Consider the following 56500-nt stretch of genomic DNA (forward strand, 5'->3'; position numbering starts at 1 on the left):
CAAGAATTTGCACCGGGACCATCATCGCCGGGGGGGGGGGGGGGGGCCCCGGGGGGGCGCGGGCGGCCCGCCGGGGGCGGGACGAGATCGAGGTCGTCAACCTCAGCGATTTTCAGCCTGCGGTGTCGCTGTGGCTGATCCACGCTCAGTATCTGGCCAACCTGCAGTCGCCGCTGATCTTTTTCGCCAGCAAAGTGGTGCAGCAGCTGACAGTATCTGACTGAAAACACTATTCATTTTCTATTAATGCAAGACTTGCATATTAAGATATGCTAAAAATGCATTTTGTTCATTAACACACTCTGTATAGGGTAATGACCAGCGCCGCCGTCGCGGCCACTCCATTACCCTGACGCAAGGAGTTGTTCATGAGCATTCAGTTTCTTGGCATGATTGGCCACCGCCTTTCTTCCGAAACGATTGCCCCGGTGGGGCCGATCTTTGACCGCGACTATATTGTTCGCTTCGCGCAAACCCATGAAGCCGCCGGGTTCGATCGCCTGCTGGTGGGTCACTGGTCCGATCAACCCGACGGCTTTCTGGTAACCGCCCTGGCCGGACTGTCGACGCAGAAAATTCAGTACCTGCTGGCCCATCGCCCCGGTTTTGTCTCGCCGACCCTCGCCGCGCGCAAATTCGCCACCCTTGAGCATCTGCTGGGGGGCCGGCTGGCAGTGCATATCATCAGCGGCGGCAATGACGCCGAGCAGCGCCGGGACGGCGATTACCTCGACCACGACCAGCGCTATGCCCGCACCGACGCCTTCCTCGACGTGGTGCGCCAAGTGTGGACCAGCGAGCAGCCTGTCGATATTCACAACGATTTTTATCAGGCCGAACAGGCCTGGTCAGCTATTCGTCCGCTGCAAAAGCCGCATCTTCCCATCTACTTCGGCGGTTCGTCGGCAGCGGCCATCGCCGTCGCCGGCAAACATGCCGACGTCTTCGCCCTGTGGGGCGAGTCGCTGGCGCAAACCGGCGAGACCATCCAGCGCGTGCGCGCCGAAGCGGCGAAACACCAGCGTGACATCGGTTTCAGCGTCTCGTTCCGGCCGATTATCGCCGACAGCGAAGCCGAGGCCTGGGAGAAAGCTGAGCATATCCTGCATGTCGCCACCGAGCAGGCGGCGCAGCGCGGGGGCGGTTTCAAGGCCAAACCGGACAGCATCGGCGCCCAGCGGCTGCGGGCCACCGCCGCGCAGGGCAGAGTGGTGGACAAACGCCTGTGGACCGGCATCGCCCAGCTTGTGGGCGGCGGGCATAACTCAACCGCCCTGGTGGGTACTCCGGAGCAGGTGGCCGATGCGCTGCTCGATTACTACGACCTCGGGGTGCGCAACTTCCTGATCCGCGGATTCGACCCGCTGAACGATGCGGCAGACTACGGCCGGGCGCTGTTGCCGATCGCTCGGGAAAAAGCCGCGCGGCGTGCGGCGGCGGAGCGCGCATCGTGATCCATCCTGAGCGCGACGACTGGGCGCAGCAGCTAACGGCGGTACGCCAACAGATGGCGGAGCAGGCGGCCAGCCTCGACGCCAGCGGCGACTTTCCCTGGCGCAATATCGACCACCTGCGCGCGGGGGGCTGGTTAAGCCTCGCCGTGCCGCGTGCTTACGGCGGCGCGGGCGCCAGCCTGGCCCAGCTGCAGCAGGCCATCGCCGCCATCGCCTGGGGTGAGCCGGCGACGGCGCTGATCGTCTGCATGCAGTATCTGCACCATTTGCGGCTGGCGGAAAACGACGCCTGGCACGCGCCGCTGCGCCAGCAGGTTTTTCACGACGCCGTCGAACGCGGTGGCCTGATCAACAGCCTGCGCGTTGAGCCGGAGCTGGGTTCCCCGGCGCGCGGCGGCCTGCCGGACACCGTGGCGAGCCGCTGCGCGGACGGCTGGGACATCAACGGTCATAAAATCTATACCACCGGCATTGAAGGGCTACGCTGGCTGGCGGTATGGGCGAGAAGCGATGATAACCCGCCGCGGGTGGGCACCTGGCTGGTGCCTGGCGACAGCGCCGGGATTAGCGTGGTGAAAAGCTGGGATCACGCCGGGATGCGGGCCACCGGCAGCCATGAGGTGATTTTTCGCCACGTGCGGGTGGCGGCAGAGCACGCGGTGGATGTCTGGCCGGTCGATGCACCACCCTCTGCCCAGGCGGAACCGTTGCGCCTGTTCGCCAACCGGCAGACGGCGCTGCTGGCGGCGATCTATGACAGCATCGCCCGCGCCGCTCACGACTGGCTGGTGAGGTGGCTGACGGGGCGGGTGCCCGCGGGCCTCGGCCATCCGCTTTCCCGCCTGCCGCGGGTGCAGGAGAAGGTCGGGCAGATCGCCGGGCTGCTGCTGGTGAACCGCAGTCTGCTGGAGCAGGCCGCCGCACTGCGCTTTTCCGCCATCGAGGCCAATCTGGCGAAAGTCACTATTACCGACAACGCCATTCAGGCGGTGAATATCGCGCTCGAGCTGACCGGCAATCATGGCCTCAGCCGACAGAGCCCGCTGGAACGCCACTACCGCAATGTGCTCTGCGGCCGGGTGCATACCCCGCAGAGCGACAGCGCCTGGCTGGCAGCCGGCCACTTCGTCTTTCAATCACAAGGATAATCACGATGCGTCTATCATTCTCAGGCCGGGTGGCGGCAGCGCTGATGCTGCTGGCGCTGGGCGGTTACGCGACGGCGCAGGAGCGGCTTACCCTGCGCATCGCCGATCAAAAAGGCGGCATGCGTTCGCAGCTGGAGGCGGCCAACGCCCTGCAAAACCTCCCCTATGACATTAAGTGGGCTGAATTCCCGGCCGCCGCGCCGCTGGCGGAAGCCCTTAACGCGGGCGCAGTGGACGCGGGGATCATCGGCGATGCGCCGCTGCTCTTCGCCCTGGCTAACGGCGCGCCGGTGAAAGCGATTGCCGTGGACAAAAGCAATCCGGCGGGGACCGCGGTGCTGGTTTCCCCCGGCAGCGCGATAAAAACCGCCGCCGGGTTAAAAGGCAAGCGCATTGCCACCGGCAAAGGGTCGATTGGTCATTTCGTGGCGCTGAAAGCGCTCGAGCAGGCGGGCATCTCGCCGAAGGAGGTGCAGTGGGTGTTCCTCGGCCCGGTGGACGCCAAAGTGGCGCTGCTTAACGGTTCGGTGGACGCCTGGGCGACCTGGGAACCCTACACCACCCAGATGGTGAAGACCAACGAGGGGCAGATCCTGGTGAGCGGCAAAGGGCTGCTGCCGGGGAATACCTTCCTTGCGGCAACGGATTCCGCGCTTAACGATCCGCAAAAGCGCGCCGCGCTGCAGGATTATCTCCAGCGCCTGGCCGGCGCCGAGCGCTGGGCCTACGCCAATCTCGACAGCTACGGCAAAACGCTGGGGGAGATCATCCGCTTCCCGGCGGAGATCGCCCGCGCGCAGTTTGCCAACCGCCAGTCGCAGTGGCAACCGCTGGCAGAGGAAACCGTGACCCAACAGCAGGCGACGGCGGACTTTTATCTCGCCAACGGCCTGATCCGCACCCGGCTGGACGTGAAGCCGACCTTTGACCCCAGCTTTAGCGTGCCCGCCGCGCCGGCCCACGCGGAGGTGACGCCATGAGCCGAACCGCTTTTTCCCGCCGCCGTTTTTTACAGCTTAGCGGCGGCCTGGCGCTGGCCGGGGTTTCTCTGCCGCTGTGGGCTCACGATATGGCGGAGATGGCCAGCGGCGATGCCCATCCGGCGCTGCGCCTGCCAGAGCCGTACAAGATCAAGCTGGCGATCAACAAAAGCGCGGTATGCCTCGCGCCGGTCGCCGTCGCCGAGCAGCAGAAGATTTTCAGTAAATATAACCTCGACGTTGAGTTTGTTAACTTCGGTAACTCCACCGATGTGCTGCTGGAGGCGATCGCCACCGGCAAGGCCGACGCCGGGGTGGGAATGGCGCTTCGCTGGCTGAAGGCGCTGGAGCAGGGTTTTGACGTCAAGCTCACCGCCGGTACCCACGGCGGCTGTCTGAACCTGCTGACGGCCAAAGACTCGCCGTTCGGCGGCCTCGAGAGCCTGAAGGGACAAACCATCGGCGTCACCGACATGGCCGGGCCGGATAAAAACTTCTTCGCCATTCTGCTTAAGCGCCACGGTATCGACCCGATCAGCGACGTGCAGTGGAAAGTCTACCCGGCGGATCTGCTCAGCGTGGCGCTGGACAAGCGCGAAATCGCCGCCATCAGCGGCAGCGAGCCGTTCAGCTATCGGCTGCTGGAGACCGGCAAGTATCAGCTTGTCGCCAGCAATATGACCGGAGATTATGCCAACCTCAGCTGCTGCGTGCTGGGGGTGAGCGGGAGCCTGGCGCGGGACCATAAACCGGCCGCCGCGGCGCTCACTCAGGCGATCCTTGAAGCGCACAGCTATGCCGCAGAACACCCGGAAAGCGTGGCGCAATCCTTCCTTGCCCATGCGCTCAATACCAATGAAGCGGAGGTGAGCGGCATTCTGCACGGGCAGGGGCACGGCCACCACGCGGTGGGTGAGGCGTTCGTGAAAGAGCTGACGCAGTACGCGGTCGACCTGCAGCGGGTGCAGGTGATCAAACCGGGCACCGATCCCCATCAGTTTGCGGAGAGTATCTATGCCAACGTCTTCGCCTGAGCAGGTTCTGGCGCGCCCCACCGTCCGCGCGCCGCTGTGGGGAGAAGGGCTGCTGGCCGCCGCGCTGTGGCTGCTGGGCGGTCTGTTTACTCTGACCTGGCCCGATGCCGGGCGGCGCTGGCCGTTTAGCGAGGGCTGGGCGCTGGCGCAGTTCACCTTCGGCGGCGGCTTGCTGCTGCTGGCGCTGAGCTATCGCTACTGGCGAGCGCGCGGCGCGCGCGTGCGGCATGCCGGCAAGTGGCTGGCGCTGCTGCCGGTGCTGTTCGCTGCCTGGGAAGGGCTGACCGCCAAGAGCGGCGTGCTGCCGGTGCCGTTTTTCGCGCCGCCGCAGGCGCTGATCGAGGTGCTGCATGATGACTGGCCGCGCCTGCTCGACAGCCTGTTGCACTCCCTGGGGCTGCTGGGGCTCGGCGTGCTGCTCGGCACCAGCAGCGGGTTCATCACCGGGCTGGCCATTGGCTGGTCGCAACGGATTGGCTACTGGGTCCATCCGGTGTTACGCCTGCTGGGGCCGGTGCCGTCTACCGCGCTGCTGCCGCTGTGCCTGTTTATTTTTCCGTCAAGCTTCGGCGCCAGTGTGTTTTTGATTGCGCTGAGCACCTGGTTCCCGGTCACGGTGCTGACCTGGTCCGGGGTCATTGGCATTGACAAGGCATGGTACGACGTGGCGCGGACCCTCGGCGCCAGCCAGCGTTTCCTGATCCTGCGGGTGGCGATCCCCGCCGCGCTGCCGAACGTCTTTGTCGGCCTGTTTATGGGGCTTGGCGCGTCGTTTTCGGTGCTGATTGTGGCTGAAATGGTCGGGGTGAAGTCGGGGATCGGCTTTTACCTCCAGTGGGCCCAGGGCTGGGCGGCCTATCCCAATATGTACGCCGCGCTGCTGGTGATGGCCTTGCTGTGCTCCGGCCTGATTAGCGGATTATTTATGCTGCGCGATAAGCTGCTGAGCTGGCAGCGGGGAGGGATGCAATGGTAACCGCGACGTCAGGTTCGCAGACGATAGCGCGCGGCGCGGCGGTATCGATAAGCCATCTTCATCACGCGTTTACGCTCGGCAAACAGGCGGTGCCGGTGCTGGAGAATATCAGCCTGCAGCTGCGGCCGGGGAAAAGCGTGGCGCTGCTGGGTCCTTCCGGCTGCGGTAAATCCACCCTGCTGCGGCTGCTGGCCGGGCTGGAAGCGCCGCAGAGCGGACAGATGCAGTTCGACGGCGCGCCGCTCGGCGCTCCGGGGCCGGAGCGCATACTGGTGTTTCAGGATCCGACGCTCTATCCGTGGCTGACGGTGCGGCAGAACGTACTGCTGGGCCCGCAGGCGCAGGGCAAAAGGGGGCTGGAAGCCAAGGCCGACGCGCTGATTGACCGCATCGGGCTGCAGGCCTTCAGCGAGGCGTGGCCGCGGCAGCTGTCAGGGGGGATGGCGCAGCGCGCCGCGCTGGCGCGTGCGTTGTTGAACGAGCCGCGCCTGCTGCTGCTCGACGAACCGCTGGGCAAGCTGGACTCGCTGACCCGCATCAGTATGCAGCGGGAGCTGATCGCCCTCTGGCAGCAGCAGGGTTATACCAGCCTGCTGGTGACCCACGATATCGAAGAGGCGCTGCTGCTGTGCGAGCGGGTGCTGGTGATGTCGCCGCGTCCGGGGCGGATTATCGCCGAATTCGCGCTGCCGCTGGACTTTCCCCGCCATCGCGATAACCCGCAGCTGCTGCAGCATCGTCAGGATATATTGCGCATCCTCGGCCAGGAGGAGGACTGGTAAGGTGAACGTATTGCCCGGTGGCGGCTGCGCCTTACCGGGCCTACGAACTCCACAGGAAGGGGAAGGACCGCAGGCCATGCTGTTGTAGGCCGGTGCAAGCGCAGCGCCGCCCGGCAATCGACGTCCGGCGCCAGGGTAAGGGTTAAAAATCCATCTTCACCGTGAACTGCACCTCGCGCGGATCGCCAATCTGGTTACCGAGGTTATTGGTGCCGATGGAAGAGGTGTAATAGGTCTTATCAAACAGGTTCTTCACGTTCACCTGCAGCGTCACCGGATACTGCAGCTTCATCTTATAGGCGGCGAACACGTCTGCCACCGCATAGCCCGGCAGATAATAATCCGCGCCGTTGGTGCCGGAGCGCTTGCTGACCGCATGGCCGCCGCCGCCGATCGTCAGGGTGTTGCTGTTGTAGACGTTATGAATGTCATAGGTCAGGAACAGCGAACCGGTGTGCTTCGGTACGTTCGGCAGCGGTTTCCCGGCGTAATCCGGATCTTCCAGCACTTTGGCGTCGGTGTAGCCGTAGCTGGCGATCACGCTGAGGTTATCGGTGATGGACCCGGCCAGGTCCACTTCCACGCCCTGGGAACGCACCTTGCCCGCGGTTTTCGCCACCGTCTCATCACCAATACTCTCGGTGTACAGCACGTTGCGCTTATGGATATCAAACAGCGCGATATTGGCGGTAATGCCCTCCAGCAGGTCGAATTTGGCGCCCACTTCGTAGGCGGTGGACTCTTCCGGCGGCAGCTCGCCGATATAGCTGGCGATCGACGACTGCGGCATAAACGACTGGGCGACGTTGGCGAACAGCGACACGTTCGGCGTCACCTTGTAGACCAGGCCGGCTTTCGGCGTCCATTTCTCATCGCGGCTGTCGGTATTGACGTTAAACGGTCGGCCTTTACCGGCGTACTGGGTGTAGTACTGGTAGCGCACGCCGGCGACGGCGATCCAGTTGTCGGTCAGGTACAGCGCGTCCTGCACGTAAGCGGCATAGCTCTCCTGCTGGATACGCTGATCGCTGTCGGAGGCGGAGACGGTATTGCAGGTGTCGAGGGTGCCGTAGACCGGATGATAGATGTTAAAGCCTTTCACGTTCTTGCAGCGCAGCATATCGGTGCGCAGCAGATCGTAATTCTCATAGGCGACGCCGGTCAGCAGTTCGTTATAAAAACCGCCTACCACCACGTTGCCCTGCAGGTCGGCGCGGGTGGAGTGCATCTTCTGTGTGGAGCCATGGGTACCGTCGACCCGGCGGGTGAGGTTGCCGGTCGCCGAATCATAGGCCACCACCCGCGCCTGGTTATCGTTGTAATTATCCTGGCTGTAGCTGTAGTCGAAGCGCGCGGTCCAGGCGTCGTTAAGGCGATACTCGGCGTTAAGCTGAGCGAGATCGGAATAGCCATCGGTAATATTAAACGCTTCATCGAAGCGGGTTTTGCGATCGACGTTCACCGCATGCCCGGTATTCAGATCGAAGATAGTGCCGCGGTCGAAGGGGGCGCTGTAGTCGCGGTGCGAATAGGACGCGGTCACCGTCGCCCGGTCGCCAAACCAGGTCAGGGAAGGGGCGATAAAGCGGCTTTTGTTTTTACCAAAGTTGCGCCAGTAATCCTCATTCTGATATTCGCCGATCAGCCGGTACGCCAGATTCGTGCCTTCGATGGGACCGGTGACGTCGACGCTGCCGGTGCCGCCGCCGAAGCTGGTGGAGGTCCCGGAAACCGAACCGGAGAACTGCCGCTCCGGACGTTTGGTGATGACGTTGATCAGCCCGCCGGGATCGAGAATACCGTACAGCGTCGAGGCGGGTCCCTTCAGGACTTCCACCCGTTCGGTAGCGGCGTTAAAGCTGCGCGGCAGCACGGTGCGCAGGCCGTTGGTCATGATCGAGCCGTCGCGGTTAGCGCCGAAGCCGCGGCGGGTAAAAGCGTCCTGGGTGCCGCCAAGGGTGTTGGTCTGCACCACGTTGGCCACGTTATACAGCGCCTCATCGAGCGAGGTGGCGTGCTGATCTTCGAGAACCCGATCGCTGACGGTATTCACCACCTGCGGAATATCCAGCAGCGGCATTGAGGTCAACGTCGCGGTAGAGGAGCTGAGCGGTTGATAGCCGCTGGTGGCGCTCTGCCGGGCGTCGTTGGCCACCACGATGATGGTCTCTTCCGCATCGTTGTTATCTTTCGCCGCGTGATTTTCCGCGGCCATTAATCCCGGTGAGGCTAAAAAAAGAAGCGAAAAAAGCGCCCGCCCTTGCAACGAGGTGAAGGCGACATGGGGTTGAGTCATTATCTTTTTCTCGTGAACGAATCTGCCTTTGCGGTCAGATAAAGCCAATAAAATCATTGCCCTGAATAATAAAAACACGTGGTTTAGCGTCTGAACGCGCCTTTATATGTGTAATTGAGAATCATTCAACCATGAAGGAATGTAGTAGTAAACGTTATGCAAGATAAAATTTCAGCGGCGAGGAACAGGACGTTTTAAACGCCTCCAGTAGGGAGCATTATGTAGTTATCTCTTTGATATTATTTTATTTAAATTATTTTGCGTTGGCGCAGCCTCGCTGTAGTCAGCGTCCCCGCAGGAAGACAATGGCGACTATTGACTACTACATTCATCCCCGTCATGATCAAAAGAGAATGAGATTTATTTTGATTTGACTGCAGAATGTCCAGCCATCGCCTGGAACGCTGCGGCGCAGGAGCGAGTTATGCCACAGCGGGTGACACCTGCAGAGCAGGGGATCGTACTGGATGCCCTGTCAGCCGGCTACGGCCAGACCCTGATCGTTGACGACATCAACCTGACCATCCCCAGCGGCAAAATGACGGTGCTGGCAGGGGCGAACGGCTCCGGCAAATCAACGCTGTTGTCGACTATCGCCAGGATGCTGAAGCCGCTCGGCGGCTGCGTGCGTCTGGACGGGCAAGCCATTCATCAGATGCCGACGAAGGCCGTCTCGCGCCAGCTCGGGATCCTGCCGCAATCGCCGCTGACCCCGGAAGGGTTAACGGTTTTCGAGCTGGTCTCGCGTGGGCGCTATCCGTGGCAGGGTCTGATGCGCCAGTGGTCAGACGCCGATGAGCTGGCGGTGGAGGAGGCGCTGCGCTTAACGGGCACCCGCGAGTTCGCTCATCTGCCGGTGGACAGCCTCTCCGGCGGCCAGCGTCAGCGCTGCTGGATCGCCATGGCGCTGGCCCAGCAAACGGCCACCATTTTGCTCGATGAGCCGACCACCTGGCTCGATCTGCGCTATCAGGTCGATATCCTCGAGCTGCTCCAGACCCTGACCCGCGAACATGGCCGCACGGTGGTGACGGTGCTCCATGACCTCAACTTTGCCGTGAACTACGCCGATCTGCTGGTGTTTCTCAAACAGGGGCGCATCGCCGGTACGATTAGCGACAACGAAGTCTGTAGCCCTGAGCTGATTAAACGCGTGTTTGACGTGGACGTGCAGATGTCGATTAACCCGCAAACCGGCAAACCCTTCTTTATGCCGTTTCGCGCCCGCCAGGCGGCGGCGCAATGAGCGTGACTATCCAGCATTCCGCGCGGCGGCGCGCCCGTCCCCGGCTGGCGCTGCTCCTGCTTACGCTGCTGCTTATCGCCGGTTCGCTGGTGCATCTTGGCCTGGGCGCCCGCTGGATCGCCCCGCAGACGGTGCTGCAGGCGCTGCTGGAGTACAATCCTCGCAATTTCGAGCAGCGGATTATCGTCGAACTGCGCCTGGTGCGGCTGGCGGCGGCGCTGCTGACCGGCGCGGCGCTCGGCGTCGCCGGGCTGCTGCTGCAGACGGTGATCCGCAACCCGCTGGGCGAGCCGCATATCCTCGGCCTTAACGCCGGCGCGTCGCTGGCAGTGGTGGCGACCTCCGCGCTGGGGCTCTCTCTCGGCGCTTTCCCCGCCGCGCGGCCGCTGACCGCCGCCTGCGGCGCGGCACTGCTGTTCGGCGGGGTGATGGTGCTGGCCTCTGCCGGTCGCGGCGGAGCGACGCCGCTGCGCATCACGCTGTGCGGGGTAGCGCTGTCGGCGTTTGCGTCGGCGGTGACGGCGGCGATATTAATTCTCGATGAACAAACGCTGCTGGCGATGCGCACCTGGCTGGCGGGCGATCTGGCCGGGCTGAACTGGAGCACGCTGTGGACGGCGCTGGTCCCGGCGCTGATCGGCCTTGGCGTCGCGCTGTTCCTTGCCCCGCGCCTTAACGTGCTGGCTCTGGGGGATAAGGTGGCGCTGGGCCTCGGCGTGAACCTCGTCCAGACGCGGCTGCTGGGCCTGCTGGCGATTGCGCTGCTCTGCGGCGCGGCGGTGGCGGTGGCCGGACCGATCGGCTTCGTCGGGCTGGTGGTGCCGCACGTGGTGCGCCGTCTGGTGACGGAAGATATCCGCCTGGCGCTGCCCCTGGCGGCGCCGGTAGGGGCGCTGGTGCTGCTCCTGGCAGATATCGCCGCCCGGACGCTGGTCGCGCCGCAGGAGCTGGCCACCGGGGCGATGACCGCCCTGGTGGGCGCACCGCTGTTTATCTTTATCGCCGCGAGGTTTTTTAAATGACGCGCGCCGTTCACCGGGCCGGTTTTCGGCCGCTGCTTTTCGCTTCCCGCCAGCTGCTGCTGCGCCCGGCGGCGCTGAAAATTGCCGCCTTTATGCTGCTGATGCTGCTGGCGCTCGGGCTGTACAGCCTCAGCCGCGGCAGCTATCCGCTGCCCGCATCGACGCTGGCGCAGGCCCTGCTGGCGCCACAGGAGATGGGCGAGCAGCCGCGCTTTATTCTGTTTGATATCCGCCTGCCGCGGATCCTGATGGCGCTGCTGTGCGGGGCCATGCTGGGGCTGGCCGGCGCGGCGATGCAGAGTATCACCCGCAACGGGCTGGCCGACCCGGGGCTGATCGGCGTTAAAGAGGGGGCCAGCATCGTGGTCCTGGCGCTGGTGCTGTTTTTCCCGGCGGTAGGCCTGGTCTGGCGGCCGCTGGCGGGGATGGTCGGCGGCGTGGCGGTGGCCCTGCTGGTCCTGACGCTGGCCCGCGACTGCTCGCGGCCGCGCTTTATTTTAATTGGCATCGGCGTCTCCTGGACCCTGGCGGCGGCGGTCGGCATCTTTATGACCACCGCCGACGTACGCGACGTGCAGACGGCGATGATCTGGCTGGCGGGCAGCCTGCAGGCCGCCACCTGGCCGCTGCTGGCGGTGGCCTTTTGCTGGGCGCTGCCCGGGGCCATCATCCTGTTCTGTACCGCCCGGGCGGCGGACGCGGCGCTGCTGGGCGACCGAACCGCCATCGGCCTCGGGGTGCGTCTGCAGCAGTTGACTCTGCTGCGCTTTTTCGCCCCGGTGCTGCTGACCTCGGCCAGCGTCTCCTGCGTCGGCAGCCTGGGCTTTGTGGGCCTGATGGCGCCGCATATGGCGCGTTTCGTGCTGCGCGGCGGCCAGGTCTCGCTGCTGAGCGGCAGCGCCCTGATTGGCGCCTTGCTGGTGCTGGCGACCGATACCCTTGGCCGGTTGGCGTTTGCGCCGCTGCAGATCCCGGCGGGGATTGTGATTGCCCTGGTGGGCTGCCCGTTCTTTGTTGTCTTGCTCTGGCGTCGCCGTGATGCCCTTTAATCAGGAAGGTATTATGCGTTGGTTCGTCTCATTGCTGCTGTTGCTGACGGGGGCCGTCAGCGCCGCCGACCCACATACTCAAACTTTTACCGATGATTTAGGCCGCACGGTCACCGTCCCGCTGCATCCGCAGCGCATTGTTTCGATGCACGATCTCGATATTACTATTCCGCTGATTGAGCTCGGGGTACCACCGATCGCCAGCCACGGCCGCACGCGCCCGGACGGCAGCCACTATCTGCGCTCCAGCGCCCAGCTCACCGGTGTCGATTTCGATAACAGCGATATCCGCTTTATTGGCACCGCCGATATCGATCTGGAAGCGGTGGCTGCCGTCAGGCCGGATCTGATCATCACCGAGCCCAGTCGCCACGTGTCGGTGGAGCAGCTGGAGAAGATTGCCCCGACGGTGAGTATCGACCATCTGCAGGGCAGCGCCCCGGATATTTACCGCAAGCTGGCCCAGCTGACCAGCACCCAGCCGCGGCTGGCGATCCTTGAGCGCCGTTATCAGGAACAAATCAAGCAGCTGAAAGCGATGGTCAACCCTTCTCAGTACACCGTCTCGGTGATCCAGGCGAACAATGGCAAGGTCACGGTGCATCATTCGTATCATGCCCTGGGCCGGGTGCTGCGCGACGCCGGGTTCCGCTTTCCGCCGCTGATTGAGCGGATCCCCGATGGCCAGCGTATTGACGTCAGCGCGGAACAGCTGCCGGAGCTGGACGCCGATTTTGTCTTCGCCACCTGGCGGTCGGATACCGGCGGCAAGCCACAGGATGAGCTGCAGGCGATGGAAGCGGTGATGCCCGGCTGGTGCGACTTTATGCGCGCCTGCCGCACCGGGCACTATATTTTACTGCCGCGGGAGGAGGTGATCTCCAACTCCTACGCCGCGCTCTCCCTGATGGTGGCCCAGGTGCAGTCGCATATTGCCGGCAGGCCGCTCCCGGCGGAGGCCAAATGAAAAGCGCGATAAAAAAAGAGAAGGGCAAAGTCGACCTGTTCGGCGAACGCTATCGCGCCCGGGCGCACCAGTTTTCCCCCCGGCTACGGGCCGTGGTCAGCTATATCAACGACAACCGCGAGGTGGTGCTGGAGCAGACGGCGATGGAGATCGCCGCTGCGACCCAGACCTCCGACGCCACGGTGGTCCGCGCCATCCAGGCGCTGGGCTTCGCCGGGCTGCGCGAGCTTAAGCAGACCATGGAGCGCTGGTTCGGCACCTCGGTCACCTCGGCGGAAAAGATGCGCTCCACGGTCACCGCGCTCTCCAGCGACGTCAATTCCAGTATTGATTTTGTGCTGGAAGGCCATCAACGGGTTTGCGAGGTCCTGTCGCGGGCCGACAACCGCGCGGCGGTGGCTCAGGCGGTGGCATTGCTCAGCGACGCACGCCAGGTGGGGATCTTCGGTATCGGCGCCTCGGGGATCCTCGCCGAGTACACCGCCCGGCTGTTCAGCCGCATTGGCCTGCCGGCGTATGTGATGAACCGCACGGGTTTCAGCCTCGCCGAGCAGCTCATCGGCCTGCAGCGCGGCGATGTGCTGATCATGATGGGGCAAAAATCGCCCCATCGTGAGGGGATGACCACCCTGCGCGAGGCGAAGCGCTTGGGTATTCCGACCATCCTGCTGACCCAGGCGGTGGACTCGCGCTTCAGCCAGGAGGCGCAGGTGGTGATTGACGTCCCGCGCGGCGGGGACAGTAGCCGGATGCCGCTGCACGGCACGGTGCTGGTGTGTCTGGAGATGATTGTTCTGTCGGTGGCCTCCACCACGCCACAAAAAACGGTGAAATCCCTGAAGCGAATCAACGACCTGCACCGGGCCATTGGTAAATCCGGCGGTAAACGCGGCAGTTGATAAGATAATTCACCAGCGGGAAGGTTTCCGGTTGCATATAAAAGTCAGTGTGTGTATTTTTATGCAAAATAAATGCATAAAAAGGAAATCTCATGGTCAAGAATTTGCTCAAAGCGTGTTTCATGATGGCCGCGCTGACGGCAGCCGGACAGGCGGCTGCGGAAACCTATACCGTCGGCTCCGGCGGCACCTACCGGCCGTTTGAATTTGAAAACAGCCAGAAACAGCTGGAAGGTTTCGACATCGACATCATTAAAGCCATCGCCAAAGCTGAAGGCTTTGACGTCAAGCTGGTCAATACCCCATGGGAAGGCATCTTCGCCACGCTGAACACCGGCGACCGCGACATCATCATCTCCGGGATCACCATCACCGATAAACGCAAACAGATGGTCGATTTCTCCGCGCCGTACTTCCCGGCCGAGCAGTCGATCGTCGTCGCCCAGGACTCGAAGGTGGATTCGCTGGCGGCCCTGAAAAACGAGAAGGTCGGGGTGGTGAACTCCAGCACCGGCGATATCGTGGTTTCTGAGGTGCTGGGCAAGAACAGCACGGCGATCAAGCGCTTCGACAATACCCCGCTGATGCTCCAGGAGCTGTTCGAGGACGGCGTCAGCGCCGCGGTGGGTGACGTCGGGGTGGTGAAGTACTACATCAAACAGCACCCGGAGAAGCAGTTCAAGCTGGTGCCGGATGCCAAATTTGAACGTCAGTATTTCGGTATCGCGGTGGCGAAAGGCAACAGCGAACTGCTGGGCAAAATCAACGCCGGTCTGCAGAAGATCGTTGCCGACGGGACTTACGCCAAAATCTATAAAACCTGGTTCGACGACAACGTGCCGACGCTGCCAGCGCAATAAGCCACCTTTTTCAGTGACCACGGCTATCGCCCAGGCGATAGCCGTATTTTTTAGGGAAGGACTATGACGGGATTCCGTTGGGAGATCATCGAGGAGTACGGCCCGCTGTTTGTGGACGGCGCCCTGATGACGATTAAATGTACCATTATCTGCGTGATCCTCGGGACGCTGTGGGGGTTAACCCTCGGTCTCGGACGGATGGCGAAGGCCGAGCACGGGCCGTGGAAATATATTCTCCGCTACCTGGTGCAGTTTCCGGTGCGCTTTTACGTTAGCGCCTTCCGCGGTACGCCGCTGTTCGTGCAGATCATGGTGGTGCACTTTGCGCTGGTGCCGCTATTTATCAACCCGCGCGACGGCCTGCTGGTGACCAGCGGCCTGATGAGCGCCGACTTTGCCCGCGAGCTGCGTGCCAGCTACGGGGCGTTCCTCTCCTGCATCGTGGCGATCACCCTTAACGCCGGGGCCTATGTGTCGGAGATTTTCCGCGCCGGCATCCAGTCGATCGACAAAGGGCAGATGGAGGCCTCCCGCGCGCTGGGCATGCCGTGGTGGAAAACCATGCGCAAGGTTATCCTGCCCCAGGCGTTTCGCCGCATTCTGCCACCGCTGGGCAACAACGCCATCGCCATTGTTAAAGACTCGTCGCTGGCCTCGGCGATTGGCCTGGCCGATCTGGCCTACGCCGCGCGTACCGTCTCCGGCGCCTACGCCACCTACTGGGAACCCTACCTGACCATCTCCCTGGTCTACTGGGTGATCACCTTCCTGCTGGCGCAGCTGGTTAACCGTCTGGAAAAGAGGTTTGGCAAAAGTGATTCACATTAATAATTTACATAAGCGCTTCGGCGACAGCCACGTGCTGCGCGGCATCAGCTGCGATATTAAACCGCAGGAAGTGGTGTGCATCATCGGCCCGTCCGGCTCGGGGAAAAGTACCTTCCTGCGCTGTATGAACGCCCTTGAGACGGTCAGCGAAGGCGAGGTGGTGGTCAACGGCTTTGCCGCTCACGACCGCACTACCGACCTCAACAAGATGCGCGAAAGCGTTGGCATGGTGTTCCAGCGCTTTAACCTGTTCCCGCATATGACGGTGCTGGAAAACCTGATTATGGCGCCGATGAATCTGCGCAATATGCCGCGCCAGCAGGCGGTCGACCTGGCGGAAGCCTTGCTGGCGAAGGTGGGCTTAAGCGATAAGCGCGACGCCTGGCCCTCGAGCCTGTCCGGCGGCCAGCAGCAGCGGGTAGCCATCGCCCGCGCGCTGGCGATGAAGCCGTCGATTATGCTGTTTGATGAGCCCACTTCGGCGCTGGATCCGGAGCTGGTGGGCGACGTGCTGGAGGTAATGAAAAACCTCGCCAGCGAGGGGATGACCATGGTGATCGTGACCCACGAAATGGGCTTTGCCCGCGAAGTGGCCGACCGGGTGATCTTCATCGACCAGGGCGTGATTCAGGAAGAGGGCAAGCCGGGGCAGATCTTTAGCGCACCGAGCAACCCACGCACCGCCGCGTTCCTCAGCAAGGTGCTGTAAACCGGGCGGGCTGGCGCCAGGCCAGCCCGCTGAGTGTTGTCAAATATATTGATGATGTTTTTCATCATCAGTATAAACATTGACTGAACTCATATATCCCGCGATAACCCCTTTGTTAATCTCCGGGTATCGCTTTGGGCTTCTCCAGGAATATAACGTTGGAAATCTTTTTTTAACCCACTGAAAAATAGCGACTAACTATTTTTCATACGCCAAAAATCATGGTCCGTTAATGACGGACGCGGTTTCGTATGGGTTAAAAAAGGTACGTTATGACAGTTACATGGACGGTCACGCCCGTGGGGTATCAGCACATTGCCAAACGCTGCCCCGCCTGCAATGTAAAACGCGACTTCGCACCTTCCGGCGCCATCCGGGTGAATTCGCAAAAGAAGCTGCTGGATATCTGGAGCATCTATAAATGCACGCACTGCGATTACACGTGGAATATCGCCCTGTTTTCCAGGCTGCACGTCAGCAAGATAAACCGTAAACTGCTTCAGCGCTTGATGCAGAACGATGCAGCTATGGTTCACTATTATGCCGCTGACCTCGCGACGCTGAAGCGCAACCGCGCCGAGCCGTCGGGGCAACCTGATTTTCGTATTCATGAGCAATGGTCGGTGACGCTGATGGCGTGCCCGCGGATAACGGTGCGCGTCAGAGTCAGTCGGCCATTTCGCATCAGCCTGCTATCAATACTGAAAAAACAGCTCAAGCTGAGTACGGCTGAAATCCGGTGGTTGGTCGCGACAGGGCATATCGAGGGTATTCCACTAAAACAGCTCAAGACGAAAAAGCTGAAGGCGATGGAATATCATTTTCAGCTGGCGGCGGAAACGCTGTATGCGCGACGCCGGATTACGTTATCACTTCGCGGTAGATAACTCGTCGGGGAGAGAAGTCGTAGCGCTTTAACCGCGGTTTTTCGTTATTCTCAATGAAATCAGGACGGCGAAGTCGGCCGTCCTGAATGACGCATTACTGCCTGAAAAAGGCACTTCCTCAGCAGCCATTCAAGCTGCCGACGCATAATAAACAAACGCCAGTTTATTGCCGTCGGGATCGCGGACGTAGGCGCTGTGAAAGCCGTTGCCATATTGTGGGCGGTGACCGGGAGCGCCTTCGTCACGTCCGCCGAGTTGCAGGGCGAGGGCATGCAGTTCCGCAATATGTTCGACGGAGCGGGCGTTAAGCGCCACCATCGTTCCATTGCCCACCCCGGCAGGCTGCTGGTCAAAAGGAACGCCCACGCACAGCCCACAGGTGTGGTTGCCGTTGAAGGTGCCCCAGGACGCCCCCTGTTCGTTACGGCCGGCTTTGGGGTGCCCCAGCAATGCCATTAACGGGTCATAGAACTCGATGGCGAGTGGTAGATCGTTCGTTCCCAGCATCATGTATGAAAACATAGTGTTCTCCTGTTGTGGGCAAAAAGGTGTAAACCTTCAGGCTGGCTGAAGGAGATGTTGTTGACGGAGTTTTAACAAGCGCGAGACCAGCATGATGACGACGATTCCCGCTATCAGCGCCAGGCAGTGAAAAGGTATTCTGCCGCCAGCATGGAAGTAAACCCAGCGCGCTACTTCCACCGAGGCTGCCATAAAACTGAGCGCCACAATGTTGATGGTGGCTGAAACCGTCCCTTTCGGCAGGGAGTGGGAAAAAAGCGCAAAACGGAATAATACGGGGAACAACAGGCCTGTTCCGAGGGCATAGAGACTTGTCCCTGAAACGGACCACCACCAGGTATGGGGCCACGCAATATTTCCCACCAGTAATACCAACAACCCGGTCAGCTGTATCGGGATAGTGCGCCAGATAAAGCGGGGAGAAGTCGGATCCTTGATAAAACGGGCCACGATGATACTGGCAATAATAACGCCGCTAAAGACAGGCACCTGGGTCCAGGCATAGGCGCCGCGCGACATCCCGCCGTCATCGATCAGGATCACCGGAGAGAGTGCTACCCAGGTGATTATCGGCAGGTTACTGAATGACAACGCCAGCGCGCCAATCAGCACTACCGGCTGTTTAAAGGCGCGGACAAAATCGGAAAATACCTCTTCCGGACGAAACCCCCGGCCCTGAGGGGTGACCGTCTCTGGCATGTTAAAAATCAGTAACGCCCAGGCCAGTAAGCTCATTGCGCCGATGATCGCAAACAATAACTTCCAGTGCAGGAAATTCATCAGGCCAGCGCCCGCCAGGGGCCCGATTACCGGCGCCAGCAAAACGATGGATGTCAGCGCCGCCATAATGCGGATAGACTCTTTTTCATCAAAAGCCTCCTGGATGGAGACATAGCCGACTGTCGAAATGAAGCAGATACTGGTTCCCTGGATAAAGCGGGCGATAAGATATTGATCAATCGAAGTGACAAAGATCATGCTGAAGCAGGCCAAAGCAAAGATGATGGCTCCGGTCAGTAGTACGGGGCGGCGACCGATGCGGTCGGAGAGCGGCCCCAGCAGCCACTGTAATGCCAGCCCCCCGGCTAAATAGAGACTGACAGAAGCCGGGGCTAACGCAACATCAGCCTCAAATTCCCGGATGATGTGGATAATACCAGGTTGAATGAGATCGGTAGTCAGATAAGCAGAAAAATCATAGATAACCATCGCCAGCGGAAACAACAAGATTCTGCTAAAACGGATATGCGGTTCCAACGCTAATTTCATACGCGAAGACTCCCTGGTCGGTGACGGTTTCCCTGGTATCGGGGCCTGGTTGATGTGGATCCCTTGCGGCTGTCGTCACAGGCTGGCCGGGGAATGACAAACCGAAAGATAAAATTCGCCTGGCGACGGTCATTGGGTACGGCAACGCAACGGCATGCAGAGGGAGTGATCGAGCATGGCAGAGGGATAACGCACCGGGTGAACTGGCTGGGGGTGACGTTTCTTATGCGAGGGAGGGGGCTCGCTGCCATCGCGTGGATGTGGAGCGTTTGTCCGCAGGGGACGAGAATGAATAAAGTCGCTTGCTCCTGAGGGAAAACATTCATACCGGGAAACCTGTATCATCATGGGCAAAATAGGCGAACATTCGCCAGTGTCCGCATTCGATTTCAGCGCAGTGATAATCAGTCCGGCCAGTCATGGTCGGAAGTCTGATTATCAGATGATTAGGTTTTCCAGCATCGACGCCTCAGCTATGGGTATGAATTATTCATTAAGGAAATGATAACACCCACATTTATTATGGGAATCGCGTAGGTAAGAAAATGTGACTTTCGCCCGCTTACTGCGTGAAGCTGATCGCAACAGACCCGGCGCTGCGCTCAGCCTCGCCATGGTAGACCGCCTCAATATTATTCCCCTGCGGATCCAGCACAAAAGCGGCATAGTAACCAGGATGATAGTGTCGTTCGCCAGGCGCGCCGTTATCGCGGCCGCCATGGGTCAGCGCCGCATGGTAAAAAGCGTCCACCCTGTCACGATCTCTGGCCTGGAACGCCAGGTGGTGGCGTCCTGTCAGTTTCCCGGCAGCCTCCGGGCTGTGGCGTGAGGCCACCACCAGTTCGTCGGCCAGCAAGTAGTCATTAGCGGTGGTAATAACCGGGATCTCCAGCGCCGACAGTACGGCAGTATAGAAGTCTTTGCTTGCCTCAAAGTCTTCGACCACCAGCAGGATATGATCGATCAATCTGCCACGATGTAACGTCATGCTTTCCATGGAATTTCCTCTCGGCAGGGGGCCGGCAATGGTTATAGCAGTGAGCCAGCAGGAACAGGATACCCTCAGGTAAGGGCCATAAAAAAAGGGCTGGCGCCAGGCCAGCCCGTCAGGACTACTGCGCGGACTCCGTCGCTTCGTCCATGTCGTCTTCCTGCTCGCTGGCGAGCAGGGTTTTCTCGTTTTTGCACAGACACTGAATCAGCAGGAACAGCACGCCGCTGGCCACCAGGGTGGCGATCAGGCCATCGTAGCCGGTGATGCCGATCAGCATGCCGCTGACTACCGGCCCGGCGACGCTGCCGGCGGACCAGAAAAAGCCGAACAGGGCGTTAATCATAATCAGCTTCTGTCCGCTGAAGGTTTTCCCCGCTCGCACCAGCGACAGGGTATAAAGCGCCCCCGCCGCGGCGCCCAGCAGCAGGCAAATGGCCATCAGCTGAATGCGCGAACCGAGCATCAGCGGCAGGGCCAGCAGCGACAGGCTGAAAACCACCGCGCAGGCCAGATGCACGCGGCGAATGCCGACACGGTCGGCCAGCCAGCCGAGCGGGGTCTGGAACATCGCATCCCCGGTAAGTACCACGGTCACCAGCAGCACCGCCATTCCTTCATTAAGCCCTTTATCCATACCGTACAGTGGCAGCAGGGCGAGGATGCTGGCGTCGAAGAAAGCGAAGCAGAAGACTCCGGAGGCCAGTACCGGCAGGAAGGCGCCGAGGCTGCGCCAGCTGGCGCGCTCCCCAAGGCTTTCGCGGGTGCCGGTGGGCAGATGGCGCAGCATCAGCAGGCAGACGGCGGTGACCGCGACGATCGCCATCAGCGCCGAGGCCTGCCAGGTGGGGCCGACGGAGATCAGCAGCGGCCCGGCCAGCTGGCAGCCGGTAAAGGCCGAGGCGTAGATACCGGTGAGGGTGGCGCGCTGGCTGCCTGCCGCGCCGCCGGTGATCCAGCTTTCACCGAGGACGATAATGACCCCGGAGGCCAGGCCGGTCAACAGGCGCGGCAGCAGAAGCAGCGTCATATCGGTGGTCATGCATGAGGCGATGGTCGCCAGCGCCAGCAGGATCAAACTGCCGCTCAGCAGCACGCCCATCTCAACGCGCCGGCACAGCGCAGGAGAGAGGAAAGAGGAGATCATCATGCCGGCGGGCGGCAGGGCGGCCAGCAGGCCGACATACAGCGGCGCGATCTGCTGCTGCGCCAGCTCAAGACTGATTAACGGCACCGTATAGCCGGTGATAAATCCCACGAGCGACGCGGCCATGATCATCGCCAGCGTGGGAGCAAGACGATTCTGGTCTGGGTTAAACATTTTATTTCCGATGACGGAGAGGTCAGTAGTGGATCCTTCGGCAAATTGCCGTCCTGAGCTGCATAATAATTAATCGCCTGGCCGTTGTCACCGTTGAAATCACTACCAAAAAAGGACCGCCGGGCGACGGCAGGCCTGTACGCCGCGCCGCCGCCGCATTTCGTGACGTTGTCAGCGTGTTAACGACAGGATATAACGGAGGGAGCGGCAGCGACCCGACGCCGGTGAGCGACGGGTAAAAACGCAACGCATGACCAAATTATTCAGCATTACGCTATGCAGGAAAGGAGTAATACATGGCCGTATCGCCGTCACTGATCGCCGAAGCCACAGGCTGGCGACGTGAGTTTCACGCCGCGCCTGAGCTCGGATATCAGGAGCAGGAGACCTCGCGCCGCGTCGCCGAGCTGCTGGCCTCGTTTGGCCTGCAGGTTCAGCGCGGGCTGGCCGGCACCGGCGTCGTGGCGACGCTGGAAAACGGCCCCGGGCCGGTCATCGGCCTGCGCGCCGATATGGACGCCCTGCCGATCACCGAGCTGGGGAGCGTCAGCTACCGTTCGCGCCGCGCCGGGGTCATGCACGCCTGCGGCCACGATGGCCACACCGCGATGCTGCTGGCGGCCGCCGCCCATCTGGCGCAGACCCGTCAGTTCAGCGGCACCGTCCACTTTGTTTTCCAGCCAGCGGAAGAGAACCTCGGCGGCGCGCGCAAAATGGTGGAGGAGGGATTATTCGAACGCTTCCCGATGGATGCGATTTACGCGCTACATAACTGGCCGGGGATCCCGCTTGGCGAAGTGGCGCTCAGCGATGGCGCGATGATGGCCTCCCTCGACGCCTTCGAGATCACCCTGCGCGGCAAAAGCTGCCATGCGGCGATGCCGGAGAGCGGGGCCGATCCGATCGTCGCTGCGGCGCAGCTGATTATGGCGCTGCAGACCATTCCTTCCCGCCGCCTGTCGCCACAGGATTCGGCGGTGGTCAGCATCACCCAGATAAACGGCGGCGAGGCGATCAACGTCCTGCCGGACACCGTGGTGCTGCGCGGCACCTTCCGCTGCCTGAGCAATCGCGTTCGCGCCCGCGTGCGGGAGCTTATCGAAAGCTATGTGGCGACCCAGCCACAGGTGTCCGATGTGCAGGGCGAGATTAGCTGGTTTCCGGGGTATCCGGTGACCAAAAACCATGCGCCGCAGGCGCAGCTGCTGCGCGAGGTGGCGGTCGCCACCCTTGGCGCGGAGGCGGTGCGCTGGAACCAGGCGCCGTCGATGGCCTCTGAGGATTTCGCCTGCATGCTGGAGGCCTGTCCGGGGGCCTATTTCTGGATCGGCACCGATGGCGAAACGCCGTCGAAGCCGCTGCATAACGCCAGCTATGACTTTAACGATGCGCTGATTAGCCACGGGGTGGCGATGTGGGTGGCGCTGGTGGAGAAACAGCTGCCGGCGGCGTAACCCACCGGCAGCGGCAGCAGGGAGCGCGCGCGCTCCCTGAGGTCACACGTCGGCGGCGGCTTTCAGTCGCGCCTTCATGTCGCTGTAGGCCGTCCAGGCATAGCGCTCCGCCCACTGCTGGTCGGCTATCGCTTCCACTTTCACCGCACAGTATTTGGTTTCCGGCGTTTTGGAGATCGGATCGAGGTTATCCTGAGTCAGCTCATTGCAGGCGCCCACCCACCACTGATAGGTCATATAGACCGCGCCCGGGTTGATGCGATCGCTGAGGTCGGCGCGGGTGATGACTTTCCCGCGTCGGGAGCTAACCCACACCAGCTGTTTGTCAGCGATCCCCAGCCGTTGCGCATCCACCGGATTCATCTGCACCCGTCCCGGCTCGTCGGCCAGCGACTGCAGCGCGGCGCAGTTGCCGGTCATCGAGCGGCAGGAGTAGTGCCCCACCTCCCGCACCGTGCAGAGCACCAGCGGCCATTCATCATCCGGACGCTCCGCCGGCGCGCGCCAGGCGGTGGCGAACAGCTGCCCTTTACCCGATGGGGTGTCGAAGCGGTTGTCTTTATACAGCCACGGCGTGCCGGGGTGGTCGAGGGTCGGGCACGGCCACTGAACATGGCCCATATCGCCCATTTTCTCCCAGGTCACGCCGTAGAAAAGCGGGCAGAGCTCGCGCATCTCGTCCCAGATCTGCTGGTTGTTCTCATAGTGCATCGGATAGCCCATTTCGCTGGCCAGCAGACTGATGATCTCCCAGTCGCGCTTCACATTCCCCGCCGGAGGGATTGCCTGTTCAAACCGCTGAAACCCGCGGTCGGCGCAGGTGAAGACGCCACCGTGCTCGCCCCAGGAGGTGGCCGGCAGCAGGACATCGGCAATCTCCGCCGTTTTGGTCATGAAGATATCCTGCACCACCACGAAGTCCAGCGCCTCGATGCCTTTGCGCACCAGGCCGAGGTCGGCTTCGGTCTGCAGCGGATCTTCGCCCATGATGTAGTAGGCTTTGATCTCGCCGGTCAGCGCTTTATGCGGCACTTCGGTGATGCGGGTGCCGACCTGGTCATCCATTTGCGCCGGGTCGATCCCCCAGGCTGCGGCGAATTTGGCCCGCACGGCGGGATCGTTGACCTCCTGATAGCCGGGGAACAGGTTCGGCAGCACGCCCATATCGCAGGCGCCCTGCACATTGTTTTGTCCACGAACCGGGCCCACGCCGACGTTCGCCCGCCCCAGGTTGCCGGTGAGCAGCGCCAGGCTTGCCAGGCCGCGCACCACGTCCACCGCCTGGCCAAACTGGGTGACCCCCATGCCCCACATAATGGTGGCGGAAGGGGCGGCGGCAAACATGCGCATCGCCTCGCGAATTGCCTGCGCGCTGACCCCGACAATCTCTTCCACTGCTTCCGGGGCGTAATCCTTCACCGCCTCGCGGTAGGCGTCCAGCCCTTCGGTGTAGCGTTCGACATAGGCTTTGTTGTACAGCTCCTCCTCCAGCAGCACATAGCCGAAGGCGTTCACCAGCGCCATATTGCTGCCGTTGTTGAGCTGCAGATGACGGTCGGCTATGCGTGCGGTTTCAATGCGTCGCGGATCGCAGACGATGATCTTAGCGCCGTTTTCCCGGGCTTTGATCACCCGGCGGGCGACGATGGGATGGGAGTCGGCGCAGTTGTAGCCAAAGACCAGCAGGCACTTCGAGTTTTCGATGTCGCTTATCGAGTTGCTCATCGCCCCGTTGCCCAGCGCCTGCTGTAGCCCGGCGACGGAAGGGCCGTGGCAGACGCGGGCGCAGCAGTCGACGTTATTGGTGTTCAGCACCGCGCGAGCGAACTTTTGCATCACATAGTTGGTTTCGTTGCCGGTGCCGCGCGAGGAGCCGGTGGTCATGATGGCGCGCGGGCCATGCTTCTCTTTGATCTCCCTGAGCTTGCTGGCGGTATAGCGAATCGCCTCCTGCCAGCTGACCGGCGTAAAGGCGCCGCCTTTCTGGTAGCGGATCATTGGTTGTTTAAGACGGGGCGTCAGGAGCTGCGTGTCGTTCAGAAAATCCCAGCCGTAATAGCCTTTCAGGCACAGCTGGTTCTGGTTGGTGACGCCGTCGGCGGCTTCCGCGCGAATGATTTTATTGTTGTCGACAACCAGTTTAAGTTTGCAACCCGCCCCGCAGTAGGGGCACACGCTCGTGATTTTTTTCATCAGTAACAGACCTGTTAACAGTGAACAGAGGATCGCTGTCGCGCCGGGCCCGACGGGCAACGATCGCGGTATCGCCTGGTGGTGATGCGGACGCAGGCCCGCTGCGCTATGCAGGTCTCGCGCCAGATTTTAATGTGTTGATTTATAATGAAAAACTTCAGATGGATGATGACGGGAGCGTGACCTCGTCACTAATGACGATGACGCAGAGCGCCGACGTCAGACGCTCTGCGGGGGAAAACGCCGCTACGCGAGAGGGCGGCAGCGGGTGATATGCGACTCGCTCAGGCCGACGTCGCGTGCGGCGGCGCAGATTGCCTGCCAGCTGCCCGCATCCAGCGGGATCCCCTCGGCCAGGCGCGCTTCGCGGTTGGCGGCTTCCCATTCGCCGGGGGCCAGCACCGGGGCATCGGGATCGTGCGGCGACTGTTTACACCATGCGATAAAGGCCTCCGTCTGCGCCTGGCTGTCCGGGGCATCGAACGCGTCCGGGCGCAGGATCACGGTGGTCATGCAGTTAAAGATGGCGTCGACGCTGGTCTGCAGGCTTTCCTGATGGGTGGTTTGCCCCCCGGAGAGCGCGCCGCCGAGCACTTCACACAGCGTCGCCAGCGCATAGCCTTTGTGCTGGGCGAAGGTGAGCAGGGCGCCCAGCGGCGAGGTTTGCATCACCGCCGGGTCGGTGGTGGGCAACCCCTCGGCGTCGATCAGGCAGCCGGGGGCCACGGCTTCCCCTTTGTGCCAGGCGACGCGGGTTTTTCCAAAGGCGATGGCGCTGGTGGCGTAGTCCAGCAGCAGCGGCGGATGGCCCTCTCGCGGAAACGCCACGCACAGGGGGTTGGTGCCGAAGCGACTGTCTTTTCCGCGGAACGGAGCGACCATCGGGTCGCCGATTACGCTGACGAAGTGAATGGAGATCAGTCCGGCGGCGGCGCACTGCTCGGCCCAGTAGCCGATGCGCCCGACGTGATGCGCATTGCGCAGGGCGATAGCCGCCATGCCGTGCTGCTTCGCCTTTTCGATACCTAACTGCATCGCTTCGTGGGCGACTACCTGGCCGAAGCCGGCGTTGCCGTCGAGGGTGACCACGGCGCCGGCATCTTTGGTGACCGTGGCGTGGCGGTTGAGCTGCAGAAAACCGCCGGCATGGGATTTCACATAGCTTGGGATCATCCCGACGCCATGGGAGTCATGCCCGGCCAGGTTGGCGGCGATCAGGTGGTCGGCGACCAGCGTCGCTTCTTCTGAGCGGCTGCCGAGATGGGTAAACAGTGAGACGACAAACTGATGCAGATCCGTCGCCAGAAAGCGGTGTCCTGTTGGCACTGATTCTCTCCTGTAGTCTGTTGTTATTTTGTTATGTTTGCCGTTTTATGCTGCGCCGCCCGGCGCAGAAGGTCAAGGGCGGGGGCTCCGGGCGTCACGCTACTGCGCCAGCGTCTGCGTTATACGCCAGACGATAAAAAACCGGTCCGCGATCGCGTTTTAATTAACGTCATAAACACCACATTTTTAAATTCTGCCACTGTCACAAAAGCCAGAAAAAAGCCAGCCCCGGCGTTGCAAGGGCAGCTGATACCACTATATGTTAAATTTGTGTTTATTAATTGATGATTAAAGGTTGGTATCATGTATAAGAAAATAAGTGGTTTAGTGGTTTCACTGACGGCCGTTTTCGCCTGTGCCGCCTGGGCGGAGGTGCCTGCGGGCTATCCGGCGGATTATCAAAAAACGGTTGATGCCGCCGTCAAAGAGGGCAAGGTGGTGATCTATTCCACAACCGATACCAAAGCCGCCGGGCCGTTAATTAAAGGATTCGAAGCGCAATATCCGGGCGTCAAAGTCGAATATAACGACATGAACAGCACCGAGCTGTATAACCGCTATATCAGCGAGCAGGCCGCCGGGGGCGGCAGCGGGGACGTGGTGTGGAGCTCATCGATGGATACGGCGCTGAAATTAGCCACCGAATACGCGGAACAATATGCCTCGCCGGAGGTGAAGCAATTGCCCGACTGGGCGGTGTGGCAGCAGAAAGCCTATGGCACCACCTACGAGCCGGTGGTATTTATCTATAACAAACGGCTGATCCCGCAGAATGAGGTTCCGGATTCGCATACCGCGCTGGCAAAATTGATCGCCAGCCAGGCCGATAAATTTAAAGGCAAAGTCACCACCTACGATATCGAAAAATCGGGCCTCGGCTTTATGCTGGCGGTGCAGGACAGCCAGGCCGACGCGAACTATTTTACCGACCTGGCGAATATCGCCAAAGGCGGCCTGACGGTGCAGTCTTCCACCGGAACGATGATGGAGCGCGTCTCCTCTGGCGAAAACCTGATCGGCTATAACATCCTTGGCTCCTATGCGGAAGCGCGGGCGAAAAACGATCCCTCTTTAGGCATTGCCTATCCGAAAGATTACGTGCTGGTGCTCTCCCGCGTCTCGTTTATTAGCCAGGAGAGCGAACATCCCAATGCGGCAAAATTGTGGCTGGACTATGTCCTGTCTGAAAAAGGCCAGCAGATCCTCGCCAGCCAGGCGGATATTCCCTCTATTCGTCGCGATATTGAAGGCAAAAATGATATCGACGGCATGACCGCGCTGCTGGGCAAAGCGTTAAAACCGATCCCGGTCAACGAAACGCTGCTGGATTATTTACAGCCGCAAAAACGTCTGCAGTTTATTAAACAATGGCGCAGCGCCGCCGCGAAATAATCCTCCCCCGGGGCATCGCCGATGCCCCTTATTCACACCCGGCGGGTTTATTCACCTGACCAAAGGGATGAACCATGAATGTATTACGCAGAAAGTGGCAGGGGCTGCCGCGCGGCGTGGTGGTGTGCATCACGGCGCTGGTGATTTATGTCCCGCTGTTATTTATTGTGGTGCAGAGTTTTCTCTCCGCGCCGTTCTTTTCCCGCTCCAAATCCTGGAGCCTGGAAGCGTTCGCCTTTATTTTTACCGACCCGGATTTTTATCTGGCGTTAAGGTCAGGCTTTATTCTGGCCTTTGGCCTGGTGATTATCGCCATTCCGCTGGGCGGTATTTTGGCCTTTCTGATGGTACGCACCGATTTACCCGGCCGGCGTTTCATTGAGCCGCTGATCCTGGTGCCGATCTTCGTCTCGCCGATGGTGCTGGGCTTTGGCTACGTGGTGGCCGCCGGGCCGGTAGGCTTCTTTTCCCAGTGGGCGCAGCAGCTGATCGGCTTTGTGCCGTGGAATATCTACTCGATGTTCAGTATTGTGGTCATCGCCGGCTTAACCCACGTGCCGCACGCCTATCTCTATATCTCCTCGGCGCTGCGCAGCGTCGGCTCGGACGTGGAAGAGGCGGCGCGCACCGTCGGCGCCACGCCGCTGCAGGTGATGACCTCGGTGAGTCTGCCGATGGTGCGGCCGTCCATTCTTTACGCCTGCGTGCTGCTCTTTTTCCTCGGTCTGGAAGTCTTCGGTCTGATGCTGGTGCTGGGCGACCCCGAGGGCAACATGGTGCTGGCGACCTATCTCTACAAGCTGACCAACAAGCTCGGCACCCCCTCCTACCATCTGATGGCGGCGGTGGCGGTGGTGCTGATCTGCATCACCATCCCGCTGGTGATGCTCCAGCGGCGGCTGATGCGCACCGCCAACCGCTTTGTCACCATGAAGGGCAAGGCGTCGCAGGCGCGGGCGCTGCCGCTGGGCAAATGGCGCTGGGTGGCCGGGGCGGTGGTGGTGGCCTGGCTGACGGTGACCATCGGCGTGCCGCTGCTCGGCGTGGCGCTGCGCGCCTTTATCTCCAACTGGGGCGTCGGGGTGTCGCTGTGGGATGAGCTGTCGCTGGCGACGTTCCACAATATCTGGCAGCAGCCCAACCTGCTGCGGGCGATCGTCAACTCGATGGCTATCGGCATCGTCGGCGGCGCGCTGGCGGTGATCTGCTATCTGTTTGTCGGTATCGCCATGCACCGCAAAGCGGACAACGTCACCCGCTTTCTCGACTACAGCGTGCTGGTCCCGCGCGCGGTGCCGGGGCTGCTGGCCGGTCTGGCCTTCCTGTGGGTGTTCCTGTTTGTGCCGATGTGGCTCGATCAGTCGCTGAAGCACGGCTGGCTCTCGGCGCTGCCGGTGGCCGACTGGCTGCGGGAGCACCTTATCGTGCAGCTGCGCGCGCTGCGCAACACCATCTTCAGCGTCTGGCTGGCCTACACCGTGGTATGGATGGCTTATGGCCTGCGGCTCATCTCCTCGACGCTGCTGCAGGTGGGCCCGGAGCTGGAGGAGGCGGCGCGCAGCACCGGCGCCTCACGGGGGCAGATCACCCGCCACGTCACCGTCCCGCTGTCGCGCTATGGGCTGATTGGCTCCTGGCTGCTGATGTTCCTGATCTTTGAGCGCGAATATTCCACTGGCGTCTATCTGCTGTCGCCGGGTACCGAAACCATCGGCTCGATGCTGGTGTCGCTGTGGGCGGCGGGGGCCATCGATATCGTCGCGGCGCTCTCCTTTATCAATATTCTGCTGGTGGTGATTGGCCTTGGCATCGCCCTGCGCTTTGGAGTGAAATTACATGATTGAGTTATCGGTAGAAAATCTGCATCTCACCTATGGCGACAACCCGGTGCTGAAAGGGGTGTCGATGACGCTCGGCCGGGGAGAGGTGGTGTCGCTGCTGGGGCCGTCGGGAAGCGGCAAAACCACGCTGCTGCGGGCGGTGGCCGGGCTGGAGAAGCCGACGAGCGGACGGATCGCCATCGGCAACCGCACGGTGTACGACGGCACGCCGCGCAGCGAAATCCCGGCCGAAGAGCGTAACCTCGGGCTGGTGTTCCAGTCCTATGCCCTGTGGCCGCACAAAACGGTGTTCGACAACGTGGCCTATCCGCTGAAGCTGCGTAAAGTGGCCGCCGGGGAGATAAAAGAGCGGGTGCAGCGCGTGCTGGATCAGCTGGGGCTCGGGCACCTTGGCAACCGCCATCCGCACCAGCTCTCCGGCGGCCAGCAGCAGCGGGTGGCCATCGGCCGGGCGTTGGTCTACAACCCGCCGGTGATCCTGCTGGATGAGCCGCTCTCCAACCTTGACGCCAAGCTGCGCGAAGAGGCGCGGGTGTTTCTGCGCGAGCTGATCGTCAAGCTGGGCCTGTCGGCGCTGATGGTCACCCACGATCAGAATGAGGCGATGGCCATCTCGGATCGTATTCTGCTGCTGAACAATGGCGTCATCGAGCAGCAGGGGACGCCGCAGGAGATGTACGGCAGCCCGGCGACGCTGTTCGCCGCCGAGTTTATGGGCAGCAATAACCGCCTGCACGGCAAGGTAATGGCGCTGGAGAACGGCAGGGCGCGGATCGAAGGCGCCAGCTGGAGCCTGTGGGGGCGAGCGGGCGAGGGGGTTAGCGTCGGCGAGCCGGCGACGGCGGTGATCCGCGTCGAGCGCCTGCGTCTGGACGGCGCGGCGCAGGATAACAGTCTCCAGCTACCGCTGCTGACCAGCATGTACCTCGGCGACCGCTGGGAGTACCTGTTCCGCACCGAAGGCGACGACTTCCCGCTGCGCGCCTACGGAACGGCGCTGCGCGATGCCGAACACTGTCATCTGACGCTCCCGGCGGAGGATGTGTGGGTTTTTCCGCAGCGGTAACCGCTGGTTAAGACGCCAGATGGCACACGGCTTCAATATTGTGCCCGTCTGGCGCAATCACAAAGGCGGCGTAGTAACTGGCGTGGTAGTTTGGCCGTAACCCCGGTGCGCCGTTGTCCTTTCCTCCGGCGGCCAGCGCCGCCTGCCAGAAGGCGTCGACCTGTTCGCGGCTGTCGGCGCGAAAGGCGATATGCAGCGGCGCCGGTTTGTCCGCACTTTGATAGAGACACAAAGAGACATCGCCGCTGCCGGCCAGCTCTGCGCCGTAGGTCGGCTCGCCTTCGCCGACCAGCGTTACGCCAAGCGGGGCAAGGGCTTGTAAAAAGAACGCTTTGCTCGCGGCATAATCACTGACGCCGAATTTCACATGATCGAACATATCTTCTCTTCTCCTGTGGACGGGATATCGCCAGCCGAACGCGTTAGCCGGGAAATAGATGCAAAATAGTTAACAACGGTTATTAACTTTTTTAACAGCTCAAAATGTTTAATTATTCCTAATACGAGTATTTACAGACGTTTAATCTGCCATGTACCATAAACAAAAAATAACATTTGTGATACAAGTCACTCTTTTTTGGCGCATGGGTAAGCTCAGCGCGGTGTGAACGCCGCCGGTTTACCGCCTCAAGGTTATGGCAGCACCCTTCTCACGATGACATTCCGGTGAATTTCTCTCCGATTTCCCGCGTTTCGTTGAGAATCGTCTACTATCCAAACGATAACCCTATAAATGATATCGCCTCTGGCGATGTTTTATCCGACTTGCCGGGCCGGGCCAGACGCTAAGCGGTTTAAAAGCGCAATGGTATCGGTTCCAGCACGACATTCACTGGTTTTGTCAGCGACAAAAACAGTAATTTTCAATGACAGGAATGTGATGATGTCGAGCGAGAAAACTAACAATTCCAGGCGTGATTTCCTGGTGAAGTCGATGGCGCTGATCCCGACGGTGGTGATCGGCGGCGCGGGAGCAGGGGCCATTGGCGTGGCCACCAGCGCGACCGCGCAGGCGGCCCCCGCTTCAGAGCCAGCCTCCGGGAACACGGCGGCGGTCAGCGACTGGAAGCCGCAGTTCTTCAACGATCGTGAGTGGGCGTTTATCAACGCCGCCGTCGCGCGCCTGATCCCAGCGGATGAACTTGGCCCCGGCGCCAAAGAGGCCGGCGTGCCGGAGTTTATCGACCGCCAGCTCAATACCCCTTACGCCACCGGCTCCATCTGGTATATGCAGGGGCCCTTCAACCCCGACGTGCCGAAAGAGATGGGCTATCAGCTGCCGCTGGTGCCCAAACAGATCTATAACCTCGGGATCGCTGACGCCGAGGCCTGGTGTCAGGACAAGTATCACAAGACCTTCGCTGAACTGAGCAACGAGCAACAGGACGAGGCGCTCGGCCTGTGGGAATCCGGCAAAGCCGAGTTCAAACAGCTTCCGGCCTCGCTGTTCTTCACCTATCTGCTGCAGAACACCCGAGAAGGCTTCTTCAGCGACCCGATCCATGGCGGTAATAAAGGCATGGTCGGCTGGACGCTGATTAATTTTCCCGGCGCGCGCGCCGACTTTATGGACTGGGTTGAACGGGGCGAACGCTACCCCTTCCCGCCGGTATCAATTAATGGGGAGAGGGCGTAATCATGGCCACCGTATTGAAAAAAACCGATGTCGCGATCGTCGGCTTCGGCTGGGTTGGGGCGATCATGGCCAAAGAGCTGACCGAAGCCGGGCTCAACGTCGTGGCGCTGGAGCGTGGCCCGATGCGCGACACCTGGCCGGACGGCGCCTATCCGCAGGTGATTGATGAGCTGACCTACAACATCCGCCGCAAGCTGTTCCAGGATCTGTCGAAAAGCACCGTCACCATCCGCCATAACACCAGCCAGCAGGCGGTGCCGTATCGCCAGCTGGCGGCTTTCCTGCCGGGTACCGGCGTGGGTGGGGCCGGGCTGCACTGGTCCGGCGTCCATTTCCGCGTCGATCCCATCGAACTGCGGATGCGCAGCCACTATGAAGAGCGCTACGGCAAAAACTTCATTCCCCAGGATATGATCATCCAGGATTTCGGCGTCACCTACGACGAGCTGGAACCGTTCTTCGATAAAGCGGAGAAAGTGTTCGGCACCTCCGGGACCGCCTGGTCGATCAAAGGCAAGGTCGTCGGTAAAGGCCGCGGCGGCAACGCTTTCGCCCCGGACCGCTCAGACGACTTCCCGCTGCCGGCGCAGAAAAACACCTGGTCAGCGCAGCTGTTTGAAAAAGCGGCGCTCGAGGTGGGTTACCATCCCTACAACCTGCCGTCGGCCAACACCTCCGACTCCTATACCAACCCCTATGGCGCGCAGATGGGTCCGTGCAACTTCTGCGGTTTCTGCAGCGGCTACGCCTGCTACATGTACTCTAAAGCCTCGCCGAACGTGAACATCCTGCCGGCGCTGCGCCAGGAAAAACGCTTTGAGCTGCGGACCAACGCCAACGTGCTGAAGGTCAACCTGACCGACGACAAATCCCGCGCCACCGGCGTGACCTACGTCGACGGCCAGGGGCGCGAAATGGAGCAGCCGGCGGACCTGGTGATCATCGGCGCCTTCCAGTTCCATAACGTGCACCTGATGCTGCTCTCCGGGATCGGTAAACCGTACAATCCGGAGACCGGCGAAGGGGTGGTGGGGCGTAACTTCGCCTACCAGAACATGACCACCATCAAGGCCATTTTCGACAAAGACACTTATACCAACCCGTTTATCGGCGCGGGCGGCAACGGCGTCGGCGTCGACGACTTCAACGCCGACAACTTCGACCACGGCGCGGCCGGCTTTGTCGGCGGTTCGCCGTTCTGGGTCAACCAGGCCGGGACCAAGCCCATCTCCGGTTTCCCGGTACCGCCGGGCACCCCGGCGTGGGGCAGCAAGTGGAAAGCGGCGGTGGCCGATACCTACACCCATCACCTGTCGATGGATGCCCACGGCGCGCACCAGTCCTATCGGCAGAACTACCTCGATCTTGATCCGAACTACAAAAACGTCTTTGGCCAGCCGCTGCTGCGCATGACCTTCGACTGGCAGGAAAACGACATCAAGATGGCGCAGTTTATGTTCGATAAGATGGCGCCGATCGCCAAAGCGATGAAGCCGAAATATATCCTCGGCAGCCCGAAAAACGCCAACAGCCACTTTGATACCACCACCTACCAGACCACCCATATGAACGGCGGGGCGGTGATGGGGGAGGATCCGAAAACCAGCGCCGTTAACCGTTATCTGCAAAGCTGGGACGTGCATAACGTCTTCGTCATCGGCGCCTCCGCTTTCCCGCAGGGGCTGGGCTATAACCCAACCGGCACGGTGGCCGCGCTGGCCTACTGGTCAGCGAAGGCGATCCGCGAGCAGTATCTGAAAAATCCGGGTCCCCTGGTGCAGGCATAAAGGAAGGCAGATGATGAAAATGCAATGGTTATCGGCCCTGGTGCTTGGGGCATTGAGCTGCGCGGCCTTCGCCGAAGAGGCGCCTGTGGACAGCAATCTGATTAAGCAAGGGGAGTATCTGGCGCGGGCGGGGGACTGTGTCGCCTGCCACACCAACGGCAAAGCGGGCAAACCTTTCGCCGGCGGTCTGCCGATGGAGACGCCGATCGGCACCATCTACTCCACCAATATCACGCCGGATAAAGAACACGGCATTGGCGGGTACACCTTCGAAGAGTTCGACGACGCGGTGCGCAAGGGCGTGCGGAAAGATGGTTCCACACTCTATCCGGCGATGCCGTATCCCTCGTTCGCACGGATCAGCGAAGCGGACATGCGCGCCATGTACGCCTACTTTATGCACGGCGTGGAGCCGGTGAATGTCGCCAACAAGGACACCGACATCCCGTGGCCGCTGTCGATGCGCTGGCCGCTGGCGTTCTGGCGCGGCATCTTCGCGCCGACGCCGAGCGACTTTGTCGCCAACCCGCAGGTTGACCCGGTGCTGGAGCGCGGCCGCTATCTGGTGGAAGGCCTGGGCCACTGCGGCGCCTGTCATACCCCGCGTAGCCTGACGATGCAGGAAAAAGCGCTCAGCGAAAGCGAAGGCGATGATTACCTGGCGGGCAGCAATGCGCCGATTGACGGCTGGGTTGCCTCCAGCCTGCGCGGCGAAAACCGCGACGGTCTGGGGACCTGGAGCGAAGCCGAGCTGGCCGAGTTCCTGAAAACCGGACGTAACGATAAATCGGTGGTCTTCGGCGGCATGAGCGATGTGGTGGAGCACAGTCTGCAGTATCTTTCTGATGACGACATCACCGCCATCGCCCGCTATCTGAAGTCGCTCCCGCCGCGCGGCGGCAAACAGACCCCAGCCCCGGTGGAAGACAGCGTGGCGAAAGATCTGTGGAAGGGTAACGACAGCAAAACCGGCGCCGCGCTGTACGTCGATAACTGCGCCGCCTGCCACCGCACCGACGGCGTAGGCTATAAACGCGCCTTCCCGTCGCTGAAGGGCAATCCGGTGGTGCAGACCGAAGATGCCACTTCGCTTATCCATATCGTTCTGACCGGGAGCACCACGCCGGCGGTGAAAGACGCGGTCTCCAACCTGACCATGCCATCGTTCGGCTGGCGTCTGGACGACCAGCAGGTGGCGGATGTGGTCAACTTCATCCGCACCAGCTGGGGCAACAACGCGCCGGCGGTCAGCGCCAGCGATGTGGCGAAGGTGCGTAAGGAGACCGCGGCGCACGATGAGAAGGCGTTAGGCAACGCTGATATCTCGAAGCTGCCGGGGGCCGGACAGTAACCGTCAGGGTTGCGTCGCCCACGCGGCGCAACCCATACTTAGCCAGGACGTAAAATACTGTCTGAATCAAGGAGTTTGCCTTCATGCTGCATGCAGAGCGACTGACCTGCATCGTTGACGATCGACCGCTGTTTGCGGAGCTGACGCTGTCCCTTGCTGCCGGTGAGCTGCTGCAGGTCGCCGGTGATAACGGCGCGGGGAAAACCTCGCTGCTGCGGATCCTCTGCGGCCTGGCGCGCCCGGAAAGCGGCGGGGTGAGCTGGCAGGGCCAGCCGCTGGCGAAGGTCCGGGAGTCATTTCATCGTCAGCTGCTGTGGCTGGGCCATAAGCCCGGCGTTAACGCGGCGCTGACCGCCGATGAAAACCTGCGTTTCTTCTTTCCGGCCAGCCGCCTTCAGCAGCGGGAACGCGCCCTCGCCGCCGTCGGCCTGGCGGGCTATGAAGATCTCCCCTTGAGCCAGCTCTCCGCCGGGCAGCAGCGCCGGGTGGCGCTGACCCGCCTGTGGTTAACCGACGCGCAGCTGTGGATCCTCGATGAGCCGTTCACCGCCCTCGACGCCACAGCGATGGAAACCCTGACCCGACGCCTGGAGCAGCACGCCCGGCAGGGGGGAAGCGCGATCCTCACCACCCACCAGCCGCTGCGGCCGCTGCGCTGCCCGTTGCGCACCCTGCGCCTCGGCGGCGGCGACGGGAGGTGGCAATGATCCGGGCGCTGTTGGCCCGGGAACTGCGCCTGGCGTGGCGCGGCGGGGCGGAGATCCTCAATCCGCTCTGGTTCTTTCTGATCGTCATCACCCTGTTTCCGTTCGGCGTCGGCGCCGCGCCGCAGCTGCTGGCGCAGATTGCGCCGGGCGTGGTGTGGGTCGCCGCGCTGCTGGCGGCGCTGCTGGTGATGGAACGGTTGTTTCGTGACGACTGGCAGGACGGCTCCCTGGAGCAGCTGTTGCTTCTGCCGACGCCGCTGGTGGCGGTGGTGCTGGTGAAGGTGGTCGCCCACTGGATGATGAGCGGCCTGCCGCTGCTGATCGTCTCTCCGCTGGCGGCGCTGCTGCTGGGGATGAGCGTGCACGATGCCGGCGTGCTGGCGCTGACCTTGCTGCTCGGCACCCCGACGCTCAGTTTTCTCGGCGCGGTGGGGGTTGGCCTGACGGTCGGCCTGAAGCGCGGCGGCGTCCTGCTGAGCCTGCTGGTGCTGCCGCTGGCGGTGCCGCTGCTGATTTTCGCCACCGCGGCCTGCCAGGCCGCCGCCGCCGGGCTCCCGGTCGGCGGCTATCTGGCGATGCTGGCGGCGTTCTTAACCGCCAGCGCCACCCTGTGTCCGTTCGCCACCGCCGCCGCGCTGCGGCTGACCGTGCAATAATTCGCTGCGCCTGTGGGCGCGGCCATCAAAACCGTGTGAGTAAGCGTCTATGTGGAAAGCGTTACATCAACTGGCGATCCCCGAGCGGCTGTACCGCCTGTGCGGATGCTGGATCCCCTGGCTGGCGGCGTTGAGCGCGCTGCTGCTGGTCATCGGTCTGGGGTGGGGATTTGGCTTCGCCCCGGCGGACTATCAGCAGGGGGAAAGCTACCGGATCATGTATCTTCATGTCCCGGCGGCGATGTGGTCGATGGGGCTGTACCTGGCGATGGCCGTCGCGGCCTTCATCGGGGTGGTCTGGCAGATCAAAATGGCCGATCTGGCGATTGCCGCCCTGGCACCGGTGGGGGCGGTCTGCACCCTGGTGGCGCTGGTCAGCGGCGCGGCGTGGGGCAAGCCAATGTGGGGGACCTGGTGGATCTGGGATGCCCGTCTGACCTCGGAGCTGGTGCTGCTGTTTCTGTATGCCGGGGTCATCGCCCTGTGGCACGCCTTTGACGACCGGCGGCTTGCCGGGCGCGCAGCGGGGATCCTCGTGCTGGTCGGGGTGGTCAATCTGCCCATCATTCATTACTCGGTCTACTGGTGGAATACCCTGCACCAGGGTTCGACCAACCTGCAGCAAACCATCGACCCGAGCATGCGTCTGCCGCTGCGGATCTGTATCTTTGCTTTCCTCGCGCTGTCGGTCACCCTGACCCTGATGCGCCTGCGTAACCTGATACTCCAGCTGGAGCGCCGTCGACCGTGGGTGGTGGCGCTGGCTAACAAAGGAGCCGTCCGATGAGTCCCGCCTTTTCGTCTTTCGCCGCCTTCCTGAATATGGGCGGCTATGCCCTGTACGTCTGGCTGGCGGTGGCGGTGGCCGTCGCCGCCTTTGGCCTGCTGACGGTGCACACCCTGTGGGCGCGGCGGGCGCTATTCCATGAAGTGCGACGCCAGCAGGCGCGCGAGCGGCGGATCGCGGCTGCCCGCGAACATGACAAGGAGGCCGCGGATGCAAGCGCGTCGTAAAACCCGGCTGTATATCGTGCTGGCGGTGCTCGCCGGACTTGGGCTCACTGTCAGCCTGACGCTGTACGCCCTGAGCAGCAATATCGATCTGTTTTACACCCCGGGGGAAATTATCTACGGCAAAACGGAAACCCGGGCGCTACCTCATACCGGGCAGCGCCTGCGAGTGGGGGGCTACGTTCAGCCGGGCTCCCTGCAGCGCGACCCGCAAACCCTCGACTTGCGCTTTAAGCTGTATGACGCCCGCGGGGTGGTGGACGTCAGCTATAAGGGCATTCTGCCGGACCTGTTTCGTGAAGGGCAGGGCGTGGTGGCCCAGGGCGTACTGGACGGCGAGCGGCATATTACCGCCCAGCAGGTGCTGGCCAAACATGATGAAAATTACACCCCGCCGGAGGTGAAAAACGCCATGACGCCGGAGAAAACGGGGGCGCAGCCATGATGCCGGAGCTGGGCAACTTTTTACTGTGTCTGGCGGCGGGGCTGGCGCTGCTCCTGAGCGTCTATCCCCTGTGGGGCGCGGCGCGGCAGGACCGGCGGCTGATGGCCCTTGCCCGGCCGCTGGCCTGCGGGCTGTTCGCCTGTATCGGCGGCGCCTTCCTGCTGCTGGTGCACGCCTTCGTGGTCAACGACTTTACCGTCCGCTACGTGGCTGAAAACTCCAACAGCGCGCTGCCGGTGTGGTATCGGGTGGCGGCGACCTGGGGGGCGCATGAGGGCTCGCTGCTGCTGTGGGTTCTGCTGCTCAGCGTCTGGACCTTCGCCGTCGCCCTCTTCAGCCGACGGATGCCGCTCGACGCCGTCGCCCGGGTGCTGGCGGTGATGGGGATGATCGCCTTGGGGTTCCTGCTGTTTATCCTCTTTACCTCCAACCCGTTCAGCCGCGGCCTGCCGCAGTACCCCATTGACGGCCGCGACCTTAATCCGCTGCTGCAGGATATCGGCATGATTTTTCATCCGCCGATCCTCTATATGGGTTACGTCGGCTTCTCGGTGGCTTTCGCCTTCGCCATCGCCTCGCTGCTGGCGGGCCGGCTGGATACTGCCTGGGCGCGCTGGTCGCGTCCCTGGACCCAGGCGGCATGGATGTTCCTCACTCTCGGCATCGTGCTGGGCTCGGCGTGGGCCTATTACGAACTGGGCTGGGGCGGCTGGTGGTTCTGGGACCCGGTGGAAAACGCCTCGTTTATGCCGTGGCTGGTGGGCACCGCGCTGCTGCACTCCCTGGCGGTGACCGAGAAGCGGGGCAGCTTCCGCGCCTGGACGGTGCTGCTGGCCATCGCCGCCTTCTCCCTGTGCCTGCTGGGCACCTTCCTGGTGCGCTCCGGGGTGCTGGTCTCGGTGCATGCCTTCGCCTCGGATCCATCGCGCGGGCTGTTTATCCTGGCGTTGCTGATTGTCGCCATCGGCGGGTCGCTGCTGCTGTACGCCCTGAAGGGCGGCCGGGTGCGGGCGCGGGTGGAACATACGCTGTGGTCGCGCGAGTCGTTCCTGCTTGGCAACAATATTTTGCTGATGGCCGCGATGCTGGTGGTGCTCCTCGGGACGCTGTTGCCGCTGGTGCATAAGGAGCTGGGCCTCGGCAGCATCTCCATCGGCGAGCCGTTCTTCAATACCATGTTCACCGCCCTGATGGCGCCGTTTGCGCTGCTGCTGGGGCTGGGACCGCTGATCCGCTGGCGGCGCGATGACATCGCCAGGCAGATTAAGCGCCTGATTATCGCTCTGCTGGTGACGTTGTCACTTTCTCTGGCGCTGCCGTGGCTGCTACAGGACCGTATCACCGCCATGGCGGTCATTGGCCTGATGATGGCCCTGTGGGTGCTGATCTTCGCCCTGCTGGAGGTTCACGAACGGGCCACTCATCGCCACGGCTTCTGGCGCGGCCTGCGGACGCTGACCCGCAGCCAGTGGGGGATGGTGCTCGGTCACGTCGGCGTGGCGGTGACCGTTATCGGCATCACTTTTAGCCAGAACTACAGCGTGGAGCGCGATGTACGGATGCGCCCCGGCGACAGTATCGATATCCATCGCTATCACTTTGTGTTTAACGGCGTGCGCAATATCGTCGGCCCCAACTGGACCGGCGGCGAAGGCATTATCGCCGTGACCCATAGCGGACGCCCGGAAGCGACGCTGTATGCCGAGAAACGCTTTTACACCGCCAGCCGGATGATGATGACCGAGGCGGCGATCAGCGGCGGGCTGACCCGCGATCTGTACGCCGCGCTGGGGGAAGAGCTGAGCGACGGCAGCTGGGCGGTACGTCTGTACTACAAACCGTTCGTTCGCTGGATCTGGTACGGCGGGGTGCTGATGGCCCTCGGCGGTCTGTGCTGCATGCTCGACCCGCGCTATCGGATGCGTAAGAAGCTGCAGGAGGCCTCATGAACCGGAAGCTGCTGTTTATCCCGCTGGCGCTGTTTCTGGCGCTGGCCGCTGCGCTGTTCTGGCAGCTGATGCGCAACGCCGATGGCGACGACCCGACGACCCTCGAGTCGGCGCTGATCGGCAAACCGCTGCCGGAGTTTCGCCTTGAAGCGCTGAATACCCCCGGTCAGACGCTGGACCGGCGGACGCTGATTGACGGCAAGCCGCTGCTGCTCAACGTCTGGGCCACCTGGTGCCCAACCTGTCGCGCCGAGCATCAGTTTCTCAACGGCCTGGCGCAGCAGGGCGTGCGGGTGGTGGGGATGAACTACAAAGACGATCGGCAGAAGGCGATGAGCTGGCTGCAGCGCCTGGGTAATCCGTACAGGCTGAGCCTGTACGACGGCAACGGCATGCTCGGCCTGGATCTGGGGGTTTATGGCGCGCCGGAGACGTTTCTTATCGACGGTCAGGGCATCATCCGCTGGCGGCACGCCGGCGACCTGAACGAACGGGTGTGGCGCGAGGAGCTCCAGCCGCTGTGGAATCAATACAACCGGGGGGCGGGCTGATGAGAGGGGTAATGGGCATCCTGCTGGCGCTGATGCTGACCGGCCAGGCGTGGGCCGCCATCGATACCTGGCAGTTTAAGGATGAGGCCCAGGAGCAGGCCTTTCGCGAGATCACCTCCCAGCTGCGCTGCCCGAAATGCCAGAACAACAGCATCGCCGACTCGAACGCGATGATTGCCGCCGATATGCGGCAGAAGGTGTACGAACTGATGCAGCAGGGGAAAACGAAAGGGCAGATCGTTGACTATATGGTGGCCCGCTACGGCAATTTTGTCAGCTACGAGCCGCCGCTGACCGCGGGCACGGTGCTGCTGTGGCTGGGGCCGGGGCTGTTCGTGCTGGCGGGCGCCGGGATGATTGTCGCCCGCGCGCGTCGTCGCGACATCCCTGACGCGGCGCTCAGCGCTGAAGAGCGCCAGCGGCTGGCGGAATTATTGAAAGAAGGAAAAGAACGATGAGCCTGTTGGTGGTTATCGCCGGGCTGTTGCTGGCTGGCGCGCTGGGACTGCTTTATTACCCATGGACGGGCAACGGGGCGGTGGACCGCGATACCCTCAACCGCGCCCTGTATCAGTCGCGCCTGCAGGAGCTGACGCAGGAGCGCGGCGAGGACAACCCGGCGCTGGTCGTCGAGCTGCAGCGCACGCTGCTGACCGATATCCCGCCCCAGGCACAGCCTGGCGAACGGCCGCTAAGCCGCTGGGCGCTGCTTCCGGGGGCGCTGCTGCTGGTAGTCCTGAGTCTGGGCCTGTATCTGAAAACCAGCGATATCGGCCAGGTGCTGCTCTGGCAGCAGGCTGAACGGCATTATCCTGCGCTGTTGCAGCAGGTTAAGGACCCGACGGCGGCGCCGCTGCGAATGGATGAGCTGGCGGAGCTGCGGCTTGGCCTGCGCAGCCACCTGCAGGATACCCCGAATGACCTCCCCGGCTGGCAGCTGCTTGGACGGCTGGGCCTGTTGTTAAACGATGGCGAGACGGCGATCGGCGCCTTTGGCCGGGCGCATGCTCTGGCGGCGGATGACCCGGCGGCGGCTTTCGATTACGCCAGCGCGCTGGTGCGGGCGGGAGATAGCGGTCAGGTTCGGATGGGCGAGCTGCTGCTGCGTGACCTGCATCAGCGGCAGCCGAACAGCCTGCCGGTGCTGGAGATGCTGGCCCTGAGCGCGGTGCGTAATGAAGATTACCCCGAAGCCGTGGCCGCCCTGCAGGCGCTGCTGGCCCGGCTGCCGGAAGGGGATGCGCGGCGCGAGGCGATCGTCCGCCAACTGGCGCAGGCGCAGCAGCAGGCGCAGTAACTGCCCGGCGGCGCTGAACGTGGGGTCTGCCGCGAGGACGGTACGGGCAGCCCTGGTTTTTTAGGCCGGGTAAGTTTTGTAGGCCGGGTCAGGCGCAGCCGCCACCCGGCACAAAATCGGCTCCATGCCCGCTGTCCTTGCCCGGCGGCGCTGCGCTTGCGCGGGCCTACGAAGGGCGCGAATAGAGCGCCAAATCGCGGGCAGCCTTTGTAGGCCGGGTAAGCGAAGCGCCACCCGGCACAATTAAGGCACAACAGCGTAGCCCGGATAAGGCGCCATGCGCCGCCATCCGGGATTTTCTCTGCTGGCGCTACGCTTAGCCGCTAGCGTGCCAGGGTCCCAGGTGTAGTTGGCATCACTGAGGTACATCCTCCTAAGCGTCAGCAGCAAGCTGCCACTTAGGCTGCGGAGAACACCCCTCTTTCCGTCGCAAGCGTGGTAAAACTCGATTAACGAGTTTAAAAGGGTCTTCAGAGGGAACGCGAGTTAAGTCTAATCAGGGCAGGGGGACCGGCAGCATTTATAATCCGACAACCGGCTGCGCCGGGCCTTCGGCGCCATTTGGCTGGACTGTCACATGCACATCATCTGGCGCTGTCATGCCGCAGACGCGGCATTCTGAAGCTACTCGATGTTGTATGGTACGAATGCTATTGCAGAATTTCACGTCTGCTGTGTGCCAAGAGCGGACATTGTCGCCTCACTCAAATTTGATGGGTATGCTTTAGAACTTTTATGGTAGATGTAAATAGCTCGCAGAAGAAAACGTACAAGGAAAAGCTATGAAGATCAGACTTGCTGTGCCTGTAGAGGCAGAAGAATGCTGGAACATTCGAAATCAGGCTATACGTTACGGCTGTAAGAATAGTTATGATGATGCGGTTATTGCAGCCTGGACACCGGAAAAAATGCCTGAAAGCTACAGGAATGTCATTGTAGCGAATCCTTTTTTCGTTATTGCTGCTGATGGCAGACTATTAGCTACAGGCTATCTTGATCTATCTACAGGAAGTATTGAGGCTGTATTTACGTTACCTCGTTATACAGGTAAAGGGTTAGGTAGTCAGATTATTGAAGCCATCAAAGGTGAAGCTCGTGAACGTGGATTTGAGCAATTGACTTTGTCCTCAACACCTAATGCCCAGACTTTTTATGAGAAGCATGGTTTCAAACTTATGCAGGAAAGCATGTATCCCTCTGCCTTGGCGCAGGCTGAACTGCGCTGCATGGAAATGTCTATAAATCTCCTGGGATAGTAGTTCGCTGTCTAATCGCAATGATCACTATACCCAGTAACCACTGCAGATAGATCTTAAAAGCTTCAAAATTAACGTCCGCTCTTTGCACCGTCCGGACCTTGCTTAGCATGAATTTCTTCCGTGCCCAAGTGCGGAAGTAGTTAACAACATTCTGTGTGGTGCAACGGGGAGCGCGTCAAAGTAGTCAAGCTGGCAATCAGGTAGAGCTTGAGATTACGCTAGGGACTAAAATCAGTCCTGCAATTGCAACACTAAATTAGCGTCAAGAAACGCTTTAGATTGCCGACATATACATTTAACGTTATCCCTGAAAATAAACAAAATGGATTGAGCCGTATGAAAAAACTTTTACTTCTTTTTCCGCTGGTGTTTACTGCGCCGGTACAGGCTTCTGAAGTCACGGTAGGTCAGATTTGCAAGGCTACTTCTGCTGCGATGTTTGGCCGTGACCATAAGATCATGCAACTGGATAAAGTTGAATCAGGTATTGCCTACGTACATTATATCCGACAGAACGATGGCACCCGTTGGGCAATAAAGTGCAAACTTATAGGTGATAAGGTTATGTGGGCATCTGATAACCCTGACAGCACCGGTCGCTGGCGGGATGATCCTGCGGACAGTACAGTCAAATATTCTATTGATGGTAAAAAAATAATTATTTCCGAGCTCTATAGTGACGGTTCCAGTACCACGAACTCTTATCCCTTGAAGCAGCTAAAATGACTTTGACCTGCTCTCCGTTGATTACGACACCTCAATGTTAGTAACGTAGTTGTGAGAGTTGCAAACTTCCGCTCCTCGCTTATGGCGGACCTGTGTTCACCTGGTTTGTCCGCTTGATGCCAGGAGCGGAAAGCGCTGACATCACAAGGTACCACTCAACGCGGCGCAAGCCAGTCAGTTAGCGAGTTTTTGTAGGCCGGGTAAGGCGCAGCCGCCACCCGGCAGAAATACGGCACAAGAGCGGCCCCATAGCGTAGCCGGGATAAGGTCTCACGCATCGCTCTCCGGGATTCTCCCTGCTGGCGCTATGCTCAGCCGCTTCCGGGTTAATCTCCAGGTGTCGCAGGAATGACTGAAGAATCTCCCCCTTAGCATCAGCAGCAAGCTGCCGCTAAGCCCGCGGAGAACACCCTCTTAACGTTGCAAGCGCTGGAGATCCCGAGCACCGAAGTTAAAAAGGATTAGCTAAAGGTCTTCAGCGCGGGACGCGAATAAATGCTAATCACTTGGGGGTGTTAGCTCGGCCATGTTCCCTGGCGAACCGGATAGTGCTGCTGACAGCTGGCATAAGAATCGTTGATTTAGTCGCTCAGCGCCCACTTGTCCTGATAGCGAAACGTCATCGGGAATGGATGTAGTACGAAACGCCTGGTCAGGAGGTCAACGTGATTGCTACTGAAGACGCGGTATTCACTGATCATCTCAGCTGGTAACCTGTCACTCGCGCCGTTGGTAACGTGAAGATTCATGATTAATTTTGGAGTTCGGACGATTTATGAAAGCTATCAGACTTTTCACTCTGATTCTGCCATTGTTCCTGGCACTCTGCGCCGGCACAGAGGCCAGCGCCAGCACACCTTCAGGCAGCATTTCCTCTGCAAACACATCAATTACCACTCGTGATAAGAACGGAAACCTACTGCCGAGTTTCCTGCGGCTTCAGTACGATGTGGATTCAGATGGCAGAGTTCAGAATGTAAAGATACTTGAATCGACAACGACTCCGGAGTTGGAACATCAAATCATTGATAAAATGATGAAAAAATGGCGTTTTGAAAAGGGGAAACCAGGAAAAGCGCAAAGATTAGTCGTCAAGATCCAACCCAAATCAGACGGCGGTCCCGCAAATAAGCAGTAAGAACTTATAATGACAAGTTCCCTGAAGCATCGTCTACGTCGTTAAAGTCCCCTGAGTGCCAGGAGCGGACTCTACCTAATCAATAGAGGGTTCGTTTCACCGGAATGCTTACACTCAAACCCAAAAAAGCCCCCGCGCGAAAGCAGGGGCAAGCCATGTCAGAGCTTATTTTTTATTAGTTAAATACCATCCCGCCGTCGATCAGCAATGACTGACCGGTCATGTAATCAGAATCCGGGCTGGCAAGATAGGAGACGCAGGCGGCGACATCTTCCGGCTCGGATAGCCGACCGAGGGTGATGCGTTTGGCGAACTCGGCGGTACCGTAGCCCAGCGGTTTACCGGCGGCTTCTGACACCTGGCGGTCAATTTCGGCCCACATCGGCGTTTTGACGATCCCCGGGCAGTAGCCGTTGACCGTGATGCCCAGCGGCGCGAGGTCGCGAGCGGCGGTCTGGGTTAAGCCGCGTACCGCGAATTTACTGGAGCTATACACCGCCAGCTCCGGGTTGCCGACGTGGCCGGCCTGGGAGCAGGCGTTGATGATTTTCCCGCCGTGCCCCTCTTTCTTAAAGGCTTCGACCGCCGCCTGAATGCCCCAGATCACCCCTTTGACGTTGATGTTGTAGACTTTATCGACAATTTCCGGGGTAATGGACTCGATCGGCGTGGACGGCGCTACGCCGGCGTTGTTGACGATGACGTCGAAGCCGCCCAGCGTTTTGCGCGCCTGTTCGACGGCGGCGAACACCTGATCGCGGTCGGAGACATCCACTTTCACCGCCATGGCGCGGCCGCCGGCCTGGTTGATTTCCGAGGCGACCGCTTTGGCGGTGGCGTCGTTATAATCGGCAATGGCCACGGCAAATCCATCCTTCACCAGACGAAGGGCGATAGCTTTACCAATCCCCTGGCCGGCGCCGGTAACAAGTGCGACTTTTTTCATTTTCCTTTCCTTATTGTGATGACTTACAGAATCTGACTCAGATGCAGCTGGCCCATCAGCAGCGGGTTATCACGATAATCCACCGGAATGGCCACCACCGCCGGGCCGTCGACGTCCATCGCCGCGCGCAGGGTCGGCTCCAGCGCCTCGGCGCTTTCCACGGCAAATCCTTTGGCGCCGAAGGACTCGGCATAGGCTTTAAAATCCATCGGCCCGAACTCGACGCCGGACAGGCGCTGATATTTTTTCTCTTCCTGGATGGCCACCATGTTGTAGCCGTTATCGACCCAGATCAGGTGCAGCACGTTGGCTTTCAGGCGGACGGCGGTCTCCAGCTCCATGCTCGACTGCAGGAAGCCGCCGTCGCCGGAGACGGAGACCACTTTGCGCTCAGGATTGACCAGCCAGGCGCCGATGGCCCAGGGCAGGGCGACGCCCATGGTCTGCTGGCCGTTGGAGATCATCACCTGACGGGCGCGGAAGCTGTACAGGTAGCGGGCAATCCAGATATGGAAGCTGCCCATGTCCACGGTCAGCGTGACGTCGCTGTTGACGATATCCTGCATGGCGCGAACGATGCGCAGCGGATGCAGAGCAAACTGATTCAGCTGCGCGCCGCGGCGGTCCAGCAGTTCGCGCTGGTGCTGGCGGTCGCGGAGGATCTCCGCCGCCTGCGGGGAGAGCACCAGCCGGCGATCGATATTTTGCGCCAGCTTGTTGAGGGTGCCGGCGATATCGCCCACCAGCTCGACGTCCGGGGTGTAGTTGCGCTCTTCATAGGCGGGCAGGACGTCGATATGCACCAGCGTCGCGTTGCCGCTGTTCCACATCGCCGGTTCATATTCCACCGGGCTGTAGCCGATGCAGATCACCAGGTCGGCGAGCTGCAGCAGACGGTCCCCGGCCTGGTTGTTAAACAGCCCGACCCGGCCGGCGAAGCGAGAGAAGTTATCCTGATTCACCGCCCCGGCGGCCTGATAGGTGCTGGTGACCGGAATATGGCTGGCCTCCAGCAAACGGCGCAGCGCCGCGCTGTTCTCCGGCTGGCTGGCCATCAGGCCGAGCAGGAAGATCGGGTTTTTCGCCTGAGCGATAAGCTTCGCCACCTGGTCGATGGCGGCATCCGGCGCGGCGCCCATCTGCGGGGCCCCGCTGGCCGGCAGTACTTTGCCGCTGACCGGGCCATCGACCACATCCTGCGGCAGGCTGACGAAAGCGCTGCCCGGGCGGCCCTGCTCGGCGGCGCGGAAGGCGTTGGAGACCACTTCCGCCAGCGCGTCCGGCGCGGTCACCTCGACGGCGTATTTCGTCACCGGGCTGAACATCGCCACCGTATCCATACTCTGGTGGACCTGTTTGGCTTTATCGGCGCGTTTCACCGCGCCGCCCAGGGCCACCACCGGGTCGCCTTCGCTGTTGGCGGTGGCCATACCGGTGATCAGGTTGGAGCAGCCCGGGCCGGAGGTGACCAGCGCCACGCCGGCTTTACCGGTAATGCGCCCGACGGCGGCGGCCATAAACGCGGCGTTGGCTTCGTGGCGTACCGGAATAATGCGAATGGAGGAATCCAGCAGTGAGTCGAATACCTTGTCGATTTTGGCGCCAGGGATGCCGAACACCTGACGTACCCCCTGGGCTTCCAGCTGGCTGACGACGAGATCGGCGCCGTGCGCCCACTGGCGTACCGGATACTGTTTGTCCATGTGACCCCCTTAACTTTCTACGGAACGGATGGCGGCATCGAGATTATCGGGATGCAGATTGGCCTGCAGGAACGCGCTGTCGGCGGGCAGGTCGATCATCAGCTTGTGAATTTCGCCGAAGGTCAACACCCCGTGGTCGAGCTGGTAATCCAGCAGGTGACCGCCGCCTTTGCGGTCATCGGTAATAAAGTGCTCGTGATACCCGGCGACGTTGATCCCCTGCATATGCTGCGGGGTACGGAAGCCGACCAGTACCCCTTCGCGCTGGTTAAAGCGGAACACCGGCTGATCGTCGAGGACGTCGGTCATCGCCCGGTACGGCGGCGTCTGGCGCGGCACGGTGCGGGTATGGGCATGGCGGAAATGGCCATCGATGCGCAGGGCGCAGAACAGGTTGTCAGAGGGAATTTGCTGGTCGATCACCTCGTGCAGCTGCTGGCGGCTCACCGGGTGGTCGAAGGTTTTCCGGTACTGCGGCTGGAACCAGGTCATCACCGCGAACGGCGTTTTCTGCTCCGGCTGCGCTTTGCGCGCGCTGCCGTCGGCCCGCAGCTGATAGACCTGACTGCTAAAGGCGATCAGCTCCCCGTCCAGCTCATTAAAGGTGCCGAGACCGAAATCGCCGTGCTTCAGCAGGTCGGCGATGGTGGTGCTCCCTTCGTAAACCCCGCTTAGCAGGGCGCTCATGAGCGATGTCTGATAGAGCACGCTCTCGGGATGCTGCGCGGAAAACGCCCGCAGGGTTTCGCATAGACTCTCTTCGCAGGTGCATTCAGCAGAATGATTCATATACCACTTCCTCGTTCAACAAATATAAGAAAGGTTAAATAAATGTTGACCCGATTCAGCTCGCAGTTCCAATATAGAAACCATGCTGGTTTGAGACGTTTTCGATATGGAACTTCGTTATCTTCGCTATTTTGTCGCCGTCGCCAGGACGCGGCACTTCACCCAGGCTGCCAAGGAACTGGGTATTTCACAGCCTCCGTTAAGTCAGCAAATTCAGCGGCTTGAGCGCGAGGTGGGGACTCCGCTATTTCGGCGTTTGACCCGCGGGGTGGAGCTCACCGAGGCCGGTGAGTCGTTCTATGAGGATGCCCGTCAGATCCTCGCCATGAGCGATGCGGCGCTGGAGAAGGCCAAGGGCATTGCCCGCGGGATGAACGGCAGCCTGTCGCTAGGCATTACCAGTTCTGATGCTTTCCACCCGCAAATCTTCACGCTGCTGCACCGCTTTCAGCTCGACCACCCCGGGGTGACCCTGCACCAGATGGAAGACAACATGGCCAATCTGATGACCGCCCTGAGCGAGGCCGAGCTGGATATTGCCTTCGTCCGTCTGCCGTGCGAGAGCAGTAAGGCCTTTAATCTGCGGATTATCGATGAGGAGCCGATGGTTATCGCGCTGCCGCGCGATAACCCGCTGGCGACGCAGCCGACCCTGGCCCTGGAGCAGCTGCGCGACGTGGCGCCGATCCTCTTCCCGCGGGAAGTGGCTCCGGGGCTGTATGAGCTGGTGTACAACAGCTGCCTGCGCGCCGGCATCGATATGGAGCGCGCCTGGCAGTCGTCGCAGATTTCGTCGTCGCTGAGCATGGTCAATGCCGGGTTCGGCTTCGCGCTGGTCCCGCAGTCAATGACCTGCATCCAGCAGCCGAACGTCAGCTATCACCCGCTCAGCGGGGCGCCGCTGAAGACCGATATCGCCATCGCCTGGCGGCGCTTCGAGCGCTCGCGCACGGTGAAACGCTTTCTGGCGATGTTCTGATCTTCGCGACGCCTGCGGCTTACTGCGCCACCCAGCCGCCGTCCATGTTCCACGCCGCGCCGCGCACCTGGGCGGCGGCGTCGCTGCACAGAAACAGCGCCATTTCGCCCAGTTGCTGCGGGGTGACAAACTCCCCGGAGGGCTGCTTTTCCGCCAGCAGCTGGGCGCTGGCCTGCTCCGGGTCGACCCCCTCGGCGATGCGCTTATCGATCTGCTGCTGCACCAGCGGAGTCAGCACCCAGCCGGGGCAGATGGCGTTGCAGGTGATGCCGCTGCGCGCGGTTTCCAGGGCCACGGTTTTGGTCAGGCCGACCACCGCGTGCTTGGCGGCGACATAGGCCGATTTCTCTTTCGACGCCACCAGGCCATGCACTGAAGCAATGTTGATGATGCGCCCCCAGTTGCGCTGGCGCATGCCCGGCAGCGCCAGGCGAGTGGTGTGGAAGACGCTGGAGAGATTGATCGCGATGATGTCGTTCCATTTGTCCACCGGGAACTGCTCCACCGGGGCCACGTGCTGGATGCCGGCGTTATTGATCACGATATCGACGCCGCCGAAGGTGCTTTCGGCATAGCGCATCATCGCCTCGATCTGCCCGACGTCGCGCAGGTCGGCGTCGTGATAGCCGGGGATCTTGCCCAGCGCGGCGACTTCAGCCCGGGCGTGGCTGCTGTCGCCGAAGCCATTGAGCACCAGCTGGGCGCCTGCCTGCGCCAGCACTTTGGCGATCCCTAAGCCGATGCCGCTGGTGGAGCCGGTGACCAGCGCTGTTTTACCGTTTAAATTCATCATATTTCTCCTTCAGTCGGGTCTCAGACAATGCCGGTCACATAGAACGTGGCAATGACAAACAGTACCGCGAGGCTTTTGATCACCGTGATGGCGAAAATGCCGCCGTAGGCCTGGCGATGGCTCAGGCCGGTGATCGCCAGCAGGGTGATCACCGCCCCGTTATGCGGCAGGGTATCCATGCCGCCGCTGGCCATGGCGGCGACGCGGTGCAGGACCTCAAGCGGAATATTGGCGGCGTGGGCGGCGGCGACAAAGGTCTCGGACATCGCCGCCAGGGCAATGCTCATTCCCCCGGAGGCCGAGCCGGTGATCCCGGCCAGCACCGTGACGCTGATCGCCTCGTTTAACAGCGGATTGGGAATAGCCGCGAGGGCTTTCGACAGCACCAGGAAACCCGGCAGGGCGGCGATAACCGCGCCGAAGCCATACTCAGAGGCGGTGTTCATCGCCGCGAGAATAGCCCCGCCCACCGCCGTCCGGCTTCCTTCTGCCAGCCGGCCGCGAATATTGCGGTAGCCGCAGACCAGTACCAGCACAATGCCGGAGAGCAGCGCCGCCTGTACCGCCCAGATGGCGGTGATTTTCCCCACCTCGGTGACCACAGGCTTCGCCAGACCCGGGAGGGTGAGCTCATGGCTGGCGCCGTACCACTGCGGGATCCAGTGGGTAAACAGCAGATTCAGCACCCCCACCAGCAGCAGCGGGGCGATAGCGATCAGCGGATGCGGCAGGTTGATGTCATCCGGGGTCTCCGGCTCATTTTGCAGGTCGGTCCCATAGCCTTCGCCGCTGGCCTGCGCTTTGCGGCGCTGGCGCTCCAGCCACAGCAAACCGAAGAGGATAATGAACAGCGAGCCGATAAGCCCCAGCCACGGGGCCGCCCAGGCGTTGGTGCCGAAGAAGCTGGTGGGAATAATATTCTGGATCTGCGGCGTGCCGGGCAGGGCGTCCATGGTAAACGAGAAGGCCCCGAGGGCGACGGTGGCTGGGATCAGCCGTTTGGGGATCCCGCTCTGGCGAAACAGCTCGGCGGCGAAAGGGTAGACGGCAAAGGCCACCACAAACAGCGATACCCCGCCGTAGGTCAGCAGGGCGCACACCAGCACGATCACCGGGATCGCATGGCGGCGTCCAAGGATGCGGATGGCGGCGGCGACAATCGACCGCGAGAATCCCGACAGCTCAATCAGCTTGCCGAATACCGCGCCCAGCAGAAACACCGGGAAATAGAGCTTCACAAAGCCGACCATTTTTTCCATAAACAGGCCGGTAAAGGCCGGGCCGACCGCGCCCGGGTCGGTGAGCAGCACCGCGCCGAGGGCGGCGATCGGCGCAAAGAGGATCACGCTGTATCCACGGTAGGCTGCCAGCATCAGTAATGCCAGCGCGGCCAGGGCTATTATCACACTCATCACGACGTCTCACTCTCATTGTTATTGTAGGGGTACAGAACGAGATACTAGGGTTTCAGGGCGAAGCGCAGCTGGTGTTCCCGGCGCGACTGGATGCGCTGGCGCCGGGCCTCGTCCCAGCGGTAAAAGCCTTGCCCGCTGCGGGCGCCGGTGTCGCCTCGCGCTACTTTCTCCGCCACCAGCGACATCATCTCGGTGCCGCTGGCCAGCTCCGGCAGCAAGTGCTGGCAGATATCCTGGACCGTCGCCAGGCCGGTCATGTCCGCTGCCTCCAGCGGGCCGACCATCGCATAGCGGCGGCCCAGCGAGGCGCGCATCACCTGGTCCACCACCTCCGGGGACGCGATGCCGCTGTGGACGATATGCAGCGCTTCGCGCAGCAGGGCGAACTGCAGCCGGTTGCCGACAAAGCCCGGCGCGGCGCGGTTGAGCACCACCGCTTCCAGCGCGCAGGCGGCGCAAAAGTCGCTCACCTGGCGCGCCAGATGAGGCAGGGTGGCGCTCCCGGGCACCACTTCCACCAGCGGGATCAGGTGCGGCGGATGCCAGAAATGGGCGATCAGTAGCCGTTCCGGGAGGCGCATGCCCTGCGCCAGCTGATCCGGCGGCAGGCCGCTGGTGTTGCTGGCGATAATCGCCTCGTCGGCGATCAGCGTTTCCAGTTCGGCATACAGGGCGTGCTTCAGCCCCAGCTGTTCGGGGATCGCTTCAATCAGCAGCGTGGCGTCCGCCAGCGCTTGCAGCGCCGGGGTAGGGGTTAAACGGCTCAGCACGGCGTCGCGGTCGGCGGGATCCTGCTGACCGCTCGCCTCCAGCTCGCGCAGGATCGCCCCGGCTACTGTGGGTACCTCGGCGAGACGTTGCGGATCGGTGTCATACAGGCGGACGGGGTGACCGTAACGGGCGAAATGGCAGGCAATGCCGACGCCCATCAGTCCGGCGCCGAGTACCGCCAGGCGTGGTGTAAACATAGTGGCTCCTGTTAACGTTGAAGGGTCATGGCGATGCCCTGTCCGCCGCCGACGCACAGGGTGGCCAGCCCTTTGCTGGCGCCCCGGCGCTGCATCTCATGCACCAGGCTGACGAGGATCCGGCAGCCGGAGGCGCCGATGGGATGGCCAAGGGCGATGGCGCCGCCGTTAACGTTGACCTTCTCGCTGTCCCATTCGAGCAGCTGGCCGACGGCCAGCGCCTGGACGGCAAAGGCCTCGTTGGCTTCGATCAGATCCACCTCGTCCAGCGTCCAGCCGGCGCGCTGCAGCGCCTGGCGGCAGGCGCTCACCGGGCCGATGCCCATCACCGACGGGTCGACCCCGGCGACCGCCGCGCTGACAATGCGCGCCAGCACCGGCAGCCCAAGCTCGTGCGCTTTATCGACGCTCATCAGCAGGACCGCCGCAGCGCCGTCGTTCAGCGATGAGGCATTCCCGGCGGTGACGCTGCCGTCAGCCGGGCGAAACGCCGGGCGCAGCTGGGCCAGCTGCTGCTCGCTGGTCTCCGGGCGCGGTTGCTCATCGTCGGTCACGACACGCGGCGGCTTTTTGCCCTGCGGGACGCTGACCGGGACGATCTCCTCGCGAAAGCGTCCGGCGGCGATAGCGGCCGCCGCTTTGCGCTGGGAGCTGGCGGCGAAGGCGTCCTGGCGCTCGCGGCTGATGTCGAAGGCGTCGGCGAGGTTCTCGGCGGTGATGCCCATGTGGTAGTCGTTAAAAGCGTCCCACAGGCCGTCCTGGATCATGCTGTCCTGCAGGCTGGCATGGCCGAAACGTAGGCCGTCTCGGGCGCCATTCATCAGATAGGGAGCATTGCTCATGCTCTCCTGGCCGCCGGCGATAATGATCTCGGCGTCGCCGCAGCGGATCGCCTGCACCGCCTGCTGAACCGCTTTCAGCCCGGAGCCGCACACCAGATTGACGGTGACCGCTGGAGTGTCCACCGGCAGGCCGGCCCGCAGCGCGGTCTGGCGCGCCGGGTTCTGCCCGCAGCCGGCGGTGAGCACCTGGCCGAAAATCAGTTCATCGACCGCTGCGGCGGGCAGCTGGCAGCGTTCAAGCAGGCTGCGCACCACTGCCGCGCCGAGGTCGACGGCGGAAAGCGGGGCGAAGGCGCCGCGAAAGCTGCCGACCGGGGTGCGTACGGCAGCAACAATGGCAATATCGGTCATGGTCTCTCCTTAGCTGAAGCGCATTTCGCGCACGTCGTCGGCGACGATCAGCCGTCCCGCCGTTTTACGTATCACCTCGTCGGGGCTGACCCCCGGGGCCACTTCGCGCAGGACAAACGCCCCGTCGACAATGTCCAGCAGGGCCAGGTCGGTGAGCACCCGGCGAATGCAGCCCACGCCGGTGAGCGGCAGGGTGCACTGCGGCAGCAGTTTGGATTCGCCGTTCTTTGAGGCGTGGGTCATCACCACGATGATGTTCTGCGCGCCGGCCACCAGGTCCATGGCGCCGCCCATCCCCTTGACCATTTTTCCGGGGATCATCCACGAGGCGATATTCCCTGCGACGTCGACCTCAAAGGCGCCAAGAACCGTAAGATCGACGTGGCCGCCGCGGATCATGGCGAACGACTGGGCCGAATCGAAGATCGCCGCCCCGGTTTGCGCGGTGACGGTCTGTTTGCCGGCGTTGATCATGTCGGCGTCGAGAGTTTGCTCATCGGGAAACTCGCCCATCCCCAGCAGGCCGTTCTCCGACTGGAGCATCACTTCAATGCCGGCGGGAATGTAATTGGCCACCAGCGTCGGGATACCGATCCCGAGGTTGACGTAGTCGCCGTCGCGCAGCTCCTGGGCGACGCGCATCGCCATTTGTTCGCGGGTTAACATCTCAGTGCCCTCCGGCGCGCAGGGTGCGCTGTTCAATGCGTTTTTCGAATTGCCCGACGATCAGCCGGTCGACATAGATCCCCGGGGTGTGAATGGCGGAGGGCGGCAGTTCGCCCGGCGGCACAATCTCTTCTACCTCCACCACCGTAATGCGCCCGGCGGTGGCCATCAGCGGGTTGAAATTCTGTGCGGTATGGCGATAAACCACATTGCCGTACCAGTCAGCCTTCCAGCCCTTCACGAGGGCGAAATCGCCGCGAATAGCTTGTTCAAGAATGTAATTTTTACCGTCGAACTGGCGCACCTCTTTGCCTTCGGCGACCGGCGTGCCATAGCCGGTGGCGGTGTAAAAGCCGGGGATCCCGGCGCCACCGGCGCGGATTTTTTCCGCCAGCGTTCCCTGCGGGGTGAGCTCTACCGCCAGCTCGCCGCTCAGCACCAGCTGTTCAAACAGCGCGTTTTCCCCGACGTAAGAGGCCACTACCTTGCTGACCTGGCGCGACTCCAACAGCATGCCGAGACCGAAGCCATCGACGCCGCAGTTGTTGGAAACCACCGTCAGCCCCTTCACCTGGCGACGCTTCACCTCGGCGATCAAATTCTCAGGTATACCGCACAGGCCGAAGCCGCCGGCGAGCAGCGTCATGCCGTCCGTTAACCCTTCCAGCGCCGCTTCGTAGCTGGCGACGCGTTTATCCAGTCCTGCCATCTTGTCTCTCCTGCCTTGCGATACCCTTATCATTGGCGCGGGCGACTGATTTGATAATTTTGAATTTGTGACTCACTCATTTGGAAATTTAATTAATTTCCTGTTAACTAATTTCTTTCAATTAGTTAACAGGATGAAAAATGAGAATGAGTGTCAAACAGTTACGCGCGTTTTTAGCGGTAGCTCACACTCTCAATTTCGCCCACGCCAGCGAAAGGCTGAATCTGTCGCAGCCAGCGCTCAGCCTGACCATCAAAGGGTTGGAGGAGGCGCTGGGGGGCGCGCTGCTGCAGCGCAGCACCCGCAAAGTGACCCTCACCCAGGAGGGGGAACTCTTTCTGCCGATGGCCCGTCAACTGCTGGCCGACTGGGATAACGTTGAGGAGGCGATGCGCCAGAGCTTTACCCTGCAGCGCGGCAAAATCTCGGTCGCCGCGATGCCGTCGTTCGCCGCCAACGTTCTGCCGGAGGCGCTGAAAGCCTTCCGCGACCGCTATGCCGGGGTGAACGTCACGGTGCATGATGTGATCAATGAGCAGGTAATCGAGATGGTGCGTGAGGGGCGGGTAGAGATGGGCATCGCTTTCGAGCCATCGCCCAACCACAACCTGCTGTTTACCCCGCTGGCGGTGGACCGCTTCGTGGCGATCGTTCCCCGGCAATCGCCGCTGGCGAAGAAAAAAAAGCTCACCTGGCAGGAGCTGTTAACTCTCGACTTTATCACCCTCCAGCGTCCCTCGGCGGTGCGCCTGATGCTGGAGGAGGCGCTGGCGCGCAGCGGGCGTCAGCTGGAAGTGGCGCTGGAGAGCCACCAACTGGTGACGGTGGGGAGGATGGTAGCCAGCGGTCTGGGAGGCAGCGCGGTGCCGGCGCTATGCAAAACGCAGATGACCTCGCTGGGGGCAGTGTGCATTCCGCTCAGCGATCCGCCGATTGAAAAGTGCGTTGGGGCGATCCATGCCGGACATCTGCCGCTGTCGAAGGCGGCGCAGGCGCTGCTGGATACGTTGAAAGGGTATTTACCCACCTGAGGGGGCGTGGGGAAAAAAAACCGGCCCGCAGGCCGGTTTGATAATCAGATTTTGCAGGCGTCGCCGCAATCGTCATCGGCAACGATCGCCTGGGCTTTTTTGTCCGCTTCTTCCAGACGCTCCGCGTTGCGCTCTTCCGCTTCATCCAGGCCGCTGAAGACCAGGTTGTCGAGATCAATTTCCATAAGTTACCTATCGTTGCTGGTTTTGAATCAGCGTCAAGTATAGGGCATAACCGCCTGCGGAGGTAACCGCTCTTCGCGCCGAACGCACAGAGCGTTAA

General features: G+C 61.5%; 52 protein-coding genes and 3 pseudogenes. 37 read left to right on the forward strand and 18 right to left on the reverse strand.

What is annotated here, in order from left to right; genetic code table 11:
* The 7 genes and pseudogenes from ABLV64_RS07245 to ABLV64_RS07275 all read left to right on the forward strand — a co-directional run.
* Window positions 1-224 (forward strand): annotated as a pseudogene (locus ABLV64_RS07245) (LysR family transcriptional regulator); the annotation flags it as partial.
* 144 nt (window positions 225-368) lie between these two features.
* A pseudogene (locus ABLV64_RS07250) lies at window positions 369-1464 on the forward strand (LLM class flavin-dependent oxidoreductase).
* Window positions 1451-2602 carry an acyl-CoA dehydrogenase family protein gene (locus tag ABLV64_RS07255; protein WP_348843207.1) on the forward strand — a complete coding sequence of 384 codons (1152 nt, stop codon included), beginning with the start codon at window positions 1451-1453 and terminating at the stop codon, window positions 2600-2602. The pseudogene ABLV64_RS07250 and the gene ABLV64_RS07255 overlap by 14 nt, the downstream one beginning before the upstream one ends.
* A gap of 5 nt (window positions 2603-2607) precedes the next feature.
* A complete protein-coding gene (locus ABLV64_RS07260; protein ID WP_004203042.1) occupies window positions 2608-3582 on the forward strand; it encodes an ABC transporter substrate-binding protein in 975 nt (324 codons plus the stop codon).
* Window positions 3579-4616, forward strand: a complete 1038-nt coding sequence (locus ABLV64_RS07265) for an ABC transporter substrate-binding protein (protein WP_348843209.1) — start codon at window positions 3579-3581, stop codon at window positions 4614-4616. Before ABLV64_RS07260 ends, ABLV64_RS07265 begins: the two co-directional genes overlap by 4 nt.
* A complete protein-coding gene (locus tag ABLV64_RS07270) occupies window positions 4597-5592 on the forward strand; it encodes an ABC transporter permease subunit (RefSeq protein WP_053810247.1) in 996 nt (331 codons plus the stop codon). Before ABLV64_RS07265 ends, ABLV64_RS07270 begins: the two co-directional genes overlap by 20 nt.
* Window positions 5586-6374: an ATP-binding cassette domain-containing protein gene (locus ABLV64_RS07275; protein ID WP_230128242.1), complete on the forward strand. Its 789-nt coding sequence runs from the start codon at window positions 5586-5588 to the stop codon at window positions 6372-6374. The genes ABLV64_RS07270 and ABLV64_RS07275 overlap by 7 nt, the downstream gene beginning before the upstream one ends.
* A gap of 142 nt (window positions 6375-6516) precedes the next feature.
* Here ABLV64_RS07275 and ABLV64_RS07280 read toward each other — a convergent pair whose 3' ends face one another.
* Complete coding sequence (locus tag ABLV64_RS07280; protein WP_348843253.1) at window positions 6517-8589, reverse strand: TonB-dependent siderophore receptor; 2073 nt, start codon at window positions 8587-8589, stop codon at window positions 6517-6519.
* A gap of 505 nt (window positions 8590-9094) precedes the next feature.
* Between ABLV64_RS07280 and ABLV64_RS07285 the strand changes: the two genes are divergently transcribed.
* The 9 genes and pseudogenes from ABLV64_RS07285 to ABLV64_RS07325 all read left to right on the forward strand — a co-directional run bounded on the left by ABLV64_RS07285 (window position 9095) and on the right by ABLV64_RS07325 (window position 17137).
* Window positions 9095-9916, forward strand: coding sequence for an ABC transporter ATP-binding protein (locus ABLV64_RS07285; protein ID WP_004203036.1), 822 nt, complete (start codon window positions 9095-9097; stop codon window positions 9914-9916).
* The gene (locus ABLV64_RS07290) at window positions 9913-10938 is read left to right on the forward strand and encodes an iron ABC transporter permease (protein ID WP_244344310.1); all 1026 of its coding nucleotides are present in this window, start codon (window positions 9913-9915) and stop codon (window positions 10936-10938) included. The genes ABLV64_RS07285 and ABLV64_RS07290 overlap by 4 nt, the downstream gene beginning before the upstream one ends.
* On the forward strand, window positions 10935-11987 hold the full coding sequence (locus ABLV64_RS07295) for an iron ABC transporter permease (protein WP_060655985.1): 1053 nt from the start codon (window positions 10935-10937) through the stop codon (window positions 11985-11987). Before ABLV64_RS07290 ends, ABLV64_RS07295 begins: the two co-directional genes overlap by 4 nt.
* Complete coding sequence (locus ABLV64_RS07300; protein ID WP_074194065.1) at window positions 11977-12954, forward strand: ABC transporter substrate-binding protein; 978 nt, start codon at window positions 11977-11979, stop codon at window positions 12952-12954. The genes ABLV64_RS07295 and ABLV64_RS07300 overlap by 11 nt, the downstream gene beginning before the upstream one ends.
* Window positions 12920-13853: pseudogene (locus ABLV64_RS07305) on the forward strand (MurR/RpiR family transcriptional regulator). The gene ABLV64_RS07300 and the pseudogene ABLV64_RS07305 overlap by 35 nt, the downstream one beginning before the upstream one ends.
* 92 nt (window positions 13854-13945) lie before the next feature.
* Entirely contained in the window at window positions 13946-14713 is a 768-nt protein-coding gene (locus ABLV64_RS07310) for a basic amino acid ABC transporter substrate-binding protein (RefSeq protein ID WP_004203029.1), read from the forward strand.
* 63 nt (window positions 14714-14776) lie between these two features.
* On the forward strand, window positions 14777-15541 hold the full coding sequence (locus tag ABLV64_RS07315) for an amino acid ABC transporter permease (RefSeq protein ID WP_004151161.1): 765 nt from the start codon (window positions 14777-14779) through the stop codon (window positions 15539-15541).
* Window positions 15528-16250 (forward strand): amino acid ABC transporter ATP-binding protein, encoded by a 723-nt coding sequence (locus ABLV64_RS07320; protein ID WP_002908374.1) that lies wholly within the window; start codon window positions 15528-15530, stop codon window positions 16248-16250. The genes ABLV64_RS07315 and ABLV64_RS07320 overlap by 14 nt, the downstream gene beginning before the upstream one ends.
* 299 nt (window positions 16251-16549) lie before the next feature.
* Window positions 16550-17137, forward strand: a complete 588-nt coding sequence (locus ABLV64_RS07325) for a DUF1062 domain-containing protein (RefSeq protein WP_025999180.1) — start codon at window positions 16550-16552, stop codon at window positions 17135-17137.
* A 129-nt stretch (window positions 17138-17266) separates the two neighbouring features.
* Here the strand turns inward: ABLV64_RS07325 and ABLV64_RS07330 are convergent, their stop codons facing one another.
* The 4 genes from ABLV64_RS07330 to ABLV64_RS07345 all read right to left on the reverse strand — a co-directional run bounded on the left by ABLV64_RS07330 (window position 17267) and on the right by ABLV64_RS07345 (window position 21240).
* The gene (locus ABLV64_RS07330; protein WP_348843212.1) at window positions 17267-17659 is read right to left on the reverse strand and encodes a VOC family protein; all 393 of its coding nucleotides are present in this window, start codon (window positions 17657-17659) and stop codon (window positions 17267-17269) included.
* 36 nt (window positions 17660-17695) lie between these two features.
* Entirely contained in the window at window positions 17696-18928 is a 1233-nt protein-coding gene (locus ABLV64_RS07335) for a multidrug efflux MFS transporter MdtM (protein ID WP_065904627.1), read from the reverse strand.
* Window positions 18929-19490: 562 nt separating this feature from the next.
* Window positions 19491-19925: a VOC family protein gene (locus tag ABLV64_RS07340; protein WP_017899595.1), complete on the reverse strand. Its 435-nt coding sequence runs from the start codon at window positions 19923-19925 to the stop codon at window positions 19491-19493.
* A 115-nt stretch (window positions 19926-20040) separates the two neighbouring features.
* Entirely contained in the window at window positions 20041-21240 is a 1200-nt protein-coding gene (locus ABLV64_RS07345; protein WP_316937544.1) for an MFS transporter, read from the reverse strand.
* 296 nt (window positions 21241-21536) lie between these two features.
* Between ABLV64_RS07345 and ABLV64_RS07350 the strand changes: the two genes are divergently transcribed.
* Window positions 21537-22694: a M20 aminoacylase family protein gene (locus tag ABLV64_RS07350; RefSeq protein ID WP_348843213.1), complete on the forward strand. Its 1158-nt coding sequence runs from the start codon at window positions 21537-21539 to the stop codon at window positions 22692-22694.
* 42 nt (window positions 22695-22736) lie between these two features.
* Here the strand turns inward: ABLV64_RS07350 and fdhF are convergent, their stop codons facing one another.
* Complete coding sequence (fdhF, locus tag ABLV64_RS07355; RefSeq protein WP_085846053.1) at window positions 22737-24887, reverse strand: formate dehydrogenase subunit alpha; 2151 nt, start codon at window positions 24885-24887, stop codon at window positions 22737-22739.
* A gap of 246 nt (window positions 24888-25133) precedes the next feature.
* Window positions 25134-26213: a malate/lactate/ureidoglycolate dehydrogenase gene (locus tag ABLV64_RS07360; RefSeq protein WP_348843215.1), complete on the reverse strand. Its 1080-nt coding sequence runs from the start codon at window positions 26211-26213 to the stop codon at window positions 25134-25136.
* A gap of 303 nt (window positions 26214-26516) precedes the next feature.
* Here ABLV64_RS07360 and ABLV64_RS07365 point away from each other — a divergent pair, with 303 nt between their 5' ends.
* From ABLV64_RS07365 to ABLV64_RS07375, 3 genes are all read left to right on the forward strand, one after another.
* Complete coding sequence (locus ABLV64_RS07365; protein WP_004203017.1) at window positions 26517-27605, forward strand: ABC transporter substrate-binding protein; 1089 nt, start codon at window positions 26517-26519, stop codon at window positions 27603-27605.
* A 74-nt stretch (window positions 27606-27679) separates the two neighbouring features.
* A complete protein-coding gene (locus ABLV64_RS07370; RefSeq protein ID WP_023318500.1) occupies window positions 27680-29449 on the forward strand; it encodes an iron ABC transporter permease in 1770 nt (589 codons plus the stop codon).
* On the forward strand, window positions 29442-30512 hold the full coding sequence (locus ABLV64_RS07375; protein WP_049115564.1) for an ABC transporter ATP-binding protein: 1071 nt from the start codon (window positions 29442-29444) through the stop codon (window positions 30510-30512). Before ABLV64_RS07370 ends, ABLV64_RS07375 begins: the two co-directional genes overlap by 8 nt.
* Window positions 30513-30519: 7 nt before the next feature.
* On the opposite strand, the gene ABLV64_RS07380 is transcribed toward ABLV64_RS07375, so the two are convergent.
* The gene (locus ABLV64_RS07380; protein ID WP_004203014.1) at window positions 30520-30891 is read right to left on the reverse strand and encodes a VOC family protein; all 372 of its coding nucleotides are present in this window, start codon (window positions 30889-30891) and stop codon (window positions 30520-30522) included.
* A gap of 501 nt (window positions 30892-31392) precedes the next feature.
* Here ABLV64_RS07380 and ABLV64_RS07385 point away from each other — a divergent pair.
* From ABLV64_RS07385 to ABLV64_RS07455, 15 genes are all read left to right on the forward strand, one after another.
* Window positions 31393-32148 carry a gluconate 2-dehydrogenase subunit 3 family protein gene (locus tag ABLV64_RS07385; RefSeq protein ID WP_164877815.1) on the forward strand — a complete coding sequence of 252 codons (756 nt, stop codon included), beginning with the start codon at window positions 31393-31395 and terminating at the stop codon, window positions 32146-32148.
* A 2-nt stretch (window positions 32149-32150) separates the two neighbouring features.
* Window positions 32151-33935: a GMC family oxidoreductase gene (locus ABLV64_RS07390; protein ID WP_002908285.1), complete on the forward strand. Its 1785-nt coding sequence runs from the start codon at window positions 32151-32153 to the stop codon at window positions 33933-33935.
* A gap of 10 nt (window positions 33936-33945) precedes the next feature.
* Window positions 33946-35286: a cytochrome c gene (locus ABLV64_RS07395; protein WP_017899587.1), complete on the forward strand. Its 1341-nt coding sequence runs from the start codon at window positions 33946-33948 to the stop codon at window positions 35284-35286.
* A gap of 83 nt (window positions 35287-35369) precedes the next feature.
* Window positions 35370-35993, forward strand: coding sequence for a cytochrome c biogenesis heme-transporting ATPase CcmA (ccmA, locus tag ABLV64_RS07400; protein ID WP_048324535.1), 624 nt, complete (start codon window positions 35370-35372; stop codon window positions 35991-35993).
* Window positions 35990-36649 (forward strand): heme exporter protein CcmB, encoded by a 660-nt coding sequence (gene ccmB / locus ABLV64_RS07405; RefSeq protein WP_348843217.1) that lies wholly within the window; start codon window positions 35990-35992, stop codon window positions 36647-36649. The genes ccmA and ccmB overlap by 4 nt, the downstream gene beginning before the upstream one ends.
* Before the next feature lie 49 nt (window positions 36650-36698).
* Window positions 36699-37436 (forward strand): heme ABC transporter permease, encoded by a 738-nt coding sequence (locus tag ABLV64_RS07410; RefSeq protein ID WP_017899584.1) that lies wholly within the window; start codon window positions 36699-36701, stop codon window positions 37434-37436.
* Entirely contained in the window at window positions 37433-37663 is a 231-nt protein-coding gene (gene ccmD / locus ABLV64_RS07415; RefSeq protein WP_004203001.1) for a heme exporter protein CcmD, read from the forward strand. Before ABLV64_RS07410 ends, ccmD begins: the two co-directional genes overlap by 4 nt.
* Window positions 37647-38105 carry a cytochrome c maturation protein CcmE gene (gene ccmE, locus ABLV64_RS07420; protein WP_348843219.1) on the forward strand — a complete coding sequence of 153 codons (459 nt, stop codon included), beginning with the start codon at window positions 37647-37649 and terminating at the stop codon, window positions 38103-38105. Before ccmD ends, ccmE begins: the two co-directional genes overlap by 17 nt.
* Window positions 38102-40054 carry a heme lyase CcmF/NrfE family subunit gene (locus ABLV64_RS07425; RefSeq protein ID WP_049092281.1) on the forward strand — a complete coding sequence of 651 codons (1953 nt, stop codon included), beginning with the start codon at window positions 38102-38104 and terminating at the stop codon, window positions 40052-40054. The genes ccmE and ABLV64_RS07425 overlap by 4 nt, the downstream gene beginning before the upstream one ends.
* Window positions 40051-40605, forward strand: a complete 555-nt coding sequence (locus ABLV64_RS07430) for a DsbE family thiol:disulfide interchange protein (protein ID WP_004202997.1) — start codon at window positions 40051-40053, stop codon at window positions 40603-40605. The genes ABLV64_RS07425 and ABLV64_RS07430 overlap by 4 nt, the downstream gene beginning before the upstream one ends.
* Window positions 40606-40616: 11 nt before the next feature.
* Window positions 40617-41063, forward strand: a complete 447-nt coding sequence (locus ABLV64_RS07435) for a cytochrome c-type biogenesis protein (protein ID WP_163619619.1) — start codon at window positions 40617-40619, stop codon at window positions 41061-41063.
* On the forward strand, window positions 41060-41902 hold the full coding sequence (gene ccmI / locus ABLV64_RS07440; protein ID WP_065904635.1) for a c-type cytochrome biogenesis protein CcmI: 843 nt from the start codon (window positions 41060-41062) through the stop codon (window positions 41900-41902). The genes ABLV64_RS07435 and ccmI overlap by 4 nt, the downstream gene beginning before the upstream one ends.
* A gap of 782 nt (window positions 41903-42684) precedes the next feature.
* A complete protein-coding gene (locus ABLV64_RS07445) occupies window positions 42685-43158 on the forward strand; it encodes a GNAT family N-acetyltransferase (RefSeq protein ID WP_043519868.1) in 474 nt (157 codons plus the stop codon).
* 339 nt (window positions 43159-43497) lie between these two features.
* Window positions 43498-43887 (forward strand): hypothetical protein, encoded by a 390-nt coding sequence (locus tag ABLV64_RS07450; RefSeq protein WP_136084964.1) that lies wholly within the window; start codon window positions 43498-43500, stop codon window positions 43885-43887.
* A 775-nt stretch (window positions 43888-44662) separates the two neighbouring features.
* Window positions 44663-45025: a TonB family protein gene (locus ABLV64_RS07455; RefSeq protein WP_060656003.1), complete on the forward strand. Its 363-nt coding sequence runs from the start codon at window positions 44663-44665 to the stop codon at window positions 45023-45025.
* A gap of 175 nt (window positions 45026-45200) precedes the next feature.
* Here ABLV64_RS07455 and ABLV64_RS07460 read toward each other — a convergent pair whose 3' ends face one another.
* The 3 genes from ABLV64_RS07460 to budA are packed head-to-tail and all read right to left on the reverse strand — an operon-like array spanning window position 45201 to window position 48463.
* Entirely contained in the window at window positions 45201-45971 is a 771-nt protein-coding gene (locus tag ABLV64_RS07460; protein ID WP_004151179.1) for a (S)-acetoin forming diacetyl reductase, read from the reverse strand.
* Between the two features lie 23 nt (window positions 45972-45994).
* Window positions 45995-47674: an acetolactate synthase AlsS gene (gene alsS, locus ABLV64_RS07465; protein WP_004202990.1), complete on the reverse strand. Its 1680-nt coding sequence runs from the start codon at window positions 47672-47674 to the stop codon at window positions 45995-45997.
* 9 nt (window positions 47675-47683) lie between these two features.
* On the reverse strand, window positions 47684-48463 hold the full coding sequence (budA, locus tag ABLV64_RS07470; protein ID WP_002908205.1) for an acetolactate decarboxylase: 780 nt from the start codon (window positions 48461-48463) through the stop codon (window positions 47684-47686).
* A 106-nt stretch (window positions 48464-48569) separates the two neighbouring features.
* Here budA and ABLV64_RS07475 point away from each other — a divergent pair, with 106 nt between their 5' ends.
* Window positions 48570-49442 (forward strand): LysR family transcriptional regulator, encoded by an 873-nt coding sequence (locus tag ABLV64_RS07475; RefSeq protein WP_004145376.1) that lies wholly within the window; start codon window positions 48570-48572, stop codon window positions 49440-49442.
* Between the two features lie 19 nt (window positions 49443-49461).
* Here ABLV64_RS07475 and ABLV64_RS07480 read toward each other — a convergent pair whose 3' ends face one another.
* From ABLV64_RS07480 to ABLV64_RS07505, 6 genes are read right to left on the reverse strand one after another with little or no spacing between them, the layout of a single operon-like run.
* The gene (locus tag ABLV64_RS07480) at window positions 49462-50232 is read right to left on the reverse strand and encodes a 3-hydroxybutyrate dehydrogenase (RefSeq protein WP_004202988.1); all 771 of its coding nucleotides are present in this window, start codon (window positions 50230-50232) and stop codon (window positions 49462-49464) included.
* Between the two features lie 23 nt (window positions 50233-50255).
* A complete protein-coding gene (locus ABLV64_RS07485; protein WP_196531944.1) occupies window positions 50256-51650 on the reverse strand; it encodes a GntP family permease in 1395 nt (464 codons plus the stop codon).
* Window positions 51651-51694: 44 nt separating this feature from the next.
* Window positions 51695-52618, reverse strand: a complete 924-nt coding sequence (locus ABLV64_RS07490) for a 3-hydroxyacyl-CoA dehydrogenase family protein (RefSeq protein ID WP_348843226.1) — start codon at window positions 52616-52618, stop codon at window positions 51695-51697.
* 11 nt (window positions 52619-52629) lie between these two features.
* The gene (locus tag ABLV64_RS07495) at window positions 52630-53811 is read right to left on the reverse strand and encodes an acetyl-CoA C-acetyltransferase (RefSeq protein WP_348843228.1); all 1182 of its coding nucleotides are present in this window, start codon (window positions 53809-53811) and stop codon (window positions 52630-52632) included.
* Between the two features lie 9 nt (window positions 53812-53820).
* The gene (locus ABLV64_RS07500; protein ID WP_017899571.1) at window positions 53821-54477 is read right to left on the reverse strand and encodes a CoA transferase subunit B; all 657 of its coding nucleotides are present in this window, start codon (window positions 54475-54477) and stop codon (window positions 53821-53823) included.
* A 1-nt stretch (window position 54478) separates the two neighbouring features.
* On the reverse strand, window positions 54479-55186 hold the full coding sequence (locus tag ABLV64_RS07505) for a CoA transferase subunit A (protein WP_004202983.1): 708 nt from the start codon (window positions 55184-55186) through the stop codon (window positions 54479-54481).
* A 140-nt stretch (window positions 55187-55326) separates the two neighbouring features.
* Here ABLV64_RS07505 and ABLV64_RS07510 point away from each other — a divergent pair, with 140 nt between their 5' ends.
* Complete coding sequence (locus ABLV64_RS07510; protein WP_048295005.1) at window positions 55327-56217, forward strand: LysR family transcriptional regulator; 891 nt, start codon at window positions 55327-55329, stop codon at window positions 56215-56217.
* 44 nt (window positions 56218-56261) lie between these two features.
* On the opposite strand, the gene ABLV64_RS07515 is transcribed toward ABLV64_RS07510, so the two are convergent.
* Window positions 56262-56402, reverse strand: a complete 141-nt coding sequence (locus tag ABLV64_RS07515) for a hypothetical protein (RefSeq protein WP_002908189.1) — start codon at window positions 56400-56402, stop codon at window positions 56262-56264.
* Window positions 56403-56500: the final 98 nt, after the last annotated feature.

The sequence above is a fragment of the Klebsiella sp. JB_Kp031 genome (genome assembly GCF_040064295.1).
GTDB lineage: Bacteria > Pseudomonadota > Gammaproteobacteria > Enterobacterales > Enterobacteriaceae > Klebsiella > Klebsiella quasipneumoniae.

Coding starts and splice junctions, on each gene's coding strand:
- ABLV64_RS07260 (WP_004203042.1), top strand. CDS start 2,608: ATGCGTCTATCATTCTCAGGCCGGGTGGCGGCAGCGCTGATGCTGCTG.
- ABLV64_RS07265 (WP_348843209.1), top strand. CDS start 3,579: ATGAGCCGAACCGCTTTTTCCCGCCGCCGTTTTTTACAGCTTAGCGGC.
- ABLV64_RS07270 (WP_053810247.1), top strand. CDS start 4,597: ATGCCAACGTCTTCGCCTGAGCAGGTTCTGGCGCGCCCCACCGTCCGC.
- ABLV64_RS07275 (WP_230128242.1), top strand. CDS start 5,586: ATGGTAACCGCGACGTCAGGTTCGCAGACGATAGCGCGCGGCGCGGCG.
- ABLV64_RS07280 (WP_348843253.1), bottom strand. CDS start 8,589: ATGGCCGCGGAAAATCACGCGGCGAAAGATAACAACGATGCGGAAGAG.
- ABLV64_RS07285 (WP_004203036.1), top strand. CDS start 9,095: ATGCCACAGCGGGTGACACCTGCAGAGCAGGGGATCGTACTGGATGCC.
- ABLV64_RS07290 (WP_244344310.1), top strand. CDS start 9,913: ATGAGCGTGACTATCCAGCATTCCGCGCGGCGGCGCGCCCGTCCCCGG.
- ABLV64_RS07295 (WP_060655985.1), top strand. CDS start 10,935: ATGACGCGCGCCGTTCACCGGGCCGGTTTTCGGCCGCTGCTTTTCGCT.
- ABLV64_RS07300 (WP_074194065.1), top strand. CDS start 11,977: ATGCCCTTTAATCAGGAAGGTATTATGCGTTGGTTCGTCTCATTGCTG.
- ABLV64_RS07310 (WP_004203029.1), top strand. CDS start 13,946: ATGGTCAAGAATTTGCTCAAAGCGTGTTTCATGATGGCCGCGCTGACG.
- ABLV64_RS07315 (WP_004151161.1), top strand. CDS start 14,777: ATGACGGGATTCCGTTGGGAGATCATCGAGGAGTACGGCCCGCTGTTT.
- ABLV64_RS07330 (WP_348843212.1), bottom strand. CDS start 17,659: ATGTTTTCATACATGATGCTGGGAACGAACGATCTACCACTCGCCATC.
- ABLV64_RS07335 (WP_065904627.1), bottom strand. CDS start 18,928: ATGAAATTAGCGTTGGAACCGCATATCCGTTTTAGCAGAATCTTGTTG.
- ABLV64_RS07340 (WP_017899595.1), bottom strand. CDS start 19,925: ATGGAAAGCATGACGTTACATCGTGGCAGATTGATCGATCATATCCTG.
- ABLV64_RS07345 (WP_316937544.1), bottom strand. CDS start 21,240: ATGTTTAACCCAGACCAGAATCGTCTTGCTCCCACGCTGGCGATGATC.
- ABLV64_RS07350 (WP_348843213.1), top strand. CDS start 21,537: ATGGCCGTATCGCCGTCACTGATCGCCGAAGCCACAGGCTGGCGACGT.
- fdhF (WP_085846053.1), bottom strand. CDS start 24,887: ATGAAAAAAATCACGAGCGTGTGCCCCTACTGCGGGGCGGGTTGCAAA.
- ABLV64_RS07365 (WP_004203017.1), top strand. CDS start 26,517: ATGTATAAGAAAATAAGTGGTTTAGTGGTTTCACTGACGGCCGTTTTC.
- ABLV64_RS07370 (WP_023318500.1), top strand. CDS start 27,680: ATGAATGTATTACGCAGAAAGTGGCAGGGGCTGCCGCGCGGCGTGGTG.
- ABLV64_RS07375 (WP_049115564.1), top strand. CDS start 29,442: ATGATTGAGTTATCGGTAGAAAATCTGCATCTCACCTATGGCGACAAC.
- ABLV64_RS07380 (WP_004203014.1), bottom strand. CDS start 30,891: ATGTTCGATCATGTGAAATTCGGCGTCAGTGATTATGCCGCGAGCAAA.
- ABLV64_RS07385 (WP_164877815.1), top strand. CDS start 31,393: ATGATGTCGAGCGAGAAAACTAACAATTCCAGGCGTGATTTCCTGGTG.
- ABLV64_RS07390 (WP_002908285.1), top strand. CDS start 32,151: ATGGCCACCGTATTGAAAAAAACCGATGTCGCGATCGTCGGCTTCGGC.
- ABLV64_RS07395 (WP_017899587.1), top strand. CDS start 33,946: ATGATGAAAATGCAATGGTTATCGGCCCTGGTGCTTGGGGCATTGAGC.
- ccmA (WP_048324535.1), top strand. CDS start 35,370: ATGCTGCATGCAGAGCGACTGACCTGCATCGTTGACGATCGACCGCTG.
- ccmB (WP_348843217.1), top strand. CDS start 35,990: ATGATCCGGGCGCTGTTGGCCCGGGAACTGCGCCTGGCGTGGCGCGGC.
- ABLV64_RS07410 (WP_017899584.1), top strand. CDS start 36,699: ATGTGGAAAGCGTTACATCAACTGGCGATCCCCGAGCGGCTGTACCGC.
- ccmD (WP_004203001.1), top strand. CDS start 37,433: ATGAGTCCCGCCTTTTCGTCTTTCGCCGCCTTCCTGAATATGGGCGGC.
- ccmE (WP_348843219.1), top strand. CDS start 37,647: ATGCAAGCGCGTCGTAAAACCCGGCTGTATATCGTGCTGGCGGTGCTC.
- ABLV64_RS07425 (WP_049092281.1), top strand. CDS start 38,102: ATGATGCCGGAGCTGGGCAACTTTTTACTGTGTCTGGCGGCGGGGCTG.
- ABLV64_RS07430 (WP_004202997.1), top strand. CDS start 40,051: ATGAACCGGAAGCTGCTGTTTATCCCGCTGGCGCTGTTTCTGGCGCTG.
- ABLV64_RS07435 (WP_163619619.1), top strand. CDS start 40,617: ATGGGCATCCTGCTGGCGCTGATGCTGACCGGCCAGGCGTGGGCCGCC.
- ccmI (WP_065904635.1), top strand. CDS start 41,060: ATGAGCCTGTTGGTGGTTATCGCCGGGCTGTTGCTGGCTGGCGCGCTG.
- ABLV64_RS07445 (WP_043519868.1), top strand. CDS start 42,685: ATGAAGATCAGACTTGCTGTGCCTGTAGAGGCAGAAGAATGCTGGAAC.
- ABLV64_RS07450 (WP_136084964.1), top strand. CDS start 43,498: ATGAAAAAACTTTTACTTCTTTTTCCGCTGGTGTTTACTGCGCCGGTA.
- ABLV64_RS07455 (WP_060656003.1), top strand. CDS start 44,663: ATGAAAGCTATCAGACTTTTCACTCTGATTCTGCCATTGTTCCTGGCA.
- ABLV64_RS07460 (WP_004151179.1), bottom strand. CDS start 45,971: ATGAAAAAAGTCGCACTTGTTACCGGCGCCGGCCAGGGGATTGGTAAA.
- alsS (WP_004202990.1), bottom strand. CDS start 47,674: ATGGACAAACAGTATCCGGTACGCCAGTGGGCGCACGGCGCCGATCTC.
- budA (WP_002908205.1), bottom strand. CDS start 48,463: ATGAATCATTCTGCTGAATGCACCTGCGAAGAGAGTCTATGCGAAACC.
- ABLV64_RS07475 (WP_004145376.1), top strand. CDS start 48,570: ATGGAACTTCGTTATCTTCGCTATTTTGTCGCCGTCGCCAGGACGCGG.
- ABLV64_RS07480 (WP_004202988.1), bottom strand. CDS start 50,232: ATGAATTTAAACGGTAAAACAGCGCTGGTCACCGGCTCCACCAGCGGC.
- ABLV64_RS07490 (WP_348843226.1), bottom strand. CDS start 52,618: ATGTTTACACCACGCCTGGCGGTACTCGGCGCCGGACTGATGGGCGTC.
- ABLV64_RS07495 (WP_348843228.1), bottom strand. CDS start 53,811: ATGACCGATATTGCCATTGTTGCTGCCGTACGCACCCCGGTCGGCAGC.
- ABLV64_RS07500 (WP_017899571.1), bottom strand. CDS start 54,477: ATGTTAACCCGCGAACAAATGGCGATGCGCGTCGCCCAGGAGCTGCGC.
- ABLV64_RS07505 (WP_004202983.1), bottom strand. CDS start 55,186: ATGGCAGGACTGGATAAACGCGTCGCCAGCTACGAAGCGGCGCTGGAA.
- ABLV64_RS07510 (WP_048295005.1), top strand. CDS start 55,327: ATGAGAATGAGTGTCAAACAGTTACGCGCGTTTTTAGCGGTAGCTCAC.
- ABLV64_RS07515 (WP_002908189.1), bottom strand. CDS start 56,402: ATGGAAATTGATCTCGACAACCTGGTCTTCAGCGGCCTGGATGAAGCG.